The 55,764-nt window shown below is 66.6% G+C and carries 52 protein-coding genes (2 of these 52 cut by a window edge); 25 read left to right on the top strand and 27 right to left on the bottom strand.

Annotated elements, in window-relative coordinates; all coding sequences use genetic code 11:
* On the top strand, positions 1-147 hold the 3' end of the coding sequence (locus tag AC3WT6_RS06035; protein WP_492652658.1) for an EcsC family protein. It extends 735 nt beyond the left edge of the window; the window shows 147 of its 882 coding nt (coding positions 736-882); the start codon falls outside the window, past its left edge; it ends in the stop codon at positions 145-147.
* 13 nt (positions 148-160) lie between these two features.
* Here AC3WT6_RS06035 and ntrC read toward each other — a convergent pair whose 3' ends face one another.
* The 6 genes from ntrC to AC3WT6_RS06005 form a co-directional block, all read right to left on the bottom strand.
* The gene (gene ntrC / locus AC3WT6_RS06030) at positions 161-1,672 is read right to left on the bottom strand and encodes a nitrogen regulation protein NR(I) (RefSeq protein WP_492652657.1); all 1,512 of its coding nucleotides are present in this window, start codon (positions 1,670-1,672) and stop codon (positions 161-163) included.
* A gap of 33 nt (positions 1,673-1,705) precedes the next feature.
* Positions 1,706-2,800, bottom strand: a complete 1,095-nt coding sequence (gene glnL / locus AC3WT6_RS06025; protein ID WP_492652656.1) for a nitrogen regulation protein NR(II) — start codon at positions 2,798-2,800, stop codon at positions 1,706-1,708.
* 102 nt (positions 2,801-2,902) lie between these two features.
* Positions 2,903-3,433, bottom strand: coding sequence for a DUF4124 domain-containing protein (locus AC3WT6_RS06020; RefSeq protein WP_492652655.1), 531 nt, complete (start codon positions 3,431-3,433; stop codon positions 2,903-2,905).
* A gap of 10 nt (positions 3,434-3,443) precedes the next feature.
* The gene (locus AC3WT6_RS06015) at positions 3,444-4,376 is read right to left on the bottom strand and encodes a phosphatase PAP2 family protein (protein WP_492652654.1); all 933 of its coding nucleotides are present in this window, start codon (positions 4,374-4,376) and stop codon (positions 3,444-3,446) included.
* Between the two features lie 216 nt (positions 4,377-4,592).
* Positions 4,593-6,008 carry a glutamate--ammonia ligase gene (gene glnA, locus AC3WT6_RS06010; protein ID WP_492652653.1) on the bottom strand — a complete coding sequence of 472 codons (1,416 nt, stop codon included), beginning with the start codon at positions 6,006-6,008 and terminating at the stop codon, positions 4,593-4,595.
* A 168-nt stretch (positions 6,009-6,176) separates the two neighbouring features.
* Positions 6,177-6,425, bottom strand: a complete 249-nt coding sequence (locus tag AC3WT6_RS06005; RefSeq protein ID WP_492652652.1) for a PsiF family protein — start codon at positions 6,423-6,425, stop codon at positions 6,177-6,179.
* Between the two features lie 153 nt (positions 6,426-6,578).
* On the opposite strand from AC3WT6_RS06005, the gene glyQ reads away from it, so the two are divergent.
* Positions 6,579-7,466, top strand: a complete 888-nt coding sequence (gene glyQ, locus AC3WT6_RS06000; RefSeq protein ID WP_492652651.1) for a glycine--tRNA ligase subunit alpha — start codon at positions 6,579-6,581, stop codon at positions 7,464-7,466.
* 22 nt (positions 7,467-7,488) lie between these two features.
* Positions 7,489-7,905 (top strand): YbaN family protein, encoded by a 417-nt coding sequence (locus tag AC3WT6_RS05995; RefSeq protein ID WP_492652650.1) that lies wholly within the window; start codon positions 7,489-7,491, stop codon positions 7,903-7,905.
* 49 nt (positions 7,906-7,954) lie between these two features.
* On the opposite strand, the gene AC3WT6_RS05990 is transcribed toward AC3WT6_RS05995, so the two are convergent.
* Positions 7,955-8,389 (bottom strand): Ohr family peroxiredoxin, encoded by a 435-nt coding sequence (locus tag AC3WT6_RS05990; protein WP_492652649.1) that lies wholly within the window; start codon positions 8,387-8,389, stop codon positions 7,955-7,957.
* An 86-nt stretch (positions 8,390-8,475) separates the two neighbouring features.
* Positions 8,476-10,647, bottom strand: a complete 2,172-nt coding sequence (katG, locus tag AC3WT6_RS05985) for a catalase/peroxidase HPI (protein WP_492652648.1) — start codon at positions 10,645-10,647, stop codon at positions 8,476-8,478.
* Between the two features lie 292 nt (positions 10,648-10,939).
* On the opposite strand from katG, the gene glyS reads away from it, so the two are divergent.
* A complete protein-coding gene (gene glyS / locus AC3WT6_RS05980) occupies positions 10,940-13,081 on the top strand; it encodes a glycine--tRNA ligase subunit beta (RefSeq protein ID WP_492652647.1) in 2,142 nt (713 codons plus the stop codon).
* A gap of 133 nt (positions 13,082-13,214) precedes the next feature.
* The gene (gene gmhB, locus AC3WT6_RS05975) at positions 13,215-13,748 is read left to right on the top strand and encodes a D-glycero-beta-D-manno-heptose 1,7-bisphosphate 7-phosphatase (RefSeq protein WP_492652646.1); all 534 of its coding nucleotides are present in this window, start codon (positions 13,215-13,217) and stop codon (positions 13,746-13,748) included.
* Here gmhB and folB read toward each other — a convergent pair.
* Complete coding sequence (gene folB, locus AC3WT6_RS05970) at positions 13,745-14,119, bottom strand: dihydroneopterin aldolase (protein WP_492652645.1); 375 nt, start codon at positions 14,117-14,119, stop codon at positions 13,745-13,747. The two genes, gmhB and folB, sit on opposite strands and share 4 nt — an antisense overlap.
* Before the next feature lie 32 nt (positions 14,120-14,151).
* A complete protein-coding gene (gene tsaD / locus AC3WT6_RS05965) occupies positions 14,152-15,186 on the bottom strand; it encodes a tRNA (adenosine(37)-N6)-threonylcarbamoyltransferase complex transferase subunit TsaD (protein WP_492652644.1) in 1,035 nt (344 codons plus the stop codon).
* Between the two features lie 132 nt (positions 15,187-15,318).
* Here tsaD and rpsU point away from each other — a divergent pair, with 132 nt between their 5' ends.
* The 4 genes from rpsU (at position 15,319) to rpoD (ending at position 19,804) form a co-directional block, all read left to right on the top strand.
* A complete protein-coding gene (rpsU, locus tag AC3WT6_RS05960) occupies positions 15,319-15,534 on the top strand; it encodes a 30S ribosomal protein S21 (protein ID WP_492652643.1) in 216 nt (71 codons plus the stop codon).
* 107 nt (positions 15,535-15,641) lie between these two features.
* Positions 15,642-16,088 (top strand): GatB/YqeY domain-containing protein, encoded by a 447-nt coding sequence (locus AC3WT6_RS05955; RefSeq protein WP_492652642.1) that lies wholly within the window; start codon positions 15,642-15,644, stop codon positions 16,086-16,088.
* A 43-nt stretch (positions 16,089-16,131) separates the two neighbouring features.
* Positions 16,132-17,877 (top strand): DNA primase, encoded by a 1,746-nt coding sequence (gene dnaG / locus AC3WT6_RS05950; RefSeq protein ID WP_492652641.1) that lies wholly within the window; start codon positions 16,132-16,134, stop codon positions 17,875-17,877.
* 85 nt (positions 17,878-17,962) lie between these two features.
* On the top strand, positions 17,963-19,804 hold the full coding sequence (gene rpoD / locus AC3WT6_RS05945; protein WP_492652640.1) for an RNA polymerase sigma factor RpoD: 1,842 nt from the start codon (positions 17,963-17,965) through the stop codon (positions 19,802-19,804).
* Positions 19,805-19,882: 78 nt separating this feature from the next.
* Here rpoD and AC3WT6_RS05940 read toward each other — a convergent pair whose 3' ends face one another.
* From AC3WT6_RS05940 to AC3WT6_RS05930, 3 genes are all read right to left on the bottom strand, one after another.
* Entirely contained in the window at positions 19,883-20,476 is a 594-nt protein-coding gene (locus AC3WT6_RS05940) for an outer membrane beta-barrel protein (protein ID WP_492652639.1), read from the bottom strand.
* A gap of 235 nt (positions 20,477-20,711) precedes the next feature.
* Entirely contained in the window at positions 20,712-21,056 is a 345-nt protein-coding gene (locus AC3WT6_RS05935; protein ID WP_492652638.1) for a c-type cytochrome, read from the bottom strand.
* Between the two features lie 20 nt (positions 21,057-21,076).
* A complete protein-coding gene (locus AC3WT6_RS05930) occupies positions 21,077-21,403 on the bottom strand; it encodes a c-type cytochrome (RefSeq protein WP_492652637.1) in 327 nt (108 codons plus the stop codon).
* Between the two features lie 191 nt (positions 21,404-21,594).
* Between AC3WT6_RS05930 and AC3WT6_RS05925 the strand changes: the two genes are divergently transcribed.
* Together AC3WT6_RS05925 and AC3WT6_RS05920 are read left to right on the top strand one after the other, a co-directional pair.
* On the top strand, positions 21,595-21,993 hold the full coding sequence (locus AC3WT6_RS05925; protein WP_492652636.1) for an MAPEG family protein: 399 nt from the start codon (positions 21,595-21,597) through the stop codon (positions 21,991-21,993).
* Positions 21,990-23,498, top strand: a complete 1,509-nt coding sequence (locus AC3WT6_RS05920) for a Ppx/GppA phosphatase family protein (RefSeq protein WP_492652635.1) — start codon at positions 21,990-21,992, stop codon at positions 23,496-23,498. Before AC3WT6_RS05925 ends, AC3WT6_RS05920 begins: the two co-directional genes overlap by 4 nt.
* Positions 23,499-23,516: 18 nt before the next feature.
* On the opposite strand, the gene ppk1 is transcribed toward AC3WT6_RS05920, so the two are convergent.
* Positions 23,517-25,628 (bottom strand): polyphosphate kinase 1, encoded by a 2,112-nt coding sequence (gene ppk1, locus AC3WT6_RS05915; RefSeq protein WP_492652634.1) that lies wholly within the window; start codon positions 25,626-25,628, stop codon positions 23,517-23,519.
* Positions 25,629-25,757: 129 nt separating this feature from the next.
* On the opposite strand from ppk1, the gene AC3WT6_RS05910 reads away from it, so the two are divergent.
* The gene (locus AC3WT6_RS05910) at positions 25,758-26,291 is read left to right on the top strand and encodes a Rid family hydrolase (protein WP_492652633.1); all 534 of its coding nucleotides are present in this window, start codon (positions 25,758-25,760) and stop codon (positions 26,289-26,291) included.
* A 19-nt stretch (positions 26,292-26,310) separates the two neighbouring features.
* Here AC3WT6_RS05910 and AC3WT6_RS05905 read toward each other — a convergent pair whose 3' ends face one another.
* Positions 26,311-26,763 carry a GNAT family N-acetyltransferase gene (locus tag AC3WT6_RS05905; RefSeq protein WP_492652632.1) on the bottom strand — a complete coding sequence of 151 codons (453 nt, stop codon included), beginning with the start codon at positions 26,761-26,763 and terminating at the stop codon, positions 26,311-26,313.
* Positions 26,760-28,226: a RimK family ATP-grasp domain-containing protein gene (locus tag AC3WT6_RS05900; RefSeq protein ID WP_492652631.1), complete on the bottom strand. Its 1,467-nt coding sequence runs from the start codon at positions 28,224-28,226 to the stop codon at positions 26,760-26,762. Before AC3WT6_RS05900 ends, AC3WT6_RS05905 begins: the two co-directional genes overlap by 4 nt.
* 187 nt (positions 28,227-28,413) lie before the next feature.
* On the opposite strand from AC3WT6_RS05900, the gene AC3WT6_RS05895 reads away from it, so the two are divergent.
* The 4 genes from AC3WT6_RS05895 (at position 28,414) to AC3WT6_RS05880 (ending at position 32,995) form a co-directional block, all read left to right on the top strand.
* On the top strand, positions 28,414-29,442 hold the full coding sequence (locus AC3WT6_RS05895) for an SPOR domain-containing protein (RefSeq protein WP_492652630.1): 1,029 nt from the start codon (positions 28,414-28,416) through the stop codon (positions 29,440-29,442).
* A 7-nt stretch (positions 29,443-29,449) separates the two neighbouring features.
* The gene (locus tag AC3WT6_RS05890) at positions 29,450-30,499 is read left to right on the top strand and encodes a TIGR04283 family arsenosugar biosynthesis glycosyltransferase (RefSeq protein ID WP_492652629.1); all 1,050 of its coding nucleotides are present in this window, start codon (positions 29,450-29,452) and stop codon (positions 30,497-30,499) included.
* Between the two features lie 29 nt (positions 30,500-30,528).
* On the top strand, positions 30,529-31,662 hold the full coding sequence (locus AC3WT6_RS05885) for a glycoside hydrolase family 5 protein (RefSeq protein ID WP_492652628.1): 1,134 nt from the start codon (positions 30,529-30,531) through the stop codon (positions 31,660-31,662).
* Between the two features lie 133 nt (positions 31,663-31,795).
* Positions 31,796-32,995 carry a fatty acid desaturase gene (locus AC3WT6_RS05880; RefSeq protein WP_492652627.1) on the top strand — a complete coding sequence of 400 codons (1,200 nt, stop codon included), beginning with the start codon at positions 31,796-31,798 and terminating at the stop codon, positions 32,993-32,995.
* A gap of 141 nt (positions 32,996-33,136) precedes the next feature.
* Here AC3WT6_RS05880 and typA read toward each other — a convergent pair whose 3' ends face one another.
* Entirely contained in the window at positions 33,137-34,972 is a 1,836-nt protein-coding gene (gene typA / locus AC3WT6_RS05875; protein WP_492652626.1) for a translational GTPase TypA, read from the bottom strand.
* A gap of 254 nt (positions 34,973-35,226) precedes the next feature.
* Here typA and AC3WT6_RS05870 point away from each other — a divergent pair, with 254 nt between their 5' ends.
* Positions 35,227-37,131 (top strand): N-acyl-D-amino-acid deacylase family protein, encoded by a 1,905-nt coding sequence (locus AC3WT6_RS05870; RefSeq protein WP_492652625.1) that lies wholly within the window; start codon positions 35,227-35,229, stop codon positions 37,129-37,131.
* A 101-nt stretch (positions 37,132-37,232) separates the two neighbouring features.
* Here the strand turns inward: AC3WT6_RS05870 and AC3WT6_RS05865 are convergent, their stop codons facing one another.
* Entirely contained in the window at positions 37,233-37,712 is a 480-nt protein-coding gene (locus AC3WT6_RS05865) for an RDD family protein (protein ID WP_492652624.1), read from the bottom strand.
* A gap of 62 nt (positions 37,713-37,774) precedes the next feature.
* Positions 37,775-38,971 (bottom strand): formate-dependent phosphoribosylglycinamide formyltransferase, encoded by a 1,197-nt coding sequence (purT, locus tag AC3WT6_RS05860; protein ID WP_492652851.1) that lies wholly within the window; start codon positions 38,969-38,971, stop codon positions 37,775-37,777.
* Between the two features lie 261 nt (positions 38,972-39,232).
* On the opposite strand from purT, the gene AC3WT6_RS05855 reads away from it, so the two are divergent.
* From AC3WT6_RS05855 to AC3WT6_RS05840, 4 genes are all read left to right on the top strand, one after another.
* A complete protein-coding gene (locus AC3WT6_RS05855) occupies positions 39,233-39,643 on the top strand; it encodes a hypothetical protein (RefSeq protein ID WP_492652623.1) in 411 nt (136 codons plus the stop codon).
* A 98-nt stretch (positions 39,644-39,741) separates the two neighbouring features.
* Entirely contained in the window at positions 39,742-41,190 is a 1,449-nt protein-coding gene (pyk, locus tag AC3WT6_RS05850) for a pyruvate kinase (protein WP_492652622.1), read from the top strand.
* Between the two features lie 65 nt (positions 41,191-41,255).
* Positions 41,256-41,720 (top strand): RDD family protein, encoded by a 465-nt coding sequence (locus AC3WT6_RS05845; RefSeq protein WP_492652621.1) that lies wholly within the window; start codon positions 41,256-41,258, stop codon positions 41,718-41,720.
* Positions 41,721-41,773: 53 nt separating this feature from the next.
* A complete protein-coding gene (locus tag AC3WT6_RS05840; RefSeq protein ID WP_492652620.1) occupies positions 41,774-42,127 on the top strand; it encodes a DUF1304 domain-containing protein in 354 nt (117 codons plus the stop codon).
* On the opposite strand, the gene AC3WT6_RS05835 is transcribed toward AC3WT6_RS05840, so the two are convergent.
* Entirely contained in the window at positions 42,124-43,725 is a 1,602-nt protein-coding gene (locus tag AC3WT6_RS05835) for a wax ester/triacylglycerol synthase family O-acyltransferase (protein WP_492652619.1), read from the bottom strand. The genes AC3WT6_RS05840 and AC3WT6_RS05835 overlap by 4 nt on opposite strands.
* 230 nt (positions 43,726-43,955) lie before the next feature.
* Here AC3WT6_RS05835 and AC3WT6_RS05830 point away from each other — a divergent pair, with 230 nt between their 5' ends.
* From AC3WT6_RS05830 to AC3WT6_RS05815, 4 genes are all read left to right on the top strand, one after another.
* Positions 43,956-45,854, top strand: a complete 1,899-nt coding sequence (locus AC3WT6_RS05830) for a DUF1302 domain-containing protein (RefSeq protein WP_492652618.1) — start codon at positions 43,956-43,958, stop codon at positions 45,852-45,854.
* 80 nt (positions 45,855-45,934) lie between these two features.
* Positions 45,935-47,827 carry a DUF1302 domain-containing protein gene (locus AC3WT6_RS05825; RefSeq protein WP_492652617.1) on the top strand — a complete coding sequence of 631 codons (1,893 nt, stop codon included), beginning with the start codon at positions 45,935-45,937 and terminating at the stop codon, positions 47,825-47,827.
* A 155-nt stretch (positions 47,828-47,982) separates the two neighbouring features.
* Positions 47,983-49,002, top strand: a complete 1,020-nt coding sequence (locus AC3WT6_RS05820; RefSeq protein ID WP_492652616.1) for a flavin reductase — start codon at positions 47,983-47,985, stop codon at positions 49,000-49,002.
* A 30-nt stretch (positions 49,003-49,032) separates the two neighbouring features.
* Positions 49,033-49,224 carry a hypothetical protein gene (locus AC3WT6_RS05815; protein ID WP_492652615.1) on the top strand — a complete coding sequence of 64 codons (192 nt, stop codon included), beginning with the start codon at positions 49,033-49,035 and terminating at the stop codon, positions 49,222-49,224.
* Positions 49,225-49,268: 44 nt separating this feature from the next.
* Here AC3WT6_RS05815 and AC3WT6_RS05810 read toward each other — a convergent pair whose 3' ends face one another.
* From AC3WT6_RS05810 to AC3WT6_RS05780, 7 genes are all read right to left on the bottom strand, one after another.
* On the bottom strand, positions 49,269-50,369 hold the full coding sequence (locus AC3WT6_RS05810) for a DUF1214 domain-containing protein (RefSeq protein WP_492652614.1): 1,101 nt from the start codon (positions 50,367-50,369) through the stop codon (positions 49,269-49,271).
* A 7-nt stretch (positions 50,370-50,376) separates the two neighbouring features.
* Complete coding sequence (locus tag AC3WT6_RS05805; protein ID WP_492652613.1) at positions 50,377-51,084, bottom strand: EthD domain-containing protein; 708 nt, start codon at positions 51,082-51,084, stop codon at positions 50,377-50,379.
* Between the two features lie 53 nt (positions 51,085-51,137).
* Positions 51,138-51,929: an SDR family oxidoreductase gene (locus AC3WT6_RS05800; RefSeq protein WP_492652612.1), complete on the bottom strand. Its 792-nt coding sequence runs from the start codon at positions 51,927-51,929 to the stop codon at positions 51,138-51,140.
* 70 nt (positions 51,930-51,999) lie between these two features.
* Positions 52,000-53,163: a sulfotransferase family protein gene (locus AC3WT6_RS05795; RefSeq protein WP_492652611.1), complete on the bottom strand. Its 1,164-nt coding sequence runs from the start codon at positions 53,161-53,163 to the stop codon at positions 52,000-52,002.
* Positions 53,160-54,284 carry a DUF1214 domain-containing protein gene (locus AC3WT6_RS05790; protein WP_492652610.1) on the bottom strand — a complete coding sequence of 375 codons (1,125 nt, stop codon included), beginning with the start codon at positions 54,282-54,284 and terminating at the stop codon, positions 53,160-53,162. The genes AC3WT6_RS05795 and AC3WT6_RS05790 overlap by 4 nt, the downstream gene beginning before the upstream one ends.
* Positions 54,285-54,448: 164 nt before the next feature.
* On the bottom strand, positions 54,449-55,402 hold the full coding sequence (locus tag AC3WT6_RS05785) for a response regulator (protein ID WP_492652609.1): 954 nt from the start codon (positions 55,400-55,402) through the stop codon (positions 54,449-54,451).
* 13 nt (positions 55,403-55,415) lie between these two features.
* Positions 55,416-55,764: the final stretch of a DAHL domain-containing protein gene (locus tag AC3WT6_RS05780; RefSeq protein ID WP_492652608.1), read on the bottom strand. 1,487 nt of this gene lie beyond the right edge of the window; 349 of the gene's 1,836 nt are visible here — the last part of the coding sequence; the start codon falls outside the window, past its right edge — the gene reads right to left on this strand; the stop codon is at positions 55,416-55,418.

Here is a 55,764-nt window from a genome sequence, read left to right as displayed (position 1 = left end):
CGCTTTCTGGCACAGCTGGCGGTCGCCGCCCGCATGGTCTTCGCCGCCCGCCGCCTGACCGCGCAGGGCGAGGATCTGCTGGGCAGCCCACCGCCGCCCGCGGCCGCCAAGCCGGTGCGGCGACGGCGAGCCCGCAAGCCGGTCTAGGACGGCAGCGGCACTACTCGTCGTCGCCCAGCCCCAGTTCCTTGATCTTGCGGGTCAGGGTGTTGCGTCCCCAGCCCAGGCGCTTGGCGGCCTCGATGCGCTGGCCGCGAGAGGCCTCCAGCGCCACTTCCAGCAAGGCCCGCTCGAAGGCCGGCGCGGCTTCGTCGAGCAGACCGTCACGGCCCTTGGCCAGCTCGGCCCGGGCCCAGAGCCGCAGATCGCTCAGCCAGTCGCCACCGCTGGTCGGCGCGGCCGCCGCAGGCGCGGCGCCGACCGCCTCGCTGGGGGTGGCGACCGCCGCTGGCGTGGCCGTGGCAGACGACGCCGGCCGACTGGCTTCCACCGGCGCGCGCTCGGCGATTTCCGGCGGCAGATCCTGCAAATGAATCTCGCGACCGGGCGCCATCACGGTCAGCCAGCGGCAGGTGTTTTCCAGCTGGCGGACGTTGCCGGGCCATTCGAAGTTCTGCAGGCGCGCCATCACCTCCGGGAGCACCAGCTTGGGCTCGGTCTTCAGCTCCTCGCCGGCGCGGGCCAGGAAGTGGCGCATCAGCGGCGGCACGTCCTCCGGGCGCTCGCGCAGCGCCGGGATGCGCACGCGAATGACGTTGAGGCGGTGGTAAAGGTCTTCGCGGAAGCGGCCTTCCTTCACCAGTTCGTCGAGATCCTGGTGGGTGGCGGCGACCACGCGCACATCGACCTTGATCGGCGCGGTGCCGCCAACCCGGTAGAACTCGCCGTTCTGCAATACGCGCAGCAGGCGCGTCTGCAGATCGGCCGGCATGTCACCGATTTCGTCCAGGAACAGGGTGCCGCCGTCGGCCTGCTCGAAACGCCCCTTGCGCAGGGTGGCGGCACCGGTGAAGGCGCCGCGTTCGTGGCCGAAGAACTCGCTTTCCAGCAGGTCTTTCGGAATCGCCGCGGTGTTGACCGCGATGAACGGCTTGTTGGCGCGCGGGCTGGTCTCGTGCAGGGCGCGGGCGACCAGCTCCTTGCCAGTGCCGGACTCGCCGGTGACCAGCACGGTGATGTTGGAATGTGCGAGCCGGCCGATGGCGCGGAACACGTCCTGCATCGCCGGCGCCTCGCCGATGATGGTGGCGGTGGGCGCGGCGGCGGCGCTGCCGCCGACCGGCGTCTTCGGCTTGGCGGCGCGCCGCACCAGGGTGGCGGCGGCGTCGACGTCGAAGGGCTTGGGCAGGTACTCGAAGGCGCCGCCCTTGTAGCTGGCGACCGCAGCGTCGAGGTCGGAATGCGCGGTGATGATGATCACCGGCAGCTCGGGATGGCTGGCGCGCACCCGCTCCAGCAAGGCCAGGCCATCGACGCCCGGCATGCGGATGTCGGAGACCAGCACGTCTGGAGTTTCCTCCTCCAGCGCGTCCAGCAGTTCGGCGGAACCCTCGAAGGTGCGCACCTGCATGCCTTCGCGGCCCAGCGACTTGGCTAGCACCCAGCGGATCGATTCGTCGTCGTCCACCACCCAGACATGGATGGGCGGCTGTTCTTCGCTAATGCGATTCATCGGTAACTCATTGGCCTTCCGAGCGCACATGACTCAAGGCGTGCCTCCCGGCTCGAACGGCAGATAGATGGAAAAGATGGTTTGCCCCGGTCGGCTTGCGCATTCGATCAGGCCGCCGTGGCTATGGATCATGTACTGAGCAATCGGCAGGCCAAGTCCGGTGCCATCCGGGCGGCCGGTCACCATTGGATAGAAAATCTTCTCGAACAGCTCGGGCGGAATGCCCGGACCGTTGTCCTCGATGTCGATTTGCGCGACCAGCCGGTGACGCACGCCGGCGATGGTGAACTGCCGCTTGGCACGGGTGCGCAACTGGATGATGCCCATGGTGCCGGCGCGCGCCGCCAGGGCCTGCATGGCATTGCGCACGACATTGAGCACAGCCTGGATCAGCTGCTCGCGGTCGGCGACCAGGTCGGGAATGCTGGGATCGTAGTCGCGCAGCAGGGTGATGTTCTCCACCCCCTCGGCCTGCACCAGCTGGCGCACATGCTCGACCACCTCGTGGATATTGAGCGGCGCCTTCTTGGGCAGGCGGTTGGGCCCGAGCAGACGGTCGACCAAGTTCTGCAGCCGGTCCGCCTCCTTGATGATCACCTGGGTGTACTCGCGGTGCTGGCTGTCCGGGAACTCGCGCTCCAGCAACTGTGCGGCGCCGCGAATGCCTCCCAGCGGATTCTTGATCTCGTGCGCCAGGCCGCGGATCAGCTCGCGGCTGGCCTGGTGCTGGGCGGCCAGCCACTCGTCGCGGGTGATGCGCAGGTGGCGGTCCAGCGGCAGCAGTTCCAGCAACAGGCCGCGCAGCTTGCCATCCATGAACGGCGTCACCCGCCAATCGACGGTAATCGGCGGCTCGCCGTGGCGGGACAGCCGGGTCTCCCGCTCGATGAAGCCGGCAAAATCGCTGAGCGCCAGGGTGATGCGCGGCAGCTGCTGGGCGAAATATGGGATCGCCTGCACCAGCGATTCGTTGATCGCATGCTTGCGGCCGACACCGAACAGGTTTTCGGCCGCCGAATTGATGCCGGCGATCCGCAGATGCTGATCGACGCAGATCACCGCAGTGGTGAGGCCGTCCAGCAGGGAGTCTGCCTTGACGCGGGCAGCAGTTCGGGGGAGCAGGGCCATACGCTTTGCAAGCAAAGCTCAGGCCAGCAGAACCGCCAGCCTGCGCACTATTGGGGCGGAAAGACTAGCCGAAACCCGGCAGAGAAGCACCGAAATAGTGCATCAACGTGCAATGGGCGGCATCTGATAGATACGCACTGCACCAGAACGGGCCAGTTCGCGGCCGTCCTTGTCCACCACCGCGGCGCTGAGCCGGTGCTCGCCACGCTCAACCTCGGTCAGCATGTAGCCGGCGGCCAACCAGGGTTTCTTGTTCTGGGCGATGCCATCCAGGTAGTAGATGTAGCCCGCGCCCTCCGGCAGCGCCGGACTCACCACCAGGCTGATCGGCACCAAGCCCTGCGGATCGCGGAAAGTCTCGTCCTCCACCGGCGAGGTGATGCGCAGCGAGACCTCCTGCTTGGCGCCCGCCACCGGCGCGGCCGGCTTGTCGCTCACCGGGGGGGGCACCAGCGGCGGGCGCCCGGAGCGATAGGTTTGCAGGTCGGGCAGCGCCACTGGCTTGGCATCCTTGCTGGGGGGCTGGGAGCCGTAATGGATCACGCCGTCGGCATCCACCCAACGGTAAATCTCATCCTTGGCGGCCAGCGGCGTGGCCAGCAACAGGAGCACCAGACAGGCAAGAGAGCGCATGCGCGAAAGACTAGCCCTGCGGCGATGACGGCGCAATGAATATCTCGCCGCCGCTGCCCTGCGCCTGTTCCCAACGACGGTAGCGGTACATCGTCCAGATCCCCAGGCCGGCGACCGGCAGCCCGGCCAACAAATCCACTAGGTAGTGGTAGCGCAGATACACCGTCGAAACCCAGAGCAGAACGATGGGCGGCAACCACTGCCAGAATCGCCGCCGGTGGTGCCACCAGTCGAACAGCAGCAGGTAGAGCGAGGCGGCGAAGTGGATGCTGGGGAACACATCGACGCCATTGCTGCCGCCGACGATCAGCGGATGCGCGAGCCGCGCGAATGGCCCGGTGGGCAGCGGCGGCAGCGCGGCCAAGGCCCGAAATGGCCCGACGGCGGGCAGCGCCACGTAGCCGGCGAAGCCCACCGCGTAGAGCACGAACAGGCCGACGATACAGGCCCGGAAACGGGCCAGATCGCGCAGGCAGTAATGGCCCGGCCCGAGGATCAGCACCACGAAGAAAAACAGGTAGCAGACGGTCAGCAGGTCGGTGAGTCCCGGCGAGGCGAAGGGCTGCAAGACCTGGGCGGCGGGTTGCCCCAGCAGGCGCTGGTCGGCGGCGGCCAGCAGCACATCGGCATTGGGCCGCCCGAGCGCGGCGACGGCGCCCGGCAGCGTGTAGAACGACAAGCCCATAGCGCTCGGATACCAGAGCAGGCGTAGGCGCCAGCGCAGTGGCGTCGGGCGACGCTGGCACCAGACGATCAGGACCGCACTCAGCAAGGCACAGGCGACGAAGACCTGGCTATGGGGATCACCGGGGCCGGCCACCCAGAGCAGCCAGAGCGCCATCGCCGCCAGCCAGCCACCGAAGGCGTACTCGTGCGGTAGCGCCCGCCACTGGGCGGCGCTCTCGAGAAAGGCGGAAAAAACCGGCGGAGCTTCCAGGCGCATCCGGCAAGCATGCCGAGACCGGCGCGCAAAAGAAAACGCCCCGCACGAGGCGGGGGTGAGCCGGGGCGGTAGCGAACAGCCAGTGGCTGTTCGCCCGGCGAACGGGCGGCCATGGAGGGCCGCCCAGGGGGTCGGCAAACGGAACCAGGGCGCGCCAGGGACGGCCAAAAAAACGCCCCGCACGAGGCGGGGCGTTTCGTATCGCAACAGCCCGGCTTAGAGGCTGTAGTACATCTCGAACTCGACCGGGTGAGTGGTCATGCGGAACTTGGTCACTTCCTGCATCTTCAGCTCGATGTAGGCATCGATCACTTCGTCGGTGAACACGCCGCCCTTCTTGAGGAAGTCGCGGTTCTTGTCGAGGCTTTCGAGCGCCATGTCGAGGCTGTGGCAGACGCGCGGAATCTTCGCGTCCTCTTCCGGCGGCAGGTGGTAGAGATCCTTGTCGGACGGCTCGCCCGGATGGATCTTGTTCTGGATGCCGTCCAGGCCCGCCATCATCATCGCCGCGAAGGCGAGATAGGGGTTGGCCGAGGAGTCCGGGAAGCGCACTTCGATGCGGCGGCCCTTGGGGTTGGCGATGTAGGGGATGCGGATCGAGGCCGAGCGGTTGCGCGCCGAGTAGGCCAGCATCACCGGAGCTTCAAAGCCCGGCACCAGGCGCTTGTAGCTGTTGGTGCCCGGGTTGGTGAAGGCGTTGATGGTCTTGGCGTGCTTGAGGATGCCGCCGATGTAGTACAGCGCCAGCTCCGAGAGGCCGCCGTAGTTGCCGTCCGGACCGGTGAACAGGTTCTTGCCGTCCTTGCCCAGCGATTGGTGGACGTGCATACCGGAACCGTTGTCGCCGACGATCGGCTTGGGCATGAAGGTCGCCGTTTTGCCGAACTGGTGGGCGACGTTCTGCACCACGTACTTCAGGCGCAGCACCTCATCGGCCTTCTTCACCAGGGTGCCGAACTTCACGCCGATCTCGCACTGGCCGCCGGTGGCGACTTCGTGGTGATGCACCTCGGTCATGATGCCGATCTCTTCCAGAGTCGTGCACATGGCGCTGCGGATGTCCTGCAGGGCATCGACCGGCGGCACCGGGAAGTAGCCGCCCTTCAGACCCGGACGGTGACCGGTGTTGCCGTGCTCGTAGGCCTTGCCGGAGTTCCAGACCGCATTCTCGGCGTCGATCTCGACGAAGCAGCCCTTGAGGCCGGAGTCGAAACGCACGCTGTCGAAGATGAAGAATTCGTTCTCGGGGCCGAAGAAGGCGGTGTCGGCGATGCCGGTCGACTTCAGGTAGGCCTCGGCGCGCTTGGCGAGCGAGCGCGGATCGCGCGCGTAGCCCTGGCCGGTGGCCGGCTCGATGACGTCGCAGGTGAGCACCAGGGTGGTGTCTTCAAAGAACGGGTCGATGAAGGCGGTGCTGGCGTCCGGCATCAGGATCATGTCGGACTCGTTGATGCCCTTCCAGCCGGCGATCGACGAACCGTCGAACATCTTGCCGTCGGTGAACAGCTCGGCGTCGATGGTGTGGGAAGGCACAGTGACGTGCTGCTCCTTGCCCTTGGTGTCGCAAAACCGGAAGTCGACAAACTTGACTTCCTTTTCCTTGATGGTCTTCAGAACTTCTGCACCCGACATGGGCTTTCTCCTGCGTGGGGGTTGAAAAGCATTAGCGAAACCGGAGCGCCGTCTGTGCGGCGCGCCCTATTTTGAAGCAGCAAGCGTGCCAGCGGTGGGCTTGCGCCACAAAAAAGGGCGGGAGAACCCGCCCTTAAGGTAAGCCCTCGTTGTTGAAGCCTACGCCAGTTAAGGCTTGGCCGGCTCGCTCACCGCTGGCGCGGCATCGACTTTGCCGGCGGACAGGCAGGTTTTCATCCAGGCCTTGCGATCCTCCGCCTTGAGTCCTTTCTCCTTGGCCTCGGCGCTGCAGTCCTTCATCCGCTGCTGCTGGGCCAGTTGCTTCTCGCTGAACTGCTTCTTGCCTTCCTCCGCATGCAGCGGACTGAGCGTGGCTAGACTCAGAATCACCACGGCCACCAGGTTTCTAGTACTCATCGTGCCCTCCCAAGGACGACGGCCGCGCGAATTGCGCGGTTAAAAAATTAGCACTTCCGCCCTGTCCGTCCAGAACCGACTGTCGGATCGCCCACCTGATGACTCCAGCCCTTCAGCACCTACAATGTGCGCCCGTTTTGGCCGACCGCCCCCATGACTTTCCAAGACCTGATCCTGACCCTGCAGCGCTACTGGGCCCAGCAAGGCTGTGTGATCGTGCAACCGATGGACATGGAGATGGGTGCCGGCACCTTTCATTGGGCGACCTTCCTGCGCGCGCTCGGCCCCGAGCCCTGGAACACCGCCTATGTGCAGCCCAGCCGCCGTCCCACCGATGGCCGCTATGGCGAAAACCCCAATCGCCTGCAGCACTACTACCAGTTTCAGGTGCTGATGAAGCCCTCGCCGCCCAACCTCCAGGAGCTCTACCTGGGCTCGCTGCGCGAGCTGGGCTTTGACCTATTGACCCACGACATCCGCTTCGTCGAGGACAACTGGGAGTCGCCGACGCTGGGCGCCTGGGGCCTGGGCTGGGAAGTCTGGCTCAACGGCATGGAAGTCACCCAGTTCACCTACTTCCAGCAGGTCGGTGGCATCGAGTGCCGGCCGGTGGCGGGCGAGATCACCTATGGCCTGGAACGCCTGGCCATGTACATCCAGAAGAAGGAGTCGGTCTACGACCTGATCTGGAGCGATGCCGGCGGCCGGGTGGTGACCTACGGCGACGTCTACCACCAGAACGAGGTGGAGCAGTCGACCTACAACTTCGAGCACGCTGACGTACCCACCCTGTTCGAGCGCTTCGCCAAGGCCGAGACCGAGTCGCAGCGGCTGGTGGCGCTGGGCCTGCCGCTGCCTGCCTACGAGCGGGTGATCCAGGCCAGCCATGCCTTCAACTTGCTCGACGCCCGCGGCGCGATCAGCGTCACCGAGCGCCAGGGCTACATCCTGCGGGTGCGCAGCCTGGCGCGCGCCTGTGCCGAGGCCTACTACAACTCGCGGGCCCGCATCGCCGGTTTCGAGCCGCTCAAGGCCGCCTGAGTCTGAGCCCGCCGGGGCGCCTGTGAGCGAAACCTCCGGCCAGCCGGCCACGCCACGGCGCCCGGGCTGGCAGCGCCTGCTGTTGCTGGCGCTGGCCTGGCTGTGCCTGGTCCTGGCGATCATCGGCGCCATCCTGCCCGGCATGCCGACCACGGTGTTCGTGCTGATTTCCGCCTGGGCCGCCTACCACAGCTCGCCGCGCCTGCACGACTGGCTGCTGGCGCACCGTCTGTTCGGGCCGATGATCCGCAACTGGCGGGCCGAGGGCGCGGTAAGCCGCCGCGCCAAATGGCTGGCCAGCCTGACCATGGCGCTCTGTACCGCGCTGCTGTTCTTGGGCCAAAGTCCGCGGCCGCTGGCCTACGGAGCCAGCACCGTCATGGCCGTGGTCGCGATCTGGCTCTGGCTGCGGCCGGAACCACGCCAGCCGCCGCCATGAGGAAGGCCGCCCTGCGAGGCGGCCTTCTTGACTCGCGCGGCGGCCGCGCTCAGACCAGCTTCACCGTCAGGCTGACCTCGACATTCCCCTGGATCGCTTTCGAGTAGGGGCAGAACTGATGACCCAGGGCGACGATCTTCTCGGCGTCCGCCTGCGACAGGCCGCCGACCAGCGCGGTGAGCGCCACCTGCAGACCCACGCCGGTCTCGGTGGTGCCGATCGACACCGCCGATTCGATCACCAGCGAGCTGGGCTTGAGGCCGTTCTTGGTGGCCATGAAATCCACCGCGCCGCCGAAACAGGCGGCGTAGCCGGCGGCGAACAGGTCTTCCGGCGTGGTGGCGCCGGGCTTGCCGGGACCGCCCATGGCCTTGGGCACCGAGAGATTGACGTCGATCAGACCGTCACCACTGAGCGTGGTGCCGTTGCGGCCGCCTTCGGCGCGGGCGGTGGCGGTGTAGAGGACATTCACTTTTTCAGACATGGAAACACTCCTAGGTTTCTTGAAGACCGGCTTACCTGGCCGCCGGATCTGGTCCGGCGGCCCCTGGGGCCGGAACGGTTCGGGACTCAGGCGAGGTCGAAGCGATCCAGATTCATCACCTTGACCCAGGCCGCCACGAAGTCGCGGGCGAATTTTTCCTGCGCGTCGGCGCTGCCGTAGACCTCGGCCAGCGCCCGCAGCTGCGAGTTGGAGCCGAACACCAGGTCGGCCCGCGTCGCGGTCCACTTGAGCGCACCGCTCTTGCGGTCGCGCGCCTCGAAGCTGTCCTTCGAGACCTGCTTCCACTCGGTGGCCATGCTCAGCAGGTTGACGAAGAAATCATTGCTCAGCGTCTCCGGCCGCTCGGTGAATACGCCTTGCTGAGTGCCGCCGACGTTGGCACCCAGCACCCGCAGGCCACCCACCAGGACCGTCATCTCCGGCGCGGTCAGGGTCAGCAGCTGCGCCTTGTCCACCAGCAGCGCCTCGGCCGACACCGCGTACTGCGTCCGCTGGTAGTTGCGGAAGCCATCGGCCACCGGTTCCAGCGGCGCGAAGGAGTCCACATCGGTCTGTTCCTGCGTGGCGTCACCGCGGCCCGGGACAAACGGCACCGTCAGATCCAGGCCCGCGCCTTGCGCCGCCTTCTCGATGGCGGCGCCGCCAGCGAGCACGATCAGGTCGGCCAGCGACACCCGCTTGCCGCCGGAAGCGCTGGCGTTGAACTCGCTCTGGATGCCTTCCAGCACCTTCAGCACCTTGGCGAGCTGCGCCGGCTGGTTGACCTCCCAGTCCTTCTGCGGGGCGAGGCGGATGCGGGCGCCGTTGGCGCCGCCGCGCTTGTCGCCGCCACGGAAGGTGGAGGCCGAGGCCCAGGCGGTGGACACCAGCTGCGACACCGTCAGGCCCGAGGCCAGGATCTTGCCCTTGAGCGCGGCGATGTCCTGCGCCTCCACCAGCGGGTGATCGGGTTTGGGGATCGGGTCCTGCCAGATCAGATCCTCGGCCGGGACTTCCGGGCCGAGGTAGCGGGCCTTCGGTCCCATGTCGCGGTGGGTCAGCTTGAACCAGGCGCGGGCGAAGGCATCGGCGAACTGGTCCGGGTTTTCCATAAAGCGGCGCGCGATCTTCTCGTAGGCCGGATCGAAACGCAGCGAGAGGTCGGTGGTCAGCATGGTCGGCACCAGCTTCCTGGCCTTGTCGAAGGCGTGCGGGATGGTCGCGCCCGCCCCCTTGGCCAGCCATTGGTGCGCGCCGGCCGGACTCTTCGTCAGCTCCCATTCGTAGCCGAACAGGTTCCAGAAGAAGTTGTTGCTCCACTTGGTCGGCGTGGTGGTCCAGGTGACTTCCAGGCCGCTGGTGATGGCGTCCGCGCCCTTGCCGCTGCCAAAGCTGCTGGCCCAGCCGAAGCCCTGCGCCTCGATGCTGGCGGCTTCCGGGTCGGCGCCGACCTGCGTGGCCGGGCCGGCGCCGTGGGTCTTGCCGAAGGTGTGGCCGCCGGCGATCAGCGCCACGGTTTCCTCGTCGTCCATCGCCATGCGGGCAAAGGTCTCGCGGATGTCCTTGGCCGCGGCGAGCGGATCGGCATTGCCGTCCGGGCCCTCCGGGTTCACATAGATCAGGCCCATCTGCACGGCGGCGACCGGGTTCTCCAGTTCACGCTCGCCGGAGTAGCGCTTGCCGGCGCCCAGCCATTCCTTCTCGGCACCCCAGTACACGTCCTGGTCCGGCTCCCACACGTCCTCGCGGCCACCGCCAAAGCCGAAGGTCTTGAAGCCCATGGTCTCCAGCGCGACGTTGCCGGTGAGGACGATCAGATCGGCCCAGGAAATCTTGCGGCCGTATTTCTGCTTGATCGGCCAGATCAGGCGACGGGCCTTGTCGAGGCTGACATTGTCCGGCCAGCTGTTGAGCGGCGCGAATCGCTGCTGACCACGGCCGGCGCCGCCACGGCCGTCGCCGATGCGATAGGTGCCGGCGCTGTGCCAGGCCATGCGGACGAACAGACCTCCGTAATGGCCGAAGTCGGCCGGCCACCAGTCCTGGGAGTCGGTCATCAACGCGGCAAGATCTTTCTTCACCGCCGCCAGGTCCAGGCTCTGGAATTCCTTGGCGTAGTTGAAGTCCTCCCCCATCGGATTGGACTTGCTGGAATGCTGGGCGAGCAGATCCAGCCTCAGCTGGTTGGGCCACCAGTCACGGTTTGAAGTACCGCTACCGGCGGCGTGGTTGAAAGGACACTTTGTATCGTTAGACATGGTTTCTTCCCCCTTCAGGCTGAGCGGCAACTCACAACCCGGACCCGTGGGCGGGCCGAGCACCGATGAACCGGCACCGCCCCACGGCAGGGCGGCGGTTCTTCACGCCTCCGGTCTGTGGGTTGGGCGTGGCCGTCATCATGGTCGCCTCAGCTTGTTGCGGACAGTCAATTGCCGCTAAGGCTCCCATCGTCTGTGGCTATAGCCCCGACTCCGGGGACGCAGTTGGCGTAATCGGCGCGGTCACCGACAATGCCGCACTTTCCGCTTCCCCCGTCCGCCACGGACCCCCATGAAGTACGCCTTGCTGATCGAAATCGGATGTGAAGACCTGCCGGCCCGCTATGTGCTGCCGCTCGCCGAGGCCCTGCGCTCGGGCGTGGTCGGCGGCCTGGACCGGCGCGGGGTCAGGCATGGCGTGGCGAAGCTCTACGCCACTCCGCGCCGCATTGCCGTGCAGATCGCCGAAGTCGCGGCGGCACAACCCGAGCAGAGCATCGAACGCAGCGGCCCGGCGCTGGCCGCCGCCTTCAAGGACGGCCAGCCGACACCGGCTGCCCTGGGCTTCGCCCGCTCCTGCGGCGTCGACTTCGCGGCACTCGGCCAGAAGGACGGCAAGCTGCACTACAGCCGCAGCGAAGCAGGCAAGCCCACCGCCGAGCTGATCCCGGCGATCTTCGAGGAAGCGCTGAAGGGCATGGACGAGCTGGTGCCCAAGCGCATGCGCTGGGGCAGCGGCGAAGAAACCTTCGTGCGTCCGGTGCATTGGCTGCTGGCGCTGCTGGGCGAGACCGTCGTACCGCTGCAGCGCTTCGGCTTGCACAGCGGCCGGCTCAGCTATGGCCACCGCTTCCACGCGCCCGCCGCCATCAGCCTGCATAGCCCCGAGGACTACGAGGTCGCACTGAAAGCCGCCCATGTCTGGGCCGAGGTCGACAGCCGCAAGGCCGACATCCGCCGCCAGATCGAGGCCGAGGCCGCCAAGCTCGGCGGCCACGCCCGCATCACCGAAGACCTGCTCGACGAGGTCACCGCTCTGGTCGAATGGCCGGTGGTGATCGCCGGCCGCATGGAGCCGCGCTTCACCAACGAACTGCCGCCGGAAGTGATCGTCGCCACCGTCGAGACCAACCAGCGCTACTTCACGGTGTTCGAGGACGCCGCGCTGACCAAGCTCAAGCCGGTGTTCATCACCATCGCCAATATCGTCTCGCGCGATCCCTCGCAGATCATCAGCGGCAACGAGCGCGTAGTGCGTCCACGCCTGACCGATGCGCTGTTCTTCTGGGAGCAGGACAAGAAGCAGCCGTTGGCGGCCTACGGCGCCAAGCTGGAGAGTGCTACCTACCAGAAGGACCTCGGCTCGGTCGCGGCGCGGGTTGCACGCATCAGCGGCATCGCCAGCGCCATTGCCCAGACGGTCGGTGCCGACGCCATCGCGGTCACCCGCGCCGCGCAGCTGTGCAAGAACGATCTGGTCACCAAGATGGTGTTCGAGTTTCCGGAGTTGCAGGGCCTGATGGGCGGCTACTACGCCCGCGCCTCGGGTGAATCGGCGGCGGTCGCCACCGCCATCCGCGAGCACTATCTGCCGGTGCAGCAGGGCACGTCGATTCCCTCCACCCGCGAAGGCCAGGTGCTGTCGCTGGCCGACAAGCTCGACGCCCTCGCCGGCATCTTCGCCATCGGCCAGAAGCCCACCGCCAGCAAAGACCCTTACGCGCTGCGCCGCGCCGCCAACGGCGTGCTGCGCATCTGCATCGAAGGCGGCAATCGGATAGATCTTCATGCATTTTTCCGTCGTGCAGTTGAGCTTCTGCCAATCAATCTCTCCGCAGAACAAGCAGAGGCTCTGATTCGCGATTTGGTCAACTTCGTAGCCGAGCGATTCACTTCGTGGTGCAACTCGCCATCTGGCTTCAAGCCTCTTGTCGAATTGCAGCAACTGAATGCGCCCCCAAGTTGGACCGGCATAGAGCTGCCCCAAGGTGCTGTTTTCAGCGCGCAAGTTTCTGCCGCTCTGAGAGATCCGGAGCTTTTCTCTAACCCCAGTGACTACTTCGCACGGTTTTCGGCAATCTACCGATTGCACGCCACTCAACCTGATTGGTGGCCAGCGCTCATCACAGCCCACAAGCGCGTCCGCAACCTGCTGAAGCAGGCCGGCACGGTGAGCGAGCAGATCGAACCGGCGCTGTTCGAGCAGCCGGCCGAACGCGCGCTGTTCGCCGCCATCAACGGCCTGCAACTGGGCGGCGACTACGCCAGCCAGCTCGCCGCCCTGGCCAGCCTGCGCGAGCCGGTGGACGATTTCTTCGCGGCGGTGATGGTCAATGCCGACAACCCGGCGGTGCGCGCCAACCGCCTGGCCCTGCTGGCGCGGCTAGACCGGCTCTGCCGCAGCGTCGCCGACATTTCGCTGCTGCCGGGGTGAGCCGGCACAAATCGGATTGCCTTGATTGGCAATCCGATCCGGCGAACGCCCGGCCATGGATGGCCGGGCAGGGTTTTATCGGCGAGGATGCAGTCGCGCCATGGATGGCACCCACAACGGGAGCAAGGGAAAAATGAAATGGGTGATTCTCGACCGCGACGGCGTCATCAACGAAGACTCTGAGGCCTACATCAAGTCGGCGGCCGAGTGGCATCCCATCTCTGGCAGCCTGGAAGCAATCGCCCGCCTCAACCAGGCCGGCTACCGGGTCTGCGTGGCCAGTAACCAGTCAGGCCTGGGGCGCGGACTGTTCGACTACGACGCCTTCGCGGCGATGAACGCCCTGCTGCACCGCCGGCTGGCCGAATTCGGCGGCCGCATTGATGCCCTGGCTTTTGCCCCGGAAGGGCCCGAGCAAGCCAGCGACATGCGCAAGCCGGAGCCGGGCATGCTCACCGACCTGGCGCGACGCCTGGGTATCCAGCTCGAGGGTGTGTGGTTCATCGGCGACAAGGACAGCGACCTGGCGGCGGCGCGGGCCGCTGGTGCGAAACCGGTGCTGGTGCGCACCGGCAAGGGCCGCAAGACCGAGGCCGCCGGCGCGGGCAAGGACGTCGCGGTCTACGACGATCTGGCGGCGGCGGTCAGCGCCCTGCTCGCGGCCTAGCGCCCACAGACCGCATAGTCCTCGCGGCGGCGTTCGATCTCCACGCCGACCGTGCGCGCGGCAGTCACCGCGCCCGGCTTGCTCACCGACAGCCGCAGGCTGAGCAGGGGGAATTCCTCGAACAGGCGCCGCGCGGCAGTCTCCGCGAAAGTTTCCAGCAACTGGAACTGGCGCTCGCGCACCAGCCGCTCGATGGCGTCACAGACCGCCTTGTAGTCAAGCGCGTCGCGGATGTGGTCGCTGGCGGCGGCTTCACGGGTATCGACCCCGAGATCGAGGTCGAGAATCAGCGGTCGGCGGATATGGTGCTCCCAGGCGTGGACGCCGATATGGGTCTGGATTTCCAGCTGACGGATGAAGACCTTGTCCATAGCCTCAGGATTGCGGATTGTGGATTGCGGGACTAGATCACAGGCGGGCTGAGTTCGGTCAGCGGCCAGCGGGCGCGGGTCAGCAGCGGACTGTACGCGGGACGGCCATCGGCGCGGCGCGCCCAGCCGGCGTAGGCGATCATCGCGGCGTTGTCGGTGCAGAAGGCCGGGCGCGGAAAGTACAGGCCCAGGCCGCGGCGCTGCGCCAGCTCCTGCAGCCGCGCTCGCAGCCGGCGGTTGGCGCCGACGCCACCGGCGATCACCAGCCGGCGGTGGCCGGTCTCGTCCAAGGCGCGCGCGCACTTGATCGCCAGGGTCTCGGTCACCGCCTCCTCGAAGCCACGCGCCAGGTCGGCCTTGGTCTGCGCATCGGCGTCCTTGGGCAGGGCGGTGAGCACCGCGGTCTTGAGGCCCGAGAAGCTGAAGTCCAGGCCGGGACGGTCGGTCATCGGACGGGGAAACTTGAACCGCCCCGGCACGCCGCCCTCGGCCAGCCGCGCCAGTTCCGGCCCACCCGGATAGGGCAGGCCCAGCAGCTTGGCGGTCTTGTCAAAGGCCTCGCCGACGGCATCGTCCAGGCTCTCGCCGAGCAGCCGGTAGCGGCCAACGCCCTGCACATCGACCAGCAGGGTGTGCCCGCCGGAGACCAGCAGGGCGACGAAGGGAAAGGCCGGCGGCTCCGGCTCCAGCATCGGCGCCAGCAGATGGCCTTCCATGTGATGCACCGGGATCAGCGGCAGACCCAGCGCCTCGGCGAGACCGGCGGCGGCGGCGGCACCGACCATCAGGGCACCGATCAGGCCGGGGCCGGCGGTGTAGGCGATGCCGCCCAGCTCCGCGGGCTTGAGTCCGGCCTCGGCAAGCGCAGCGCGCGCCAGCGGCAGCACCCGCCGGACGTGGTCGCGCGAGGCCAGCTCCGGCACCACGCCGCCATACTCGGCGTGCAGTTTCACCTGCGAATGCAGGCTGTGCGCCAGCAGGCCGCGCGTACCGTCGTAGATGGCGCAGGCGGTTTCGTCGCAGGAGGTTTCCAGCGCCAGGATCGGCGTGGCAGAGGGGGCGGGCATGAGCTTATTTTCGCATTTCGGCGCCATCCAGCCCGGCCTTTTTTGCGCCGGGCAATTTTTACGCATAGAATTTGCGCCCTTTTTGCCAGCGGGCGTCGTTTTGACGGCCGCCACTACCCGAGAGTGAATTAGATGCCGTCCGTCCGCGTCCGCGATAACGAACCGTTTGAAGTCGCCGTCCGCCGCTTTAAGCGCACCTGCGAGAAAGCCGGCGTGCTTACCGACGTGCGCAAGAAGGAGTTCTTCGAGAAGCCCTCCATGGAGCGCAAGCGCAAGCATGCCGCCGCCGTGAAGCGCCAGGAGAAGAAAGTCTCCCGCGAAACCGCCCGCCAGACCCGTCTGTACTAAGACCGGCTTGGTTGCTGCTCAGGGCGCGTAGAGCGCCCGGGCAAAACCGCGATCTCCAGGATCGCGGCGATTCGAATCCAGTAGCAGCTCCTCAAAGGGGGCATCCCTTGTCCGACCTCAAGACCCGCGTTCTCGAAGACATCAAGACCGCCATGAAGGCGGGCGAGAAGGAACGCGTCTCGACCCTGCGCATGCTCTCCTCCGAGATGAAGCAGCGCGAGGTGGTGGACAGCATGGAGCTGACCGACGCGGTGGTCACCGCCTGCGTCGAAAAGATGGTCAAGCAGCGTCGCGACGCCGAAAAGCAGTACCGCGACGGCGGCCGCCCGGAGCTGGCCGACAAGGAAGCCGCCGAAATCGCCCTGCTGATGGCCTACCTGCCGCAGCAGCTCAGCGCCACCGAGCTGGACGCCCTGATCGCCCAGGCGGTTGCCGAAACCGGCGCCGCCGGCGCCAAGGACATGGGCAAGGTCATGGGCTGGATCAAGCCCAAAGTCGCCGGCCGCACCGACATGGGCGCGCTGTCCGGCCTGATCAAGGCGCGGCTCGCCTAATCAGCCTGGGCTCAGGGCGCTTGCGCGCTCCTACAATGTCGGCATGACCGGCCGCATCCCCGACTCCTTCATCCAAGACCTGCTCGCGCGCAGCGATATCGTCGAGATCATCGGCACGCGCGTGGAACTCAAGCGTGCTGGCAAGGAGCTCAAGGGCCTATCGCCCTTCACCCACGAGAAATCGCCTTCGTTCTTCGTCTCGCCGACCAAGCAGATGTTTTTCGATTTCTCCTCCGGCAAGAACGGCAATGCCATCGGTTTTCTGATGGAGTACGACCGCCTTTCCTTCGTCGAGGCGGTGGAGGAACTGGCCGGGCGTCTGGGCCTGGAAATTCCGCGCGAAGGTGGCTTCGCGCAACGCCTGGTGCTGGACGGCCCGCTCGACGCCCTGGCCGCCGCCGAGCGCTACTGGCGCGAGCAACTCAAGCACGCCCCGGCGGCGGTCGCCTACCTCAAGAAGCGCGGCGTCAACGGCGAGACCGCCAAGACCTTCGGCCTGGGCTATGCGCCGGAATCCTGGGATGCCCTGACCAAGCTCTTCCCCGACCCCAGGCACGCACTGGAAGCCGGCCTGCTGATCGAGCGCGAGGGCCGCGAAGGCGCCTATGACCGCTTCCGCAACCGCATCATGTTCCCGATCCGCGATACCCGCGGGCGGGTCATCGGCTTCGGCGGCCGCACGCTGGGCAATGACCCGGCCAAGTACCTCAACTCACCCGAGACGCCCTTGTTCCACAAGGGCCGCAACCTCTACGGGCTCTACGAGGCCAAGCAGGCGGCGAAGAGCGCCCTGCCCTACCTGATCGTGGTCGAGGGCTACATGGACGTGGTGATGCTGGCCCAGCACGGCGTGCGCGAGGCGGTCGCCACCCTGGGCACCGCCACCACCGCCGAGCACCTGCACCTGCTGTTCAAGCAGACCAACAAGGTGGTGTTCAGCTTCGACGGCGACCGCGCCGGCCGCGCCGCCGCCTGGCGCGCACTGGAGCAGGCGCTGCCGGAGGTCCATGGCGTACGCGAATGCCGCTTCCTGTTCCTGCCCGAAGGCCACGACCCCGACAGCCTGGTGCAGGAGATCGGCGCCGAGGCCTTCCGCGCCCTGGTCGATGGCGCCCTGCCGCTGACCGCCTTCCTTCTCCAAGAGCTGGAGAAGCAGGTTGACCTGAACAGCCTGGAAGGCCGCGCCAAGCTGGCGGCACTGGCACAGCCATATCTGGCCAAGCTCAAGGAAGGCCCGCTGCGCAGCCTGCTGGCCGAGGAGCTCGCACGCCGGACCCGGCTGTCGGCGGCGCAGATCGAGCGGCTGGCGGCACCGGCCGCGCATCCCGCCAGCGAGTCGGCACCGCCTAGCCGTCCCGCCAGTGGCCGCAGCGATCCGGCCGCCCGGATGCCGCGGCGCGCCCTACGCATCCTGCTGGAAGCGCCAGCGCTGGCCAGCCAGGCCCAGCACCTGGAGCAACTGGCCGCCAGCCCGGCGCCGGGCGCCGCGGCCCTGGCCGAGGCTATTGAATTCTTCCAGGAGCACCCCGACTACAGAGCCAGCCAGCTACTGCAGAGCTGGCAAGGCAGCCCCAAGGGCGCGGCGCTGGCCAGATTGGCCGCCGAACCGCTCGATATCGATGGCGCCGCCCTGGGCAACGAGTTTCGAGAATCCCTGCGCCGTCTGCGTGAACGGGCGGTGCGGGCCGAGATGGAAAAACTGGTCGGCCCCGGCCGTTCACTGAGCCTCGCCGAGCAGCAAGAGTTAATCGGTTTGCAACATCAACTATCTGAGCTGAAAACGGTCTAAATTGGCCGAGCAATGACCAGTTCGGGTAAACTTACAGGTTCCCAGCCGGCTTCTGACGCCGGCGGCATTAGAAGGTTGTGAATTCATGAGCAAAGCCGCTGACCAGCAAAGCCAGATCAAGAAACTGATCGCCTTCGGCAAGGAGAAGGGTTACCTGACCTATGCCGAGGTCTCGGACCATCTGGTCGAGCTGACCGACGCCGAGCAGATCGACGACGTCATCGTGATGATCCAGGGCATGGGCATCCCGGTGCACGACGAGGCGCCGGACGCCGAGGCACGGCTGTTCACCGAACCCGCCGTGGTCGCCGCCGAAGACGACGAGGAAGCCGCCGAAGAAGCCGCCGCCACCCTCGCCGCGCTCGACGACCAGTTTGGCCGCACCACCGACCCGGTGCGCATGTACATGCGCGAGATGGGCGCGGTGGAACTGCTCGACCGCGAAGGCGAAATCCGCATCGCCAAGCGCATCGAGGAGGGCCTCAACGAGGCCATGTACGCGATGGCGCAGTACCCGGAAACCGTCGCCATCCTGCTCGAAGCCTACGACCAGGCCAAGGAAGGCAAGCGCCGCCTGGCCGAGGTGGTGGTCGGCTTCTTCGACCCCAATGCCGAACCCGCCCCGGCGGAAGCGCCGCTGCCGGTGGAAGCCATCGTCGCGGAACCCGCCGACGAGGAGGCTGCCGACGAGGAAGAAGAGGCGGTCGATACCGGCCCCGATCCGGTGCTGTGCGCCGAGAAGTTCGGCGAGCTGCAGGAGCTGTTCGACAAGGCCTGGTCGGCGCTGGAGAAGATCGGCTCGGGCGACAAGAAGACCGAGAAGCTGCGCGCCGCGCTGGCCGACCATCTGATGACCTTCCGGCTGTCGCCGAAGATCGTCGACGAGATCACCAACAACCTGCGCGACAAGATCGACCAGATCCGCGGCATCGAGCGCAGCATCATGCGCACCTGCGTGGTCGAAGCCGGCATGGACAAGTCGGAGTTTCTGCAGCGCTATCGCGATGCCGGCCCCACCGACATCGAGTGGATCGACAAGGCGATCAAGGCCAAGCGCAAGTATTCGGCCACTCTCAACGGCAAGCGCGCCGACATCGCCAAGATGCAGGAAGCCCTGCACCAGATGGAAGGCGACAACCTCATCACCGTCGATGAGATCAAGGACATCTACCGGCGCATGACCGTCGGCGAGGCCAAGGCCCGCCGCGCCAAGAAGGAGATGGTCGAGGCCAACCTGCGCCTGGTCATCTCCATCGCCAAGAAGTACACCAACCGCGGCCTGCAGTTCCTCGACCTGATCCAGGAAGGCAACATCGGCCTGATGAAGGCGGTGGACAAGTTCGAATACCGTCGCGGCTACAAGTTTTCGACCTACGCCACCTGGTGGATCCGCCAGGCCATCACCCGCTCGATCGCCGATCAGGCGCGCACCATCCGCATCCCGGTGCACATGATCGAGACCATCAACAAGCTCAACCGCATCTCGCGGCAGATGATCCAGGAGATGGGCCGCGAACCCACGCCGGAAGAGCTGGCGAAGAAGATGGAGATGCCCGAGGACAAGATCCGCAAGGTGATGAAGATCGCCAAAGAGCCGATCTCGATGGAAACCCCGATCGGCGACGACGAGGATTCGCACCTCGGCGATTTCATTCCCGACGATCAGGCGGTGTCGCCGCTGGAGACCGCGACCTCGCAGTCGCTGGCCGAAGCCACCCACCAGATCCTTGCCAGCCTGACGCCGCGCGAGGCCAAGGTGCTGCGCATGCGCTTCGGCATCGACATGACCACCGACCATACGCTGGAAGAAGTCGGCAAGCAGTTTGACGTCACTCGCGAGCGCATCCGCCAGATCGAAGCCAAGGCGCTGCGCAAGCTGCGTCACCCGAGCCGCGCCAACTACTTGCGGAGCTTCCTGGACGAATAAGTCGGGCCTCTAGCGGCCACCCAACCGCCCAACAAAAAGCCCCGCGATGCGGGGCTTTTTGTTGGCTGCGAAGCCGACTCAGAAGTTCAGTCGCGCACCCACCAGATAGGCATTGGTGCTGTCGCCGAACTCGTAGCCACCGCTGACACCAAAGCTGGGCGTGAAGTTGAACACCGCGCCCACCAGGCCAGTGGTCTCGCTTTCATCGAACACTTTGGTGTAGCGCATGCCGCCGTTCACCTCTAGCGCCGGGGTCAGCAGCGCGCGGGCGCCACCTTCGACGAAGTAGCCGGTGTCGTCCTCGTCGCTGAACAGCGAGGAGGACGGTCCCTTCGGTGAAATCTGCGCGAAGCTGGCGCCACCGCCAACCGTCAGATCCAGACGTTCGGCGACCGGGAAGCGGACGCCGATACCGATGTTGGCCTGATCGGTTTCGGCATAAGAGCCGGCAACCTTGTCGGTGCTGTAGTGGCGGTAGTCACCATACAGATACACCTGCTCGGCGAGCTTGCCGGAGGCCTTGCCGTAATAGCCGTCGGCATCGCGATCATTCTCGTCACCATCGCGCTGGGTGGCCTTCGAGTAGCCGCCTTCCAGATAGTTGTACGACAAGCCGTCGGCAAACGCCGCCAAGGGCGCTGCCAGCAGGCCGAGCATCAGTAACTTCTTCATTGTTTTTCTCCGTGACTCCAGGGCACCACGTCGACGGCACGCCGATTGGCCGGGGACGCCGTCTGACAACGTGGCTGGCTATAGAAATAGCCGAGTCAGCTGAGTCCCGGATGAACACCCGGCGCCGCCTGAGCGCAGCGACGCCGAGCCTGGCAAGGCCAATGCACGAGCGGCCGCGCCAGAAACAAAAAAGGCGCCCGAAGGCGCCCTTTCGCACGCGCTGACTGACGCCTGCTTACTTACGCAGCTCGCCGTGGACGCTGGGCGTGTACAGCGTGCCCTCTTGCTGGCTGAACCACTGCGCCAGCTGCTTGATGTCGGCATCACTGAGGTTGGCCGCCTGCGCGCCCATGATCGCGTTCTTGCGCACGCCCGAGCGATAACTCTTGAGCGAGTTTTCGAGGTAATTGGCGTACTGGCCGGCAATGATCGGGTACATGCCGGTGGCACTGACACCGATCTCGCCGTGGCAGGCAGCGCAGGTGGCAGCCTTTTCCGGCTTTTCGACCGGCGCGGCCTGAGCGACGCTGGCACAGACGACGACAAGGGTCGCAAACGCGACGCGGGAAAACTGGGTCATGGCATTCATCCTGGACGGCCTCACGGGTGGGCCGGAGCCTTGGCGAGATAGGCGGCGATATCTTCGATGTCCTGGTCGCTCATCGTCGACGCCTGCGTGCGCATGGTCGGATGCGGGCGGTTGCCGGCACGGTATTCCTTCAGCGCCGCAACGATGTATTCCGGGTGCTGACCACCAAGCTTGGGCACGCGGTAGGTCGGGTAGGCATTGTTGTAATTGGGGATGCCGTGGCAACCCATGCAGGTATTGCCCTTTTCACGGCCGGCTTCAGGATTGCCGGCGGCGTGGACAGCAGGTAGCGCAAAGACAGCCACCATGGCGAGGACGGCGCGGTGCGCGGTCTTCATCGTGCGAATCTCCAGAGGAATTGATGCAGCGGGTGCGCGGTGGGGAGCCCGTCCGCAAGCGGCATATGGTCAGGCAAAACCGGCTCCCTCGTCAACGAATGCCGGCAGCGCGCAGCGCCAGCCCCGCCACGGCCCCGAGCCTACGCTGCGATATAGTCTGCGCCCCGAATCCTCCCGCCTCCCGAGGCCATATGCACATCCCGGTCACGGGCTTTGCCACCGCTGTCTGCGGCCTGCTGCTGGTAGCGCTGGCCCTGCGCGTCTCGCAGCTGCGGATGCGCCATGGCGTGGCGCTGGGTGATGGCGGCAATGCCGAGCTCAACCGCGCCGTCCGCGCGCACGCCAACAGCACCGAACAGGCGCCGATCTTCCTGCTGATGAGCCTCTGCTATGAGCTCTATGCCGGCAGCTCCTGGCTATTGATCGGACTGGTGGCGCTGTTCCTGCTCGGCCGCCTGAGCCTGAGTTGGGGCTTGAGTCGCGCGAACATCAACCGCGCCCGTCGACTGGGCGCCAGCCTCACTTATTTCACCCAGCTGGCACTGGCCCTGGCGCTGCTGACGCAGCTGCTGCGCGGCCTGGCGGCATGAAGCGGCGGCTGGCCACCGCCCGCGGCGAGGCAGTCGCCGCGGTTGATCTCGGCTCCAACAGCTTTCACATGCTGGTGGCCCGCGAGAACGCCGGGCAGCTGCAGATCATCGATCGCCTGCGCGAAGCGGTGCGGCTGGCCGCCGGACTGGATGCGGACCGCCACCTCTCGCCCGAGGCCCAGGCGCGCGCGCTGGCCTGCCTGACGCGTTTCGGCCAGCGCCTGCAGGGCGTGCCCGCCGACCGCGTGCGCGTCGCCGGCACCAACACCCTGCGGCGAATGCGCGATGGCGCGATCTTCATCGCCGCCGCGGAAAAGGCTCTGGGCCACGAGATCGAAATCATCTCCGGCGTCGAGGAGGCGCGGCTGGTGTATTCCGGCGTCACCCATGGCATGGGCCGCAGCCGGCCGCGGCGACTGGTGGTGGACATCGGCGGTGGCAGCACCGAGCTGATCATCGGCAAGGGCGAGGAGCCCAAGCTGATGGAATCAGTGGCGCTCGGCTGCGTGGTGCACAGCCAGCGGCATTTCGCCGACGGCGTGATCAGCCGCGCCCGCTTCCGCCAGGCGCGGCTGGCGGCGCGGGTGGAACTGGAGTTTCTCGAACGACGCTACCGTGAGGCGGGCTGGGACTGCGCCATCGGCGCCTCCGGTACCGTGCGCGGCGCCTGGCGGGTGATGATGGCGCAGGGCTGGGCCGAGGACCGCATCAGCCGCGAGGCGCTGGAAAAGACCGTGAACATGACGGTCGCCGCCGGGCATGTTTCCGCCATCGATTTCAGCGGCCTGCGCGAAGATCGGCGGCCAGTGTTCGCCGGCGGCCTGGCGGTGCTGGCCGGCGTCTTCGACGCTCTGAATCTGGAAGAGATGGAGACCAGCGAGCACGCCCTGCGCGAAGGTCTGGTCTACGACCTGCTGGGGCGCCTGGAGAACCGCGATGTGCGCGGCGCGGCGGTGGCGGCGATGGCGCGCCGCTACGGTGCGGACCCCGAGCATGCGGTGGCGGTGGAGCGCACCGCTCTGAAAGCCCTGGCGCAGACCGCGGTGGCCTGGAACCTGCCACGGGTGCTGTCGGCGACGCTCTTGGGCTGGGCCGCCCAACTGCACGAAATTGGGCTGGTCATCGCCCACGACAACCACCATCGTCACGGCGAGTACATCCTCCGCAACGGCGATCTGCGCGGCTTCTCGCTCACCGATCAGCGCCTGCTGGCGGCGCTGGTGCGACTGCATCGCGGCAAGTTCACCGCCAGCGCCTGGGAGGATTTGCCCAGCGAGTGGCACGAGCCGATCCAGCGGCTGGCGCTGTTGCTGCGTCTGGCGGTGCTGCTGCACCGCTCGCGCACACCGCGCCTGCAACTGCCGTTTACCCTCAGCCCGGGGCGCAAGACCCTGGAGATCGCCTTCCCGGAAGGCTGGCTGGCCAAGCGCCCTCTGACCGAGGCCGATCTGGAGCAGGAAGCGGAGTATCTGGCCGCCGCCGGCGTGCGCCTGCGCTATCGCTAGCCGCCGCCACTCCCGGCGCTATTTCTTGCGTCGGGAGCCGCCACGCGGCTTGAGCATCTGGCTGACCACCTTGGCTTCCGGCAGTTCGTAATCGGTCAGCGTCTCCAGCAGCCGTGTCTGCACACCCTTGCCACCACCGCCCAAGCGCTCGTAGCGGCCGTCTTCACGCAGTGCCCAGCTTTGCGCGCGGTCGTCGACATAGGCCATCAGCTGCTCGGTCACCTCCGCCCGCAGCTTCTTGTCGAGCAGCGGAAAGGCGATCTCGACGCGGCGGAACAGATTGCGCTCCATCCAGTCGGCGCTGGACAGATACACCTCGGGGTCGCCACCGTTCTCGAAGTAGAAGGTGCGGTGGTGCTCCAGGAAGCGGCCGATCACCGAATGCACCTCGATGTTTTCCGACAAGCCTTTCACGCCCGGCCGCAGGCTGCACATGCCGCGCACCACCAGCTGAATCTTCACGCCCGCCTGGGAGGCGGCGTAAAGGCGGGCGATCATCTCCGGCTCCACCAGCGCATTCATCTTGGCGACGATGCGCGCCGGCTTGCCGCTGGCGGCGTTGTTCATCTCCCGCTCGATCTTGGCGTGCATGCCGCTGGCCATGGTGAATGGCGACTGCAGCAGCCGGTGCATCTTCGCCGCCTTGCCCAGGCTGGTGAGCTGGTGGAAGACGGTGTGCACGTCCTTGCAGATTTCCGCGTCCGCGGTCATCAGGCCGTAGTCGGTATACAGGCGGCTGGTGCGCAGATGGTAGTTGCCGGTGGCGAGGTGGACGTAGTTCCTGAGCCCGGACTCCTCGCGGCGCACCACCAGCATCATCTTGGCGTGGGTCTTGTAGCCGACCACGCCATAGACGACATGGGCGCCGACCTCCTGTAGCCGCTCGGCGAGATCGATGTTGTCGGCCTCGTCGAAGCGCGCGCGCAGTTCCACCACCACGGTGACTTCCTTGCCGTTGCGGGCGGCCTCGACCAGGGCATCGACCACCGGCGACTTGGCACCGGTGCGGTAGAGCGTCTGCTTGATCGCCAACACATTGGCGTCCTTGGCACTCTGCCGCAGCAGTTCGATCACCGGCGTGAAGGAGTCGTAGGGGTGGTGCAGCAGCCGGTCCTTCTCGCGGATGGCGGCAAACAGATCGCCCTGACTCCACTTCGGCAGCTTCTGGGTGAACGGCGGGTACTTGAGGTCTGGCCGCTCGACCAGATCCGGCACCGCCATCAGCCGCATCAGGTTCACCGGGCCGTTGCAGCGATAGACATCGGCCTCGCTGAGCTGCAGCACTTCCATCAGGTGCTGCTGCATGTCGCCCGGACAATTGTGGGCAATCTCCAGGCGCACGGTATCGCCCCACTGGCGCTGTTCGAGCACGTCTTCCAGCTCTTCCAGCAGGTCCTCGGCCTCCTGCTCGTCGACCAAGAGGTCGGAGTTGCGGGTGACCCGAAACTGGTAGCAGCCGCTGGCCTCCATGCCCGGGAACAACTCGTCGATGTAGGCGTGGATCACCGAGGACAGGAACACGAAATCGTCCTTGCCGCCGCTGACCTTGGCCGGAATGCGGATCAGCCGCGGCAGCGCGCGCGGCGCCTGCACCACGGCAAGGCCGGTATTGCGGCCGAAGGCATCCTTGCCAGACAGCGAGACGATGAAGTTGAGCGACTTGTTGAGAATGCGCGGAAACGGGTGCGCAGGGTCCAGACCGATCGGCGATAGTACCGGCAGCAGTTCGGTGAGAAAGAAATTGCGCAGCCAGGCGTCCACCTCGCCAGTCCAGGCGGCGCGGCGCAGAAAGCGGATGCCGGCCTTCTCCATCTCCGGGATCACCACCTCGTTGAACGCCTGGTACTGCTCCTCGACCAGCGCATGCGCCTCGTCGGAGATCAGCTTGAACAGCTCGGCCGGCTGCAGGCCATCGGTGGAACGCTGCTGCACACCGGTCTTCATCTGCTGCTTGATGCCGGCGACGCGAATCTCGAAGAACTCGTCGAGATTGCTGGAGGCAATGCAGAGGAACTTCAGGCGCTCCAGCAGCGGCACGCTCTCGTCCAACGATTGCGCCAGCACCCGGCGATTGAACTGCAGCAGGGAGAGTTCGCGATTCAGGAACAGCTCGGCGGGTTTCAGATTCATGGCGGACAAAGTTGACAGGGCAACACTGTATCCTGCGGCGGGGCCGGTGACGAAGGCGTGACAGAGGCTTTCAACCCCACGACGGCTTGGCGCATCACAAGGGCTCCATCGTCTCTGCCCAAGCCCGCCATGCGCCTACCGAATTCGCCTCGCCTCCTGCTCGCCTGCCTGTCGCTGCCGCTGCTCAGCAGCGGCTGCGTGTTGGTAACCGACAACACGCTCGCGGCCGACAGTCACGGCAACAAGACCATCGTCATCCCCGCCGGACTGGATCGCGCCTACGACGATTACCACTACGCGCCTGCGGTGCGGGTGGGCGACACGGTGATCGTCTCCGGCATCCCGGCCGGTGGCGAGGGCAGCTACGAGGAGCAAGTGAGACGGATGTTCGAACGGGCACGCAAGACCCTGGAGGCTTCCGGCGCCAAGCTCTCGGACGTGGTCGAGATCAATACCTTTCACGCCCAGCCCAAGGACTCCACCGCCTTCAACGCCGAGTTCGAACGCTTCCTGAAGGTGCACAAGGAATACTTCCCGGAAGGCTATCCGGCCTGGACTGCGGTCGGCACCAGCGCCCTGCTGGCGCCGGGCGCGGTCGTGGAGATGCGCTTGGTGGCGGTCATTGGCGCCGGGCGCTCGCCGCGGGTGAAACGGCCGGACTGAGATGCCTCGCGCCGCCTGCTCAGGTCGCCAGCAGCTTGAGCAGGCGCAGGCCGTCGGCGCCATCGGTGTAATAGCCAGGCAGCACCTGTATCTGCCGGTAGCCGTGCTTTTCGTAGAGGCCGCGCGCGGCGAGATTGTCCAGGCGCACCTCCAGCGATACTGCCTGCGCGCCGCGGGCCGCCGCCGCGCGTTCCGCGGCCATGACCAGGGCCTCGCCCAAACCCTGGCCGCGCGCCGCCGGCGCCACCACCAGACTGTAGATGCGCGCCTTGCGACTGTCGGCACGGTGCAGCAGCAGCAGGTCGCCCAGTAGCTTCGGGCCGGTTTCGGCGACCAGCACCTCGGCGCGCGGGGAAGTGAGAAAGCGCCGCCAAGCACGGCGACTCATGCGGTCGGAGGGAAACAGCGCCTCCAGCGCCAGCAGGGCATCGAGATCCTCGATGCGCCCCCGACGAATCTGTGGCGCGCTCACGGCTTGGACCGGGTCTGGACGTCCAGCCGCTGCAGGAAGTGCTCCATCACCCGCTTGTAGAGCGTGGCCTTGAGCACCAGATCCTCGACCCCGACGTCGATATTGGGGTTGTCGTTGACCTCGATGACCTTGACCAGCTTGCCGAACTGCTTGAGGTCGACGCCGTAGAGGCCGTCGCCAATCGCGCGCGCGGCCTCGACCGCCACCTTCACCACCTGCGGTGGCGCTTCCTCGATGGGCAGGGTCTCGTGATTACCCTCGCTCTTCTTGCCGGCGGCGTCGCGCTTGACCACCTGCCAGTGGTCGGTGGCCATGAAATAGCGGCAGGCGTAGAGCGGCCGGCCGTCGAGCACGCCGATGCGCCAGTCGTACTCGGTGGGCTCGAAGCTCTGCGCGACGATCAGGTCGCTGCGCTCCAGAAGCTCGCGGCACTCGCGCTTCAGCTCGGCCTCGCTGCTGACCTTGATGACGCCCTTGGAGAACTGCGAGTCGGGCTGCTTGAGCACGCAGGGGAACCCCAGCTCGCGCCCCACGTAGCTGACATTGCCGCGGTGGATCAGCAGCGTCTTGGGCTGCGGAATGCGATGCCGCTCCATCAGCTGCGCGAGATACACCTTGTTGGCGCAGCGCAGGATCGATTCCGGGTCATCGACCACCACCAGACCCTCACGGGCGGCGCGGCGGGCGAAGCGGTAGGTGTGATGGTTGACCGCGGTGGTTTCGCGGATGAACAGCGCGTCGTACTCGGCGACATGGCCGTAGTCGGACTTGTCGAGGAAGTCCACCGAAAAGCCGAGGTCTTCGGCGGCCTTTTCGAAGGCCTTGAGCGCCTTGGCGTTGCTGGGCGGCTCGGTCTCGGACTCGTTGACCAGGATCGCTAGATCGTAGCGGGTGGAGTCACGGCGCTTGGTCGGCGAGCGGCGGCGGGCGAAATACTCGCGCGCCGCCTCGTACATGAACTCGTGATGGCTGGCCGGCACCTCGCCGAGGGCAACGGCGGACAAGGCCTCGACCTTCCACTCCTCGCCACGCCATTCGAACTTGGCTTGCAGCAAGGGCGCTGGAAAGAAATTGAACAGGGCGCGCGCCAGCCGCTCGTGGCGCTTGGTCGGGCTCTGACCGAAGTAGATGTTGAGCACGTACTCGTTGGAACCCAGGCGAGCCAGGCTCTTGTCGATCAGCTCGTCCAGCTCGTCGTTGAGCACGCTCGGGCTTTCCGCCAGCTTCAGGTCCTGCACGGTGGCGATGTCGGGCAGCGGCTTGTGGCCGCGCGCATGCGCCAGCAGCGACACGTAGTAGCCGGTGGACTGGTAGCTGAAGCTGCGACAGAGGTTGTAGACCCGCACGCCACGCAGGCGGGTGAACAGATCCTGGGTCAGGTAGTTCCAGGCGGTGACCACATCGACGCCCGGAATGGCCAGTGGCCAGTCGCGGGCGTCGTCAACGATGACGATACCGGTCACGGTAGCGTGCAACCTAGTCGCAGCCGCCTTGTTCCCATTGGAGCAGGCAGGGGGTCGTCAGACTCTTGGGGCATTGCGCAATGCGTGGGCGGAGCGATTCGGAATGGCTTTCTGGAACCCGCAGGCGATGCTAGCACGCGGCAAGCTTGCCCGGCGCAGGCGACTGCCCGATCATGCTCGACCAAGTATGAAGCAACAGTCGTTCACCGGACCGTTCAAGATGAAGTTGCGCGCCCTGATTGCCCTGAGCATGCTGCTGGCCAGCGGAACAGCGGCGGCGGCCTCGGAACTGCTGGTGCTGCGCGTTGACGGTGGCGCGCGTAGCGTCCGTGCCGACGCAGCGGCGCCCTTATTGGCACGCAATCCGGTACTGAACGGCGACACCGTCACCCTGGCACCGAACAGCCGGGCGGCGCTGCAACTGGCCGGCGCCGGCCTGATCACCCTGGCACGCAGCGCCGAGCTGCAGGTCTACGACAGCCGCGCCGGCAACCCGGCACAGGGCCGCTTCAAGCTACTCTCGGGCACGGTACGGGTCGACAGCCGGGTCGGCAGTGGCCGGGTGCCACTCGACATCCGCCTCAACATCGGCAGCCTGAAGTCGCGCATCTACGGCGCCGAGGCCCTGGGCGCCAATGACGCCGCCGGCGAAACCCTGTGCCTCTTGGCCGGCGCCATCGAGATCCAGACCAGCGGCGCGCCCGACCACCGCCTCGATACCCCCGGCAACTGCCTGCGCCGCACCCCCGATGGTCAGGTGCGCGAGCTGCGCCTGAGCGAGGACCAGCCGATGCGCCTGGCGCTGAGCGCCAGCGAGTTCGCCGAGCCCGCCGCCGACGCGGCACTGGCCGCCGCCGGTCGCCCAGCACCGACTCCGATCATCGCTCCGGTCAGCAAGCCGGCCGCGGTGGCGCTCGCGGCAACTAGCCCCGCCGCGGCGCCGCCAGCCGCCAGCGCAGCAGTCACGCCAGCCAGCGCCAAGAGCGGCGGCTGGACCGTGGTGGTGCTGTCGCTGGCCAAGCGCGAAACCGTGGAAAGCCGCAGCCAGGCGCTGCTCGACCAGGGCCTGCCCGCCGCCACCCGCCAGGCCGAGGTGAAGGGACAGACCATGTATCGCAGCACCGTCGGCAGCTTCGCCAGCGCCGAGGAAGCCCGCGCCTATGCCAAGACCACCCTCGCCAAGGCCGGCATCCAGGGCTGGGTCTCGCCGCTCTGAGCCGCCCATGGACCGCCGCCTGGCGGTCATCATCCCGGCATTGAACGAAGCCGCCGCGCTACCGGCGCTGCTGGATGATCTCGCCGCCCAACGCGGCCTGAAGCTGCGCTGCATCGTCGCCGACGGTGGTTCCGACGACGCCAGCCGCCAGCTCGCCGCCAGTCGCGGAGCAAGGGTAGTTCGCGCGCCGCGCGGCCGCGGCAGTCAGATGAACCACGGCGCCGACGCTGCCCGCTCCGACTGGCTGCTGTTCCTGCACGCCGACTCGCGTCTGGGCCACCCCGGCCAGTTGGCCGAGGCGCTGGCGGCGATCCAGCAGGCGGCGCAAGACAACCTCGCGGTCGCCGGCCACTGGCCACTGCGCTTTCGCCGTAGCCAGCCGGGCGGCGAGTACTTCTTCCGCTACCTGGAAGGCAAGACCGCCAGCCAGCGCCGCTACAGCATCCATGGCGACCAGGGCCTGCTGATCCACCGCGACTACTTTCAGGCACTGGGCGGCTTCGACACCCGTCTGCCGATCTTCGAGGACGACCGCCTGGCCGACGACATCTTCGCCACCGGGCGCTGGCTGCTGCTGCCGGGGCGCTTGTCCACCAGCGCCCGCCGCTTCGAAAGCGAAGGGCCAGCGGCGCGCTATGCGCTGATGGCGCTGATGGTGGCGGCCGAGGCCGGCGGGCTGGATGCCTATCTGCGCGAGGTTCCCGGCCTCTACCGCGAACAGGCCCAGACCCGGCGCCTGCGGCTGCGGCCTTTTCTGCAAGCAATGCGGGAACAGCTGGAGGCGCTGCCGCTGGCGCAGCAGCAAGTGTTCTGGGAACGACTGGGACGGCTGCTCTGCGACAACGCCTGGCAGCTGGCCTACGGGGCCGATCAGCTGTCCGGCGCCGGACTCGATGGCCCGCTGCTGCGCGCCCACGACCACCTGCTGGCGCCGCGTCTCGCGCAGCCCTGGGCCGGGCGACTGGCGGCAGGGCTGGTCCAGAGCCTGCTGGCCCTGCTCCCCCGGCCGCCACCGGCCGGCGGTGGAAGCACTGCGGGCGGGGCCTGGCTCGCCTAAGCTAATTTACCCCTCAACGATGGAACGCCATGCGCCGCCTCCTTGCCGCCAGCCTGCTCCTGCCACTGCTCCTGCTGGGCTGCAATCTGCAGGGAGAGCCCGCGCAGGCGCAGGCGGCACCGACGCCGGAGTTGCTGCGCGCCCTGAATCGCGGGGTGAACCTGTCCACCTGGCTCACCGACCGGGGCGCGCCGAATATCGACCCGCAGCGCTGGTACATCGACGCCAGCGACTTTCAGCTGATCCGCCGTCTGGGCCTGCGCCATGTGCGCATCCAGGTCGATCCCGGCTTTCTGCAAGACCCGCAGCAGCTGGACCAGCTCAAGGCCGAGCCGCTGGCGGAACTGGAGCGTGGCATCGCCCAGGCGCAGAACGAAGGCCTCTTGGTCATCATCGCGCTGCAACCCAGCGGCGAGTTCAAACGCCAGCTGGCCAGCTCCGAGGCGGGCCGCCAGGCGCTGGCCGACTTCTGGCAACGGCTGGCCCGGGCGCTGAAAGCCGGGGCGCCCAGCAAGCTGGTGTTCGAGGCCTTGAACGAGCCGATGCTGGAAGATGCCGCACAATCGCGTGAGCTGATGCAGCGCTTGGTCAGCGCCATCCGCAGCGAGGCGCCGCGTCACACCATCGTCGTCGCCGGGAACCAGTATTCCGACATCGGCAATCTGGTGGCGATGCAGCCGCTGGCCGACCCCAATCTGGTCTACGCCTTTCACTTCTACGAGCCGCACAACTTCACCCACCAGGGAGCCACCTGGGGCTGGCCACTGTGGGCGAAGTTCGCCAACTGGCCCTACCCGTCCTCGCCAGAGGCGGTGGCGCCGCTGCTGGATAGCGCCGATCCCGAGGCGCGCGAGCACCTGGCCTGGTATGGCGAGCAGCGCTGGAACCGCGCCAAGCTCGGCGAACTGCTCGATCAGGCCGGCCTCTGGGCGGCACGCAACGAGGTGCCGATCTGGTGCAACGAGTTTGGCGCCGTGCGCGACGCCGTGCGCCCCGAAGCCCGCCGCGCCTGGCTGAGCGACGCCCGGCAGCTGCTGGACGCCCGCCGCATCCCATGGAGCCATTGGGACTACGCCGGCCATTTCGGCCTGGTCAGCGGTCCGCGCGGCCGCCGCGTGGTCGACCCGGATGCCGCCGCCGCACTGGAGCTCTCCAGCCGCTGAGCGGTGCACCGCGCCGGCCTGGTCGCCGCCGGCCGTCATCCAGTGAACATCTGTAAACTGTTACCATGACGGGCAACAAGCATCGGCAAAGCACCGGTGCCGGCCTTTGCGTCCCCTCCCTTCGGAGTTTTTGATGTCGTCCTCGTCTGCCACTGAGCACGCACCCATCAACTGGGTGACCACGCTCATGTTCGTGTTCACCACCCTGCCCCTGTTCACCGTGCTGCCCTGGTACCTGTGGACGCATGACGTCTCCGGCTGGGCCTGGCTCTGGGGCGTGGTCCTGCTCTACGCCAACGGTATCGGCATCACCGCCGGCTACCACCGCCTGTGGGCGCACCGCGCCTACAAGGCGCATCCGGTGCTGAAGGTCTTCTACGCGCTGTTCGGCGGCATGGCGATCCAGAACTCGATCCTGATCTGGGCCTCGATGCACCGCATCCACCATCAGCACGTCGATCACGTCGACAAGGACCCGTACAGCGCCAAGCGCGGCCTCTGGTACTCGCACATCGGCTGGATGATCCGCGATTACCCGAGCTGCAAGCTCGACTACGAGAACGCCCGCGATCTCAAGGAAGACCGCATCGTGATGTGGCAGCACCGCAACTACCTGGCGCTGATCCTGGGGATGAACATCGGCATCCCGGTGGCGCTGGGCCTGGCCTACGGCGACCTCTGGGGCTTCGTGCTGATCGCCGGCTTCCTGCGCCTGGTGGTCAACCACCACGTCACCTTCTTCATCAACTCGCTGGCCCATTTCTGGGGCCGCCAGCCCTACACCACGCGCAACACCGCGCGCGACAACGACGTGCTGGCCTTCCTCACCTATGGCGAGGGCTATCACAACTACCACCACCTGTTTCAGTACGACTACCGCAACGGCATCCGCTGGTGGCATTACGACCCGACCAAGTGGCTGATCGCCGCGTGCTCCTGGGTGGGTCTGACTTCCGATTTGAAGCGGGTGCCAGACTTCAAGATTCAGCGCGCCATGCTGCAGGCGCAGTTCGATCGCGCGCGAGAGAAGCTGGCGCAAAAGGCGAACACCAATACCGGCCGGGTCGCAGAGCTGCAGCACCTGCTGGAGCAGGAGTGGCAGAACTTCAGCCAGACCGTCGCCGAGTGGAGCCGCCTGCAGGCCGAGAAGCTGGAAGCCGCCAAGCAGCAGCTCAGCGAGCGTGTCCACGAGCGCATGCACGAGGCACAGAACCAGTGGGAACACAGCGAGATGCGCCAGAAGCTGCTGGCCATGGAGCGTGCACTCGAGGAAGCGCTGGAAATGCAGCGCCAGCGCGTGAAGCTGCTGCGGGCGCAGATGGCCTACGCCTAAGCCAGAGAAGGCGGCGACTCCAGACAAGCCCCGCTCACGCGGGGCTTTTTGTTGGGCACTGCCCAGACGCCGGACGCGGCGGCGACCACAAAAAAACCCCGCCTCGAGGGCGGGGTTTCCAATGCGGTCCGGAGGGCCGCCTTAGTTGTTGCCGCTGCGCTTGCGCTCGCTTTCCTTCAAAAACTTCTTGCGCAGGCGGATGGACTGCGGGGTGAGCTCCACCAGCTCGTCGTCGTTGATGAATTCCAGCGCCTGCTCCAGCGAGAACTTCTTGGGCGGGGTGAGGATGATGTTCTCGTCCGAACCCGAGGCGCGCATATTGGTGAGCTTCTTGCCCTTCAGCGCGTTGACCACCAGATCGTTGTCACGGCTGTGGATGCCGACAATCTGGCCTTCATAGACCTCATCGCCCGGCGCCACGCACATCTGGCCACGCTCCTGGAGGTTGAACAGGGCATAACCCAGCACCTTGCCCATTTCGTTGGAGATCATCACGCCGTTGTAGCGCTGGCCGAGCTGCTTGTTCTCGCCGGCCGGGCCGAAGTGGTCGAAGTTGTGGAACAGCAGGCCGGTACCGCCGGTCTGGTTGACGAACTCGGAGCGGAAGCCGATCAGGCCGCGCGAGCTGATGGTGTATTCGAGACGGACGCGACCCTTGCCGTCCGGCACCATGTTGACCATCTTGCCGCCGCGCTCGGCCAGGCCGGTGATGACCGAGCCCTGGTTGGCCTCTTCGACGTCAGCGACCAGGGTCTCGTAGGGCTCGTGCTCGACACCGTCGACCATCTTGGTGATGACCTGCGGGCGGCCGACGCCGATTTCATAGCCTTCGCGGCGCATGTTCTCCAGCAGCACCGAGAGGTGCAGCAGGCCGCGGCCGGAAACCAGGAACTGGTCCGGCGCCTCGCCGGGACCGACGCGCAGGGCGACGTTGGTTTTCAGCTCCTTCTGCAGGCGATCACCGATCTGGCGGCTGGTGACGAACTTGCCTTCCTTGCCGGCGAAGGGCGATTTGTTGACCTCAAACACCATGGTCATGGTCGGCTCGTCGACCACCAGCGAGGCCAGGCCTTCCGGCACCTTGGCGTCGCAGACGGTTTCCGAAATGCCCAGTTCTTCGATGCCGGTGAGGGCGATGATGTCGCCGGCCTGCGCTTCCGGCACCTCGTGCTTGTCCAGGCCCATGAAGCCCAGCACCTGCAGCACGCGGCCACTACGCACCGTGCCGTCACGGCCGACCACGCTGACCGGCATCATCGGCTTGACCTTGCCGCGGCTGACGCGGCCGGTGCCGATCACGCCGACATAGCTGGAGTAGGCCAGCGAGATGATCTGCATCTGGAACGGACCGTCGGCGTCCACCTTCGGCGGCACCACCTTGTCGACGATGGTCTGGAACAGGTAGTCCATGTTGCCTTCGCGGATGTCCGGATTGTCACCGGCGTAGCCGTTGAGCGCCGAGGCGTAGACGACGTTGAAGTCGAGCTGCTCGTCGGTGGCGCCCAGGCGGTCGAACAGGTCGAACACCTGGTCGAGCACCCAATGCGCGCGGGCGCCGGGGCGGTCGATCTTGTTGATGACCACGATCGGATTGAGGCCCATATTGAAGGCCTTCTGGGTCACGAAGCGGGTCTGCGGCATCGGGCCGTCCTGCGCGTCCACCAGGAGGCAGACCGAGTCGACCATGGACAGCACGCGCTCCACCTCACCGCCGAAGTCGGCGTGCCCGGGGGTGTCGACGATGTTGATGCGGTATTCGGTGTTGGTGCGCTTGTCCAGCCACTTGATCGCGGTGTTCTTGGCCAGGATGGTGATGCCGCGCTCGCGCTCGAGATCGTTGCTGTCCATGATCCGCTCGCCGAGATTCTCGCGGGAATCCAGGGTCTGGGACTGCCGCAGCAGCTTGTCCACGAGCGTGGTCTTGCCGTGGTCGACGTGGGCGATGATGGCGATATTGCGGAGGTTCTGAATGCTCATGGCAGCGATACTCTGAAGGCCCGATGCTGCGACGCAGCACGAAAAAAGATCGCGGATTGTACGCGCGCGGCCATGACTGCGGTAGCACCGCCGGGCGGACAGACCGCTACTGACCGGCAGACGGTGGTGCCGGCCGGCCCAGCGTTGCGGCGCCATAAGCCCGCGGAATCGCAGCGTTAGAGCGGATTTACCGCTTCCCCGGCAACAACCCAGACCTGACAGTACGCCGCTCGCAGGCGCACTGGAGAAGAGCCATGCAGTGGGACGTACTGATCCGCAACGGACTGTTGTTCGATGGTGATGGCCAGGCCCCGGTCGCGGCCGATCTGGCGATCAAGGACGGCGTGGTCGCCAGCCTCGGCACCGGTCTCGACGCCAGCCAGGCGCGGGAGGTGCTGGACGCCAACGGCCACTGGGTGCTGCCAGGCCTGTTCGATGCCCACACCCACCTTGATCTGGAGGTGGAACTGGATGCCCGCCTGCCGGAAGTGGTACGTCATGGCACCACCTCGGTAGTGATCGCCAACTGCTCCCTGGGCCTCGCCTTCGGCCGCCAGGACCGCAATGGTGAGAATCCGGTGGTGGACTGCTTCGCCCGCGTCGAGAACATGCCCAAGCACGTGCTGCAGAAGGCTGCGGCGCGCATCGACTGGCAGGACCCCAAGGGCTATCTGGAGCATCTGGCCGGCCTGCCGCTGGGCCCCAATCTGATCCCGATGGTCCCGCATTCGATGCTGCGCGCCGAGGTCATGGGCCTGCGCGAGAGCGTCAGCCGCGAACCCAGTGTCGAAGAGCTGGAGAAGATGGAGGGCCTGCTCGACACCGCGATGCGCAATGGCTATCCGGGCTTCTCCACCGACGCCCTGCCCTTCCACTACCTCGCCAACGACCCGCACCGGCGCACCAAGATCCCCTCGCAGTGGGGCAGCTTTGCGGAGCTCAAGCGGCTGACCGGCGTGGTGCGCCGCTACGGCCGGGTCTGGCAGGCCACCCCGCCCAAGGACAACCCGCTGACGGTGTTCCGCAACTTCCTGCTCACCAGCAAGCTGCTCTGGGGCAAGACCTTGAAGGTGACCGCGGTGGCGGCGCTCGACATCAGCACCAACAAGAGCCTGGCCAAGCTGGCGATCTTCCTCTCGCGCCTACTCAATTCGCGCTTCATCGGCGGCCACTTCCGCTTCCAGGCCCTGGCGGCACCGTTCCGGGTCTGGTGGGACGGCCCGATCAACCCGCTGGCCGAGGAAATCGCCGAACTGCGCGAGTTGAACGAGCCCGATCTCGAAGACCGCGCCGCCCGCCGCGCCCTGCTCGACGACCCCGCCTACCAGGCGCGCTTCCGCCAGATGTGGATGCTCGGCAAGGGCGGCTTCAACCTCGCTCACCTGAAGCGCCTGCTCAGGCGCGAGCAGTACGCCTTCAGCCGCCGGCTGGACCTGATCGAGGTGGACTCCGGCCCGGTCCCGCGCGACTGGATCGGCGAAACCCTGGCCTCCCTGCTACAACGCCTGCAGGGCTGGCAGGCGACCGGCGGCGGCGCCCGCAATGAGGAGGAGCGCGAGCACTTCGAACGCGCCCCGGCGATCACCGACGAGGTGGACTTCATGCTCCACCTCTACCGCGAGTACGACACCGCGCTGCGCACCGTCACCGTCACCGCCAACCGCGATCCGGCGGTCACCGAGAAGCTGCTGTTCGACCCGCAGGTGCTACCCGGCTTCAACGACAGTGGCGCCCATCTCACCAACATGGCCTTCTACGACGGCAATCTGCGCGGTCTGCAGATGGCGCAGAAGGAGGGACTGGGCAAGGTGGCCTGGCATGTGCGCCGGCTCACCCGCGAACCCGCCGAGTTCTTCGGCGTGCGCGCCGGCCGGCTGGCGGTAGGCATGCCCGCCGACATCACCGTGCTCGATCCTGAGGCCCTGCGCCGCTACCAGAGCGAGGCCAACACCCATTTCGTCTGGCGTGAGGCTTTCCAGCACCACCAGATGGTCAACCGCTCGGACGGCGTGGTGACCGCCACCTACATCGGCGGCAAGCTGGCCTGGCGCGATCAGGCTTTCGCGCCGCGCCTGGGCCGGGAGAAGCTGGGGCGGGTACTGCTGGCGGACGGTGGCGAAGCGCTGCCCACCGAGACGGCACTGGCCAACGCGGCCTAGAGGCTGCCGCTTGCCTGCTGTCTCGGACCGTCCGATCCAGGCCCTGAGCCGATGGAAAGAAGCTCGCCCCCGCAAGCCAGGTCCAGCAAGGCTGGCGGGATCTAGGCGCGCGGCGCGCGGATGACGATGGTTTCGCCGATCCGGTCGTGCACCGTCTGCCGGTTCGGATGAATGAAGTACTGCCAGAAGCCGAAACCCGCCTCCAGCGCCGAAGCGACATAACCCAGCGTCCGCTCCACGCAGTGCCAGAGCGTCAGATGCTCATGCACCAGCGAGACCACGCGGATGCCGAACAGCTTCTTGCCCGGCGTCTGCCCCTGCCAGCGCCAGGTGCTCAGGCCGAAGTAGGCGATGCCGATCAAGAGATCGGAGAAATGATCCTGCGGCGAGAAGCTGATGTTTTCCACCGGCGCGCCGGTCAGCTGCGCCCAGCCGGCGCCAATGGCGCTGGCAACCAACGCGGCCAGGAAGAAATCCAGGCTCCAGGCGAAGGCGCGGCGGCGGAAGCTGGCCAGCTCGATGCCTTCCAGACTCTCCATGCGAGTAGTGGCATGCGCGGTGTAGTAGCTGGTACGGGCCATCGAGAATTCCTTTTCGAGTCGTGGGCCGGAGTCGGGACAGGGCCGCGGGAAGCCCGCAAGATTCAGACCGCGACCCGCACCCGCGCCGCCGAGCGGCGCGACTTGGCGCGCGCCTCCTCGATGGTCTCGGCCAGCGCCAGGGCCACGCCCATGCGGCGGCGGCCGAGGATTTCCGGCTTGCCGAACAGGCGCAGCATGGTGTCCGGCTCGGCCAGCGCCTCGGCGACACCGGCATAGGCCGGCGCGACGCGATCGCCTTCGAGCAGGATGGCGGTGCTGGCGGCAGCACCACGGGCACGGATGTTGGGGATCGGCAGGCCGAGGATGGCGCGGGCATGCAGGGCGAATTCGCTCAGATCCTGCGAGATCAGCGTCACCAGGCCGGTGTCGTGCGGGCGTGGGCTGACCTCGCTGAAGATCACCTCGTCGCCACGCACGAACAGCTCGACGCCGAACAGTCCTCGACCGCCCAGATTGCTGGTGACCGCCTCGGCGATCGCCTCGGCCTTGTGCAGCGCCGCCGGCGACATCGGGTGCGGCTGCCAGGACTCGCGGTAGTCGCCATCGATCTGCAGATGGCCGATGGGCGCGCAGAAGCTGGTCCTGGTGCCGCCCTGGCCGTCGCTGTGGCGCACGGTAAGCAGGGTGATCTCGTAGTCGAAGTCGATGAAGCCCTCGGCGATCACCTTGCCGGCGCCGGCGCGACCACCGGCCTGGGCGTAGTCCCAGGCCTTCTGGACGTCGGCGGCGGTCTTCACCACGCTCTGGCCCTTGCCGGAGCTGGACATGATCGGCTTGACCACGCAGGGGATGCCGACCGCCGCCACCGCCGCCTGGAAGTCGGCGTAGTTGTCGGCGAAGCGGTAGGGCGAGGTCGGCAGCCCGAGAGTCTCGGCGGCCAGGCGGCGGATGCCTTCGCGGTCCATGGTCAGGCGCGCGGCGCGGGCAGTGGGGATCACGTTCCAGCCCTCGGCTTCCAGTTCCAGCAGGGTCGGCGTGTGGATGGCCTCGATCTCGGGGACGATGTAGTGCGGCCGTTCCTGCTCCACCACCTGCCGCAGGCGGGCGCCGTCCAGCATCGGGAACACGTGGCTGCGGTGCGCCACCTGCATGGCCGGAGCGTTGGCGTAGCGGTCGCAGGCGATCACTTCCACGCCCAGGCGCTGCAGCTCGATCACCACCTCCTTGCCAAGCTCGCCGGAGCCAAGAAAGAGCACGCGGGTGGCGTTGGCGGCAAGCGGAGTACCGAAGCTGGGGATCATGGGCGGGGTTCAGTGAAAGGGGCGCGGGCCGATAGTTTGCAGGTCTTCGGTGGTTTGCTGGTAGCGCGAAGCCTCGGAGCCCCGCAACCAAGGCGGGAGCCGGGAAATCGCCACCGTCGCGTTCCGGGTTGGCGCCGGCCGAGCGCTGCTCAGGACGGGTGATTCACCCGCAGTTCAGGCGCATGATCAACAGTGAGGTCCACCCCGGGCGGCGAGGAATTGGTGCCGTCGCCCATCTCCCCACTGAGGCTCACTCCAATGAAAAAGAATCACCTCATCGCCGCCGCGCTGCTGGCCCTCCCGACGCTGGCCGCCGCCCAGGTCGGGGTTTCGATCAGCATCGGCGAACCCGGCTTCTACGGTCGCATCGATATCGGCGACTACCCGCAGCCGCGGCTCATCTACACCAAGCCGAGGATCATCGAACGGGTCACGGTGTCGCGCTCGCCGATCTACCTGCGGGTTCCGCCTGGCCATGCCAAGCACTGGGACAAGCACTGCCACGAGTACGACGCCTGCGCCCGCCCGGTCTATTTCGTCGAGGACGACTGGTATGAGCGCGTGTACGTGCCCGAGTACCAGACCCGCCGCCAGGGCCCTGGCGAGCGCGGCAATGACCACGGCAAGGACAAGGGCAAGAGCCACGGCAAGGGGCACGACAAGCACTGAGCCGGCCGCTTTCGGCACGGCGGATGGGTCCGACCATCCGCCGCACCCCTAGGGATGTCATCGCGCGGAGTTAATCTAATGGGCATCTAGGAGTCTTCATGCCCGTCCCGACCACCGCCATCCGCCGCACCAAGATCGTCACCACCCTCGGCCCCGCCACCGATGCCCCGGGCGTACTGCGCGCCCTGGTCGCGGCCGGCGCCGATGTCATGCGCATCAACTTCAGCCACGGCAGTGCCGAGGACCACGCCCGGCGCATCGTCGCCGTGCGCGAGGCCGCCGCCGAACTGGGCCGGGACATCGGCATCCTGGCCGATCTGCAGGGGCCGAAGATCCGCATCGAATCCTTCGCCAACGGCCCGGTGGAGCTGGTCGAAGGTGCCGCCTTCGCGCTCGACACCGCCCACGACCCGAAGGGCGGCGACCAGACCGTGGTCGGCTGCGCCTACCGGCGCCTGCCGCACGATGTCTTTCCGGGCGACACCCTGCTGCTCAACGACGGCGCCATCGCCATGCGGGTGGAAAAAGTGGCCGGCACGCGCATCGACTGCGTGGTCACCCAAGCCGGCCTGCTCAGCAACCGCAAGGGCATCAACAAGCTCGGCGGCGGCCTGTCGGCGGCGGCACTCACCGACGAAGACCGGGCCAACATCCGCCATGCGGCGAACTGGGACTGCGACTTTCTCGCCGTCTCCTTCCCGCGCTCGGCGGCGGACATGCACGAGGCCCGCAACCTGCTGCACGAGGCCGGCGGCCACGCCCAACTGGTGGCGAAGATCGAGCGTGCCGAGGCGCTCACCAACCTCGAACAGATCGTCCAGGCCAGCGACGCGGTGATGGTGGCGCGCGGCGACCTGGGCGTGGAGATCGGCGATGCCGAACTGCCCGGCTGGCAGAAGAAGATCATTGCCGCCGGCCGCGAAGGCAACAAGATGGTGATCACCGCCACCCAGATGATGGAGTCGATGATCACCAGTCCCATCCCCACCCGCGCCGAGGTGCTGGACGTCGCCAACGCGGTCATGGACGGCACCGATGCGGTGATGCTCTCGGCCGAGACCGCCAGCGGCAAGTACCCGGTGAAGGTGGTGGAAGCCATGGCCCGGGTGGTGCTGGGCGCCGAGGCGCATCCGGCGCCGGGCATCAACGGCAGCCGCAGCGACTCGCACTTCAAGCGCATCGACGAGGCGGTGGCGATGGCCACCGCCTGGACCGCCCAGCGCATGCACGCGCAGGCGATCATCGCGCTCACCGAGTCCGGCTCCTCGCCGCTGATGATGAGCCGGGTGGAGCGCTACATCCCGATCTACGCGCTCACTCCGCACGACCGCACCCGCCGGCGCATGGCGCTGTGCCGGGGCGTGTATCCGGTGCTGTTCCATCCCAGCTCCACCGACGGCCTGGTGACCGTGCAGGAGGCCATCGACGCGCTCAAGCAGCGCGGCCTGCTCAAGGACGGCGACCGGGTGCTGCTGACCAAGGGCGACAACAACGGCTCGGGCGGCACCAATGCCATGAAGATCCTCACCGTCGGCGCGCCCGGCTGAGCCTCCGGCCGCGAACCGGCGCAGCCGATCCGCAGCAGGCAATCGCCTCTCTTTCAGGAGTGAACGTGGACACAACCGAGCTGGAATATGTGGGCTTCTGGGCGCGCGTCGGCGCCTCGCTGGTCGACACCCTGTTGATCGGCCTGGTGATCTGGCCGCTGCTGACGGTGTTCTACGGCTGGGACTACTGGACCGACCCGAGCAGCGATACCGGCGTGCTGGATCTGTTCATCTCCTATGTACTGCCGGCGGTGGCGGTGCTGGCGTTCTGGATCGCCCGGCAGGCGACACCCGGCAAGATGCTGCTGTCGGCCCGCATCGTCGACGCCAAGACCGGCGGCAAGCCCAGCAACCGTCAGCTGCTGGCCCGCTACCTCGGCTATTTCGTGGCGATGATCCCGCTGTTCCTGGGCATCCTCTGGGTCGGCATTGACGCCCGCAAACAGGGCTGGCACGACAAGCTGGCCGGCACCGTGGTGGTCCGTCCCAAGCTGCGCGGCCCGCAGCCGGTGTCCTTCCCGCAGGCCTGAAAACCCGGTTGGCGTGGCAGACTGATCAACACAACATCCCGGGGAGAAACCGCATGAGCCAGATCGCCAATGGCGTCATCGCGCTGGTCGCGCTGCTGCACATCTACTTCCTGATCCTGGAGATGTTCCTCTGGGATACGCCTTACGGCCGCAAGACCTTCAAGCTCACCGCCGAGTTTTCCGCCGCCTCCAAGACGCTCGCCGCCAACCAGGGTCTGTACAACGGCTTTCTCGCCGCCGGCCTGATCTGGGGCCTGTGCCTGGGCGCCGAGGGCCAGGCGATCAAGAGCTTCTTCCTGGCCTGCGTGATCGTCGCCGGCGTCTACGGCGCGGCCACGGTCGGCAAGAAGATCCTGTTCATTCAGGCCCTGCCGGCTGCGCTGGGTTTGGGACTGCTGCTGGTCTAGCTAGATCGGCGCGCCTTGGCCCCCTTGACCACCGGCCTCCGCTTGGCCGCGGACTTGGGCTGAACCCGGCTCTTGCCGGCGGACTTGGCCAGGACTTTCGCCTTGCTGGCGACTTTCGTCTTGGCCTTGCGCTCTACAGGCGCCGGTCGGCCCGGCTTGGCGGCGGCCGCCACCGGTGCGCCGGCCTCGCCCTCGCCCAGCGCCAGCGCGCGCTCCAGCTCGGCCAGCGCGTCGCGCGAGTACACCGCCAGACGCTGCAAGCTGGGGATGGCATCGCGGCAGCCGAGAAAGCCCACCGCGATACGGTCGGCATAGCCGACCAGGGTGACGTTCAGGGCGTAGCCGTCGAACAGGAAGGACACCGGGTACATGGCTTCCAGCTCGGCGCCCATCAGGTACAGGCGCTCGCGCGACAGCACCACGTTGGACACCACCACGTTGAAGAACGGCGGCATCTTCGGCAACAGGCCCGACATCTGTCCCATCATCAAGGGCGCGATGCCCAGCAGCGCGAACTGCATCTGCGCGGCATAGGGCATGCCGTTGACCTCGTCCTTGCCGCGCACGGTGATGCGGTGGATCAGCTCCAGACGCTGCCTGGGGTCGTCCAGCTCGGTGCCCATCGGCACCACGAAGCCGGCGGCGGCATTGCCTATCTGGCCGTCATTGCGCTTGAGCGCCACCGGCACCGAGGCCAGCAGCGACTTGGCCGGCAAGGCGCCCTGCTCCAGCAGATAGCGGCGGATGGTGCCGCCGACCACGGCCAGCATCACGTCATTGGCGGTGGTGCCAGTGGCGGCGGCGATCGCCTTGATGCGCGGCAGTTCGAGGATCTGGGTGCCGAGGCGGCGCTGCTGCGAGACCGGCACATTGAAGCGACTGCGCGGCGTCTGCAGCGCGACGCGGGCGCTGCTGTCCTCGCCCTGCAGCATCCGGCCCAGTGTCCGCACCAGCTCGCCGATCCCGCGCGCCTGTTCGGCGGCGGCGGCCGTAGGCTGGCGCAGGCGCTCCATCAGACCGCGCGGCGCGCGTGCACCTTCCGGGCGCGGCGGCTTGGCGGCAAGTATCCAGGGCCCCGGCGTGTCGCGGTTGGCAGGATCGGTGGACAGCCACTTCTGCACCATGCGCATCGCGCCCATGCCATCAATCGCGCAATGATGCGCCTTGAAGTACAGCGCGAAGCGCCGGCAGCGGCGCAGCGGCTCGCCACTGTGCGGATCGAGTTCCGGATCCAGGCCCTCGATCAGATGGCACTCCCACAGCGGCCGGGAGAAATCCAGGGGGTGCGAATGCAGGCGCGCCACCAGCTGACCCAGTTCGCGCTCGCCACCCGGGAAAGGCAGTGCCGAATGGCGCAGGTGGTAATCCATGTCCACCGTGGTTTCCACCCAGGCCGGTGCCAGCTTGCCGCGCGCCAGCTTGCAGTTGAAGGGCTCGGGCATGAACGGCTTTTCGCGCATCCGCAGCATCAGCGCGCGCACGAAGTCTGGCGGCGCGTCATCGGGCAGGCGGAAGGTCATCAAGGCGCCCACGTGCATGGGCGTGCGCTTGGATTCCATGCGCAGGAATGCCGCGTCGATAGGACTCAGGTATTTCATGCCGGCTCCTCTGGCGGTGCGTGATGACCCGCTTTCTTGGGTCTCGCGCTTCGTGGTTTTCGCCCATACGGTGCATGAGTTCTGAGCCCTCCGCCAGTGCCCCGATACACAACCTGCATCACTAATCAGTTCGGGTGAGGCTCAGGCCAGTGAGCCTCAATAGGGTGTCAGCAGAGGTAAAACCAGATAGCCGGCGATAGATCCGGCAGTGCTGTCATGAGGAGACAAGAATGCTTGAACCCCGTCTGCCGCGTCGGCTTTGGACGCTGGCAGCAATGATGGCCGGGCTGTGCGCAGGGAGAGCGCAAGCCGGCAGCTTTGATTTCTGGGATACACAAGGCGAGTACAAACTGACGCTCAACTACGCGCTGGCTGCGCGCACCAAGAAGCCAGACGAGCGTCTCATCAATGGCCCGGTTCAGCCCCTGGAGGCCGGCGGCCCAGTGGCCGCGGGCCAGTTGGGACCCGGGCAGCCGGCACAGCCGGCCACGTTTCACAACACCGGTCTGCCCAACACCATCAACATCGACGACGGCAACCGCAACTTCAAGCGGTTCTCGCTGGTGCACAACCGGCTGTCGATGTTCGGCGAGCTGAGCCTGAAGCGCGAGGGCTATGGCGCCATCTTCAGCGGCGACGCCTTCTACGACCAGGTGTACCGGCAGACGAACGACAACGATTCGCCGGAAGAAGCCAGGCGCACCGTCAACACGATGAACATGCCGGCCAACGAGTTCACGCCGACCACACGCCGCATCGACGGCATGCGGGCGCGCCTGCTCGATGCCTATGCCTATTTCGACTACAGCTTCACCGACGAGGTCGCGCTCAACCTGCGCGTCGGCCAGCAGGTGGTGGCCTGGGGCGAGAGCCTGTTCCTGCGCGGCATCGCGCTCTCGCAGGGCCGCGCCGACGCCACCCGCTCCTCGGTGCCGGGCGCCGAGATCAAGGAGCTGCTGCTGCCCACCAACCAGGTCGGCCTCTCGCTCTCGCTCGGCGACCGGCTGACCCTGCTGGGCAACTACAAGCTGGAGTTCAAGGAAACCGAGCTGTTCCCGCACGGCGACTATCTGTCTCCGGCGGACCTGATCGGTCCCGGCGCCACCTTCACCTACGGCTCGATCAACCCGGCCTACGGCGACGGCTGCGCCGGACTGCTGCCGGCGCCGTTCCCGGAAACGCTCAACCAGACCATCTGCGGCACCGGCCTGCCGGGCCCGCTGACCAATTCCGCGCCTTACATCTACGTCTATCGTGCCGAAGACATCCGGCCCAGCGACTGGGGACAGTGGGGCGCCGGTCTGAAGTTCTCGGCGACGCCGACCACCACGCTGGGTGCGTTCTTCCTGCGCTATGTCGATGCCAACCCGACCGTGCAGTTGAATACCGGTTTCGCGCCGTTTGGCGAAGACCCGATCACCGGCACGCCGATCACCACCGAGATCATCAACCAGTACGTTCCGGTCACCTACAACGTCAAGTACTTCGGTGAGATCAAGCTGTACGGGACCAGCTTCTCGACCACGCTGGGGCCGCTCAACGTCGGCGGCGAGTTCAACTACCACCAGGGCATCGACACCCAGGTGCAGGCGGAAATCTCCGGCGTGCTCAGTCCGGTGTTCACCCGCGCCGATATCGGTCAGGCGCTGCTGTCGGCGATCTACGCCGGCAATCCAGACTTCCTGGTCGATGACATAGCCATCGTCGGAGAGGTGGCCTACCACCACGTCTATTCCGTCGATGCCTTCGAGCCGCAGTTGGGCATCGCCCCGGTGGGCGATGGCAAGCAGTTGTTCGGCAACCGCAATGCCTGGGGCTTCCAGACCCTGATGCTGGGCACCACGCGCAACGTGCTGGATGGCTGGGACCTGAAGAGCCAGCTCGCCGTCGGCGCCCTGGTCAAGGGCAACCCCTCGATCAGCGGCCAGTTCGGCCCCCTGTATGGCGAGGGCGATCAGCGCGTCGGCGTCGGCTTAGGCATGCAGTACCTGCAGAACTTCGAGGTCGGCGCCAGCTACCAGAAGTTCTTCGGATCGCCGGACCGCTACATGCGCGGCAGCCCGGTGGTGTTCCAGAACCCCTATTCGGATCGCGACTACGTCACGTTGAACTTCAAGTACAACTTCTAGCAGTACCGCAGTACGCGAAGGAACCGCGAAGACCCGACCGCAAGTCGGGTCTGCTCAATTCAAGGAGGAAGAAGAAGATGATGACTGCGTCGAAAATGCGCGCCAGGATCCTGGCGAGCGCAGCCGTGCTGTTGATGTCTGGCGCTCCGGCAAGGGCCGGCTCGCTGGATCTCTGGGGCACGGATATCGAGTACCGCACCTCGCTGAACTACGCCCTGGCGATGCGCCTGAAGAACCCCGATCAGGCGCTCATCAACGGCCCGGTGGACCCGCTGGTGCCTGGCGTGCCCATCCTCGATCCGGTTTCCGGTCAGCCGGTGCAGCTGGTGGGCTTCACCCACACCGGCCTGCCCAGCACGATCAACATCGACGACGGCAACCGCAACTTCAAGCAGTACTCGCTGGTGCACAACCGGATTACCGCGTTCAGCGAGCTGCAGTTCAAGCGCGAGAACTACGGCGCCATCTTCAGTGGCGACGCTTTCTACGACCAGGTGTACCGGCAGTCGAATGACAACGACTCGCCGGAGACCGTCAACACCATGGGCATCCCCAACAACGAGTTCACCAGCGACACCCGCCGCTTCGACGGCATGCGCGCGCGGCTGCTCGATGCCTATGGCTACTTCGACCACAGCTTCACCGACGAGGTGGCGCTCAACCTGCGCGTCGGCCAGCAGGTGATCGCCTGGGGCGAGAGCCTGTTCATGCGCGGCATCGCCCTCTCCCAGGGTCGCGCCGACGCCACTCGCTCCTCGGTGCCGGGCGCCGAAATCAAGGAACTGCTGCTGCCCGGCAACCAGGCCGGCCTGCAACTCTCGCTCAGCAACACCATGACCCTGTTGGGCTATTACAAGCTCGACTTCGCGCCCACCGAGCTCTTCCCCACCGGCGACTTCCTGTCGCCGGCCGATCTCATCGGCCCGGGTGCGACCTTCACCCATGGCTCGATCAACCCCGCCTATCTCGACGGCTGCCCCGGCCTGCTCGACATCGGCGCCTTCGTCCCCGGCCTGCCTCTGGACCTGAGCGGTCTCTGCAACCTGGGCGGTCTTGGCCGCTTCCTGCTCAACGCCTCGCCCAATATCTACGTGACCCGCAAGGAAGACATCAACCCCAGCAACTGGGGCCAGTGGGGTACCGGCCTGAAGTGGGCGGTCACGCCGGGCACCACCCTGGGCTTCTTCTTTCTGCGCTATGCCGATGCCAATCCGACGGTGCAGCTCAACCCCGGCTTCGCCTACATCGGCACGGTGCCGGGCACCAATGTCGACATCACCACCGCCGTCGTCAACCAGTACGTCCCCGAGACCTACCAGATCAAGTACTACGGCGGCATCAAGCTCTACGGCCTGAGCTTTTCCAGCACCCTGGGACCGCTCAATGTCGGTGGCGAGTTCAACTATCACCAGGGCATCGACACCCAGGTGCAGACCATCATCTCCGGCGTGCTCAGCCCGGTGTTCACCCGTGCCGATATCGGCCAGGTGCTGCTGTCGGCGATCTACGCCGGCAACCCGGACTTCTACATCGACGATCTCGCGGTGGTCGGTGAAGTGGCCTACCACCACGTCTTCTCGGTGGACCCGGTGGAATCGCAGGACGGCATCATCCCGGTCGGCGACGGCAAGCAGCTGTTCGGCAATCGCAACTCCTGGGGCTACCAGATGCTGGCACTGGGCACCCGCCGCAACGTGCTGGACGGCTGGGACCTGAAGCACACGCTGTCCTGGGGCGCGATCGGCAAGGGCAATCCCTCCATCAGCGGCGCCTTCGGCCCGCTCTATGGCGAGGGCGACCAGCGCCTCGGCGTCGGCCTGGGCATGCAGTACCTGCAGAACTTCGAGGTGGGCATCAGCTACCAGAAGTTCTTTGGCGATGCCGAGCGGGTGATGCGCGGCAGCCCGGTGGTGTTCCAGAACCCCTATGCCGACCGCGACTACGTCGCCCTCAACATCAAGTACAACCTCTAGACCTGATGATCCGGCCGGGTGACGCCCTTAGCGTCACCCGGCCTTTTTTGTGGGCCGCGCACTGCGGCGGCTACGGCATCTAAGGTATGACGGCCATGCCCGCAGGCTGGCAACATGGCGCACTTCTGCCGATTTTTAAGCACCAGGAACACCCCATGAGCACCGCATTCGACGCCGCCGAATTCCGCAAGGCCCTGGGCGCCTTCGCCACCGGCGTCACCATCATCACCACCAAGGCCGCCGACGGCAGCCTGATCGGGCTGACCGCCAACAGCTTCAACTCGGTATCGCTGAATCCGCCGCTGGTGCTCTGGAGCCTGGCTGAAACCGCCGCCAGTCTGCCGGTGTTCCGCGCGGCCGAGCACTGGGCGGTACATGTGCTGGCCAGCGATCAGGAGGAACTCTCCGGCCGCTTCGCCAGGCGCGGCATCGACAAGTTCGCCGGCCTCGACATCGAGACCGGCGTCGGCGGCATTCCCCTGCTGAAAGGCTGCACCGCCCGCTTCGAGTGCCGCAACGCCTTCCAGTACGAGGGCGGCGATCACATCATCTTCGTCGGCGAGGTGCTCAACTTCAGCCGCAGCGAGTCCGCGCCGCTGGTCTTCCACGGCGGCAAGTACGCCCACGCCACCCGTCGCGAGGCGCTGGACGCCAAGCCGCGCAGCGCCGCGCTCTCCGGCAGTTTCAACGAAGGCTTTCTCGGCTATCTGCTCGGCCGCAGCCACTTCCAGTTCTTCGGCCAGATCCGCGCCCAGCTCGCCGATCAGGGCTTGAGCGACGACGATTTCTATCTGCTCTCCACCCTCACCCTGCGGCCGATGATCAGCACCGCCGAGCTCGACGCCGGTCTCGCCGCGGTGCTGCGGCAACCCAGCGCCAGCCGCCTGCCGGCCCTGGCCGAACGCGGCCTGGTCGCTCAGCTGGCGATGACCGCCGAGAGCGACATTCCCGAATACCGGCTCACCGAAGCCGGCCGCGATACCGCCCTGCGCCTGATCTCGGCCGCCAAGGCGGTGGAGCTGGAGATCCTGGAACGCATGGGTGCTGAGGACGGCGCCATTCTCAAGTCCCTGCTCAAGCGCTTCCTGGGTGTGGTCGATCCGGACGCTTCGGTGCTTTGGGACGACCCGACGCAGCTGGCCGGTAAGATTCCGGGCTCGGGCTGGGATGGCTAGCATCTCCCACACATTCTCCTGGAGATTTTCATGCGCCTAGTATTTCTACCAATGGCCGTTGCCCTGATCTCAGGCAGCGGCTGCACGGCGGCACAGGTCTATGGCAGCAGCCAGCCCCAGCGCATCCGGGATTGTGAACGGCTGTCTAGCACCGAACGCGAAGCCTGCCTGGCCCTGGAGCGGGAAACCTATTACGAGCGCGAGAAAAGGGTGGCGGAATAAGCCGTCGCTGGCGAGCGGACGACCGAGAGCCGACCTGGCTGCGTTCAACGCCGGCGTAGCGCCTCCAGCTTCACCACCCGGCAGCGCGGCTGCGGATGCGCGCTGGCGCCGACCCAGCGCAGCAGCATGCCGCCGTGTGCATGGTGGTCGGTGTCGATGAAATTGCCGACCCCGACATCTTCGGCGGCGATCAGCAGCGTCAGGCTGCCGTCGGGGTTGAGCCGGGCATCGTGCTTGTTGAGGTGCACGCGCCGATGCTGGCAGTCCAGCGACTCCAGCCAGTGGTTGGCGAGCTGGAAGTTCCAGTAAGGGCAGTCCGGCACCTCGGTCTCGATCAGCAGCGCCTCGTCGGCCGCCAGCCGCCAGTAGCCGTGGTAGTAGCAGATCTTGGGATCGCCGCCGACACGCATTGAGGCGGCGACATAGGGCGCCGCCGCCAACTGGTTGGGATTCTGCGCCACCCAGGCCGCCCAGTCGGCCACCAGCTTGGCGGTGCCCTGCACGAAGGCCAGCGCACGCGTGAGGCCGGCGTCCAGCGCCGCCGCCGACAAGGGCGCCGGCGCGGACGGCGCGCTCAGACATTCAATGTGCAATTCCGCGGCGGTCTCGGTCCGGCGGTCGAGAAAGGTCTGACGCACGATCAGCATGCTGGAGTCGGCGGCCATCGGCAGCCAGTTGCCGGCTTGCGGCCGGGCGCTCAGCAGCAGCTCGAAGCGGCCGTCGGCTCCGATCTGCAGCTCGGTGGCCTCCAGCTCGCCAGTGGACGCCATGGTGCCGTCGACGGCGTAGCGATTGGCCTTGGTGCCGAAGGACAGATAAGCCACCGAGCCGCGCGCGCCGCCCACCCGGTACTCGCGGTCTCCAGCGATGGTGGCATTGCAGTAGAGGTTGTCCGGGTTGGGCAGAAAGACCTTGATGGTGTCGTCCGAAGCCGCGTAGAACACCGGAAAATCCGGGTCGGCGAACTCCAACATCATCTGCAAGCCCAGGCGCGCGTAGCGGCTGAGCAGGCGCCAGCCCTCGGCGCGGTCGAGCAGGCTGTCGGGCACGTCGGCGCGCAGGATGGTCGCTCCCGCGGCCTTCAGGCCCTCGCAGTAGGCGGCCCAGCTCTCGCCGGTCAGTACCCGCTCCAGTGCCGAACTCATGGTGTGCTCAGAACATGCAGTACTGGCTGGTCGGCGCCACGTCGATGCGGCTCATGTCGATGAAGCGGGCCACACTGTCCATCATCGTCTTCAGGTTCTTCTCGAACTTCAGCGCATCGCCTTCGGCATCGAAGAACAGTTGCGGATCGGTCATGGCGCCGCTGGGGAAGCACTCCTCGACGATAGCGTCGATGGCGCGCGCGCCGGGCGTCAGCGCCCGCACCACGCGGTTCTGCACGTACTCGAAGTTGGACTGGGTCTCGACCGCGACTGTGGTATGGCGGTTCTGCCAGAGATCGAGAAAGTCCGCGTCGCTCAGACCCGGCTTGCGCGGGAACAGGGCGATCTGCGCGAAACCCTCGCTGCGCTGGCCGTGGCCTGAGGACGGATGCTCGGTGTTGGGCAGCGGCACCGACTCGGTAACCAGATAGGCGTCGAAGCGGGCGGCGACACTGGCGATGACGCCATCCACCGGTGCCCGCAGGGCGTCGATGGCGCTGTGTAGCCAGACCTGCACCAGGGCTTCCACCGGCGGCTGGCTGTGGGTCTGCCGCAAGCCGTCTCCGGCGGCGACATGGGCGTCGGCGACATTGATGCGCAGCCCGCGCGCGCCCAGGGTCTTCAGGCGCGGCGCCAACGACTTGCGCAGGCGCTGGCCGAACTCCTCGACGCTCAGTGCCGGATCACGCCAGACCACATAGATGACCTTTTCCATCAACGGCTCCGGTGAGTCCAAGCCCCTCTCCCACCAGGGGAGAGGGAATTACATCAGGGCATGTACATGCCGCCGTTGGCATCGAGTGCCGCGCCGGTGACCGCGCTGGCGTAGTCGGAAACCAGGAACAGCGCGGCGCGCGCGCATTCGTCGTCGGTGGGCATGCGGCCGAGCGGGATGTTGGCCTCGACCTGCCCCTTGAGGGTTTCCAGCGGAATCTTGTGCTCGCTGGCCTGCCACTCCATATAGCCCTGCACCGGCGCGCCCCACATCCAGCCCATGTGGATGGTGTTGACGCGGATGCCGCTGGGGCCGAGCTCCTTGGCCAGCCACTTGCTGCTGTTGGCCAGCGCCGCTTTCGAAGCCGCGTAGCCGGCCTCGCCCAGCGGCGGAATCTGGCGCACCGCCATGGTGTTGATCATGACGATGGCGCCGGACTTCTGCGCCTTCATCTGCGGCACCAGCGCCTGGGTGATCTGCAGGGTGCCGATCAGATTGGTGTTGATGACTTCCTTCCAGGTCTCCAGATTGGCGGTGGAGGCGTAGTCCATGTCGCCGTGCACGAAGGCGCTGTTGACCAGGGCATCGACGCGGCCGAAGACCTGCACCGCCTGCGCGGCCAGGCGCTCGCAATCGGCGACCTTGGTGATGTCGGTGACGACCTTCAGCACCTTGCAGTTCGGGTTCACGGCCTTCACGCGCGCCTCGGCGTCGGCCAGCTTCTCGGCGCTGCGCGCCGCGGCGACCACGCCGGCGGCACCTTCGCGCGCGGCCTCGATGGCGAGCTTCACGCCCAGGCCGGGGCCAATGCCGGAAACCACCACGATCTTGTCCTTGAGCAGCATGTTGTTTCTCCTCTTCTTTGTAGTGGATTGATTCTTGAAGCCTCTCCCCGATCGGGGAGCGGGCCAGCCGTCAGGCTTCGATGTACTTCTTGCGGTAATCGGCGAAGTCGCGCTTGAGTTGCTCGACACTCAGGCCAAAGTCCTCGGGCTTGTAGTCGTGCGCGGCACGGCTGTCGCGGCTGTTCTTTTCCATCCAGGCGCGCATCGCCTGCTCGGCCTGCGGGGTCAGGCTCATGCCGAGGAAACCGTAGATGGCCTGCACCACCTCGAAGGGCTTCTTCACGGTGTCGATAAAGCGCACGTCGAAGAACGGCGCCGGGTTCTGCTCGCGCACTTCCATGGTGTGGTGGAAGGCCCTGACCATCAGATCGTTCCATTCGCGGCCGGCGGCCTTGGCATCCGGCGCCGCGCCGTAGATCGACCATAGGGTGTGGATCATGCTGGCGATGGAGGGGATGGTATCCACCGGGTCGCGATGGGTCTGGATGATCTTGGCACCCGGGAACAGCTTGAGCAGCAGGCCCATGCGCAGCAGATGGTGCGGCGCCTTCAGGACCCAGCGCTCGGCGCTGACGCCGCGCTGGCGCTTCTGCCATTGCAGGAACTGCAGCACGCGCTTGAGGTATTCATAGGCCGGCGTCTCGTCAGTGCCGTGCAGCCAGTCCATATAGCTCGGCACGTTGGCGTAGGCATTGAAGCTGGCGCGGAAGGAGTGCTCCATCAGCATCACCTCCTCGTCGGCCTGGTCGGCGTCCATCGGATGGATGGACAGCAGCTTGGGCATAGCCTCGACCATCACCTGCACTTCGCCGCGCGCGCGCTCAATGCGCTGCACCGGCGCCTTCACATCCTCACCCGGGAAGGGCACCGGATAGCGCGACTCCCACCAGGGCATCGAGTAGAAGCGCGCATCGCAGGCGAGTACGCGCTGCAACAGCGTGGTACCGGTGCGCGGCAGGCCGACGATCACCACCGGCGCGGCGATGGTTTCCTGGGCGATCTCGGGATGCTTGGCGAACCAGTCCTCGATGCGCAGGCGGTTGACCAGCATCTCGACGATCTTCTGCTGCAGCAGGCCACGGCCGAAGTCGGAGAGATTGGCCTCGTCGTTCAGCGAAGCGCAGAGCTTCTCCAGACCCGGCCGGTGCGGCGGCAGGCCGAAATTCTTCAGGCCGCCGGACTGTTCGACGGCGGCGGCTTCGAGGGCATCGGGGACGAGCTTGTCGCTGCTCATTGCGGCAGTTCCTTCTGATAGTCGGCGAGCTTGAGCACGCGCGTGGTGGGGTGGATCACTTCCTTGGCGCCGACCCAGCGGAAACACCAGGTGCCTTCGGCGTGGCCGGCGGTATCCAGCCAGTTGGGGTGGCCGGGATCACGGTGCGCCAGCACCAGCCGCAGGCTGCCGTCGGCGTTGAGGCGGGCGGAATGCAGGTTGTGGCAGATGCGGTGGTAGCGGTAGTCCAGCGACTCCATCCACCAGTTGTTGATCTGCAGGTTCCAGAACCGGCATTCCGGCACCCGCGGCAGATCGACCAGCAGCACCTCGTCGGGCGCCAGCTTCCAGTAGGCGTGGTAGTAGAAGATGTTGGGATCGCCGCCGACGCGCTGGCACAGCGCCTGGTCGGCGGGCGGCAACTGGTTGGGGTGTGCGAGATAGCTCTGCGCCCAGTTGGCGAACAGGGTCGCCGTGCCTTCGACGAAGCGCGCGGCATTGCCCAGACCCTTCTCCAGACGCTCGGCCGACAGCGGCGCTGGCGTGGCGCCGCTGCCGATGCGCTCGATGACCATCTGCGCCGGCTGTTCGGCACGGCGGTCGTTGAAGGTCTGGCGCACGATCACCGCATTGCTGGCCGGCTCGATGCGCAGCCAGTTGACCACCCCAGCCGGCCGCTCGGCGCTGAGCACGATCTCGAAACGGCCCTCGGCGTCGAGCTGCAGCTCCTGGGCGTCGATGAAGCCGGTCTGCTCCATCTTGCCGTCGGTTTCGTAGCCGCCCTTCTGGCTGCCGATGGTGAGATAGGCCACCGTGCCACGGGTGCCACGGATGCGGTACTGGTGGGCGCCGTTGATCTTGGCGAACAGGTACTTGTTGTCGGGATTGTCGGCGCCGATCTTGCCGGTCTCGTGCGAGGGCAGGAAGAAGCCGGGAAAGTCCGGATCGGCAAACTCCAGATGCATCTCCAGGCCGATGCGCAGCAGCCGCGAGAGATAGCGCCAGCCCTCGGCGCGAGTGAGTTCATCGGCGGGCGCTTCCGGCCGCAGCACCTGCTGGCCGGCGCGCTTGAGGGTGTCGCAGAACTCGTTCCAGACCTCGCCGCTCAGCACCCTGCTCTGCGCCTTGTCGTCCAGCGCCATTGCACTTCTCCTCTCTGGCAGAGCTGCAAGGTAGAGGCGGCGGGCGATGGCGCCTTCACCTGTTTGGGGGAGACAGAGCAATTGCGGATTGCGGCGAAGCTGCCGCGCCGCCTGCCACCGTTCAATCCGAAATCCGCAATCCGAGATCCGCAATAGGCCGCGCCTCAGGCGCGGCCGGTCACCCAGCTGCGCAGCGAGCGGATGCGGTCGAGGAACTTCACCGTCGGCGGCGGCGCCGCACCCGGCGCCGGCTCGGGCAGCTTCTCCACCTGGTAGCGCTGGTGCAGGATCGGGTTCTGCGCCAGCCGCTGGTGCTGCTTGTGGGCGGAGTTGACGGTGATGCGGCAGGCCACGTCCTGGATCGGCTTGGTAATCAGGCGGTAGATCTGCCCCTGGTTGATCAGCTCGATGGCGGCACCGGCATCGGCGCGCTCGGTGAGGATCACTGACACCAGCTCCGGGTGATGCTGCTTCAAGATGCCGATCAGGCTCACCACCGGATGATCCTGCACGCGGGTCTCGGAGATCACCACGCCGATGCGCTCGCGCTCCAGCCGGCCGACCGCCTCGTCCATGTTGGTGGCGCCGAACACCCGGTAGGTCTCACCGAGGATGGCCTGGATGCGCGAGGGCATCTGCGGATCGTCGTCGAGAACCAGCACGCCGGGCGCCTCGCCATTGGCGGTCTCGGCCGCCGCCGCCGATTCCGGCAGGTTGCCGACCGCCAGGCTGGCCTTGGCCGCCGCTGCCGCGTTGGCGACGGTGCTGGCCAGCACTTCGTTGGACCAGGGCTTGTTCACGAAGCGGAAGATCTCGCCGTCGTTCACCGAGCCGATGATGGCGTTGAGGTCGGAATAGCCAGTGAGCAGGATGCGCATCGCGTGCGGATTCAGCTCTCGGGCCGCGCGCAGCAGTTCGATGCCGGTCATGCCCGGCATGCGCTGGTCGCTGACGATCACGTCCACCGGCTGCGCCTTGAGCAGCTCCAGCGCCTGCGCGCCACCCTCGGCGAAGTAGACCTCGTAATGCCCGCGGAACAGCATGCGCATGGTGGTGAGCACGCGCGGCTCGTCATCCACGAACAGTACGCGGGGCTTGGCGCCGGCTTGGTTCATCATCAGAAGCGTCCTCTCAGGCGGCCAGGAGACGGTCGTTGGCGGCGGTGCGTGGCTGCCGCAACGGCAGATGGATGGTGAAGCAGCTGCCAACACCCGGCGTCGAATCCACCTCAATGCGGCCGCCGTGTTCCTCGACGATGCGGAACACGATGGACAGGCCCAGGCCGGTGCCCTTGCCCACCGGCTTGGTGGTGAAGAAAGGCTCGAAGATGCGCCGCTGCACTTCCTCGCTCATGCCGCTGCCGCTGTCGGTGATCTTCACGTAGACGCCACCCGGCTCGGCGCCGGTCATCACCGTGATCAGGCCCTCGCCGTCGATCGCCTGGGCGGCATTGGTGAACAGGTTGAGGAACACCTGGTTG

This window comes from Stagnimonas sp. FW305-C-60, from assembly GCF_058782965.1.
Note: the sequence above shows the minus strand (reverse complement) of the source record. Positions and strands in the feature narration are given on the sequence as shown.

Coding starts and splice junctions, on each gene's coding strand:
- ntrC (WP_492652657.1), bottom strand. CDS start 1,672: ATGAATCGCATTAGCGAAGAACAGCCGCCCATCCATGTCTGGGTGGTG.
- glnL (WP_492652656.1), bottom strand. CDS start 2,800: ATGGCCCTGCTCCCCCGAACTGCTGCCCGCGTCAAGGCAGACTCCCTG.
- AC3WT6_RS06020 (WP_492652655.1), bottom strand. CDS start 3,433: ATGCGCTCTCTTGCCTGTCTGGTGCTCCTGTTGCTGGCCACGCCGCTG.
- AC3WT6_RS06015 (WP_492652654.1), bottom strand. CDS start 4,376: ATGCGCCTGGAAGCTCCGCCGGTTTTTTCCGCCTTTCTCGAGAGCGCC.
- glnA (WP_492652653.1), bottom strand. CDS start 6,008: ATGTCGGGTGCAGAAGTTCTGAAGACCATCAAGGAAAAGGAAGTCAAG.
- AC3WT6_RS06005 (WP_492652652.1), bottom strand. CDS start 6,425: ATGAGTACTAGAAACCTGGTGGCCGTGGTGATTCTGAGTCTAGCCACG.
- glyQ (WP_492652651.1), top strand. CDS start 6,579: ATGACTTTCCAAGACCTGATCCTGACCCTGCAGCGCTACTGGGCCCAG.
- AC3WT6_RS05990 (WP_492652649.1), bottom strand. CDS start 8,389: ATGTCTGAAAAAGTGAATGTCCTCTACACCGCCACCGCCCGCGCCGAA.
- katG (WP_492652648.1), bottom strand. CDS start 10,647: ATGTCTAACGATACAAAGTGTCCTTTCAACCACGCCGCCGGTAGCGGT.
- glyS (WP_492652647.1), top strand. CDS start 10,940: ATGAAGTACGCCTTGCTGATCGAAATCGGATGTGAAGACCTGCCGGCC.
- gmhB (WP_492652646.1), top strand. CDS start 13,215: ATGAAATGGGTGATTCTCGACCGCGACGGCGTCATCAACGAAGACTCT.
- folB (WP_492652645.1), bottom strand. CDS start 14,119: ATGGACAAGGTCTTCATCCGTCAGCTGGAAATCCAGACCCATATCGGC.
- tsaD (WP_492652644.1), bottom strand. CDS start 15,186: ATGCCCGCCCCCTCTGCCACGCCGATCCTGGCGCTGGAAACCTCCTGC.
- rpsU (WP_492652643.1), top strand. CDS start 15,319: ATGCCGTCCGTCCGCGTCCGCGATAACGAACCGTTTGAAGTCGCCGTC.
- dnaG (WP_492652641.1), top strand. CDS start 16,132: ATGACCGGCCGCATCCCCGACTCCTTCATCCAAGACCTGCTCGCGCGC.
- rpoD (WP_492652640.1), top strand. CDS start 17,963: ATGAGCAAAGCCGCTGACCAGCAAAGCCAGATCAAGAAACTGATCGCC.
- AC3WT6_RS05940 (WP_492652639.1), bottom strand. CDS start 20,476: ATGAAGAAGTTACTGATGCTCGGCCTGCTGGCAGCGCCCTTGGCGGCG.
- AC3WT6_RS05935 (WP_492652638.1), bottom strand. CDS start 21,056: ATGACCCAGTTTTCCCGCGTCGCGTTTGCGACCCTTGTCGTCGTCTGT.
- AC3WT6_RS05930 (WP_492652637.1), bottom strand. CDS start 21,403: ATGAAGACCGCGCACCGCGCCGTCCTCGCCATGGTGGCTGTCTTTGCG.
- AC3WT6_RS05925 (WP_492652636.1), top strand. CDS start 21,595: ATGCACATCCCGGTCACGGGCTTTGCCACCGCTGTCTGCGGCCTGCTG.
- AC3WT6_RS05920 (WP_492652635.1), top strand. CDS start 21,990: ATGAAGCGGCGGCTGGCCACCGCCCGCGGCGAGGCAGTCGCCGCGGTT.
- ppk1 (WP_492652634.1), bottom strand. CDS start 25,628: ATGAATCTGAAACCCGCCGAGCTGTTCCTGAATCGCGAACTCTCCCTG.
- AC3WT6_RS05910 (WP_492652633.1), top strand. CDS start 25,758: ATGCGCCTACCGAATTCGCCTCGCCTCCTGCTCGCCTGCCTGTCGCTG.
- AC3WT6_RS05895 (WP_492652630.1), top strand. CDS start 28,414: ATGAAGCAACAGTCGTTCACCGGACCGTTCAAGATGAAGTTGCGCGCC.
- AC3WT6_RS05890 (WP_492652629.1), top strand. CDS start 29,450: ATGGACCGCCGCCTGGCGGTCATCATCCCGGCATTGAACGAAGCCGCC.
- AC3WT6_RS05885 (WP_492652628.1), top strand. CDS start 30,529: ATGCGCCGCCTCCTTGCCGCCAGCCTGCTCCTGCCACTGCTCCTGCTG.
- AC3WT6_RS05880 (WP_492652627.1), top strand. CDS start 31,796: ATGTCGTCCTCGTCTGCCACTGAGCACGCACCCATCAACTGGGTGACC.
- typA (WP_492652626.1), bottom strand. CDS start 34,972: ATGAGCATTCAGAACCTCCGCAATATCGCCATCATCGCCCACGTCGAC.
- AC3WT6_RS05870 (WP_492652625.1), top strand. CDS start 35,227: ATGCAGTGGGACGTACTGATCCGCAACGGACTGTTGTTCGATGGTGAT.
- AC3WT6_RS05865 (WP_492652624.1), bottom strand. CDS start 37,712: ATGGCCCGTACCAGCTACTACACCGCGCATGCCACTACTCGCATGGAG.
- AC3WT6_RS05855 (WP_492652623.1), top strand. CDS start 39,233: ATGAAAAAGAATCACCTCATCGCCGCCGCGCTGCTGGCCCTCCCGACG.
- pyk (WP_492652622.1), top strand. CDS start 39,742: ATGCCCGTCCCGACCACCGCCATCCGCCGCACCAAGATCGTCACCACC.
- AC3WT6_RS05840 (WP_492652620.1), top strand. CDS start 41,774: ATGAGCCAGATCGCCAATGGCGTCATCGCGCTGGTCGCGCTGCTGCAC.
- AC3WT6_RS05835 (WP_492652619.1), bottom strand. CDS start 43,725: ATGAAATACCTGAGTCCTATCGACGCGGCATTCCTGCGCATGGAATCC.
- AC3WT6_RS05830 (WP_492652618.1), top strand. CDS start 43,956: ATGCTTGAACCCCGTCTGCCGCGTCGGCTTTGGACGCTGGCAGCAATG.
- AC3WT6_RS05825 (WP_492652617.1), top strand. CDS start 45,935: ATGACTGCGTCGAAAATGCGCGCCAGGATCCTGGCGAGCGCAGCCGTG.
- AC3WT6_RS05820 (WP_492652616.1), top strand. CDS start 47,983: ATGAGCACCGCATTCGACGCCGCCGAATTCCGCAAGGCCCTGGGCGCC.
- AC3WT6_RS05815 (WP_492652615.1), top strand. CDS start 49,033: ATGCGCCTAGTATTTCTACCAATGGCCGTTGCCCTGATCTCAGGCAGC.
- AC3WT6_RS05810 (WP_492652614.1), bottom strand. CDS start 50,369: ATGAGTTCGGCACTGGAGCGGGTACTGACCGGCGAGAGCTGGGCCGCC.
- AC3WT6_RS05805 (WP_492652613.1), bottom strand. CDS start 51,084: ATGGAAAAGGTCATCTATGTGGTCTGGCGTGATCCGGCACTGAGCGTC.
- AC3WT6_RS05800 (WP_492652612.1), bottom strand. CDS start 51,929: ATGCTGCTCAAGGACAAGATCGTGGTGGTTTCCGGCATTGGCCCCGGC.
- AC3WT6_RS05795 (WP_492652611.1), bottom strand. CDS start 53,163: ATGAGCAGCGACAAGCTCGTCCCCGATGCCCTCGAAGCCGCCGCCGTC.
- AC3WT6_RS05790 (WP_492652610.1), bottom strand. CDS start 54,284: ATGGCGCTGGACGACAAGGCGCAGAGCAGGGTGCTGAGCGGCGAGGTC.
- AC3WT6_RS05785 (WP_492652609.1), bottom strand. CDS start 55,402: ATGATGAACCAAGCCGGCGCCAAGCCCCGCGTACTGTTCGTGGATGAC.